This is a genomic window from Cupriavidus phytohabitans (assembly GCF_017815025.1).
GTDB lineage: Bacteria > Pseudomonadota > Gammaproteobacteria > Burkholderiales > Burkholderiaceae > Cupriavidus.
On the sequence record NZ_JAGIQB010000017.1, the window covers coordinates 1 to 56,922 of the forward strand.

At 67.0% G+C, this 56,922-nt stretch carries 47 protein-coding genes and 2 pseudogenes (1 of these 49 only partly in view); 36 read left to right on the plus strand and 13 right to left on the minus strand.

Annotation, left to right across the window (positions count from 1 at the left end):
• From J8I34_RS34730 to J8I34_RS13790, 5 genes and pseudogenes are all read right to left on the minus strand, one after another.
• A pseudogene (locus tag J8I34_RS34730) lies at positions 1–137 on the minus strand (allantoinase); the annotation flags it as partial.
• A gap of 58 nt (positions 138–195) precedes the next feature.
• The gene (locus J8I34_RS13775) at positions 196–930 is read right to left on the minus strand and encodes an aspartate/glutamate racemase family protein (RefSeq protein ID WP_029045211.1); all 735 of its coding nucleotides are present in this window, start codon (positions 928–930) and stop codon (positions 196–198) included.
• Between the two features lie 43 nt (positions 931–973).
• Complete coding sequence (locus J8I34_RS13780; RefSeq protein ID WP_029045212.1) at positions 974–2,509, minus strand: NCS1 family nucleobase:cation symporter-1; 1,536 nt, start codon at positions 2,507–2,509, stop codon at positions 974–976.
• Between the two features lie 383 nt (positions 2,510–2,892).
• Positions 2,893–5,055 carry a TonB-dependent siderophore receptor gene (locus J8I34_RS13785; RefSeq protein WP_209806263.1) on the minus strand — a complete coding sequence of 721 codons (2,163 nt, stop codon included), beginning with the start codon at positions 5,053–5,055 and terminating at the stop codon, positions 2,893–2,895.
• A gap of 418 nt (positions 5,056–5,473) precedes the next feature.
• Positions 5,474–7,009, minus strand: coding sequence for an amino acid permease (locus tag J8I34_RS13790; RefSeq protein ID WP_209806264.1), 1,536 nt, complete (start codon positions 7,007–7,009; stop codon positions 5,474–5,476).
• A 366-nt stretch (positions 7,010–7,375) separates the two neighbouring features.
• On the opposite strand from J8I34_RS13790, the gene J8I34_RS13795 reads away from it, so the two are divergent.
• The 3 genes from J8I34_RS13795 (at position 7,376) to J8I34_RS13805 (ending at position 11,266) form a co-directional block, all read left to right on the plus strand.
• Positions 7,376–9,031: a phospholipase D family protein gene (locus J8I34_RS13795; RefSeq protein ID WP_209806265.1), complete on the plus strand. Its 1,656-nt coding sequence runs from the start codon at positions 7,376–7,378 to the stop codon at positions 9,029–9,031.
• Between the two features lie 107 nt (positions 9,032–9,138).
• Positions 9,139–10,230, plus strand: a complete 1,092-nt coding sequence (locus J8I34_RS13800; protein ID WP_029045216.1) for a Zn-dependent alcohol dehydrogenase — start codon at positions 9,139–9,141, stop codon at positions 10,228–10,230.
• Between the two features lie 97 nt (positions 10,231–10,327).
• Positions 10,328–11,266 carry a LysR family transcriptional regulator gene (locus J8I34_RS13805; RefSeq protein ID WP_209806266.1) on the plus strand — a complete coding sequence of 313 codons (939 nt, stop codon included), beginning with the start codon at positions 10,328–10,330 and terminating at the stop codon, positions 11,264–11,266.
• A gap of 21 nt (positions 11,267–11,287) precedes the next feature.
• Here J8I34_RS13805 and J8I34_RS13810 read toward each other — a convergent pair whose 3' ends face one another.
• The gene (locus J8I34_RS13810; RefSeq protein WP_029045218.1) at positions 11,288–11,794 is read right to left on the minus strand and encodes a DUF6630 family protein; all 507 of its coding nucleotides are present in this window, start codon (positions 11,792–11,794) and stop codon (positions 11,288–11,290) included.
• A gap of 55 nt (positions 11,795–11,849) precedes the next feature.
• A complete protein-coding gene (locus J8I34_RS13815) occupies positions 11,850–12,539 on the minus strand; it encodes an ArsR/SmtB family transcription factor (RefSeq protein ID WP_029045219.1) in 690 nt (229 codons plus the stop codon).
• A gap of 237 nt (positions 12,540–12,776) precedes the next feature.
• Here J8I34_RS13815 and gcvT point away from each other — a divergent pair, with 237 nt between their 5' ends.
• Positions 12,777–13,913 carry a glycine cleavage system aminomethyltransferase GcvT gene (gene gcvT / locus J8I34_RS13820; protein WP_029045220.1) on the plus strand — a complete coding sequence of 379 codons (1,137 nt, stop codon included), beginning with the start codon at positions 12,777–12,779 and terminating at the stop codon, positions 13,911–13,913.
• A 195-nt stretch (positions 13,914–14,108) separates the two neighbouring features.
• Here gcvT and J8I34_RS13825 read toward each other — a convergent pair whose 3' ends face one another.
• Positions 14,109–15,206 (minus strand): GlxA family transcriptional regulator, encoded by a 1,098-nt coding sequence (locus J8I34_RS13825; RefSeq protein WP_051320336.1) that lies wholly within the window; start codon positions 15,204–15,206, stop codon positions 14,109–14,111.
• A 379-nt stretch (positions 15,207–15,585) separates the two neighbouring features.
• Here J8I34_RS13825 and J8I34_RS13830 point away from each other — a divergent pair, with 379 nt between their 5' ends.
• The 8 genes from J8I34_RS13830 (at position 15,586) to fdhA (ending at position 25,323) form a co-directional block, all read left to right on the plus strand.
• Positions 15,586–16,974: an L-serine ammonia-lyase gene (locus J8I34_RS13830; RefSeq protein WP_029045222.1), complete on the plus strand. Its 1,389-nt coding sequence runs from the start codon at positions 15,586–15,588 to the stop codon at positions 16,972–16,974.
• Positions 16,975–16,987: 13 nt separating this feature from the next.
• Positions 16,988–18,232 carry a sarcosine oxidase subunit beta family protein gene (locus J8I34_RS13835; protein WP_029045223.1) on the plus strand — a complete coding sequence of 415 codons (1,245 nt, stop codon included), beginning with the start codon at positions 16,988–16,990 and terminating at the stop codon, positions 18,230–18,232.
• A 19-nt stretch (positions 18,233–18,251) separates the two neighbouring features.
• Positions 18,252–18,548 (plus strand): sarcosine oxidase subunit delta, encoded by a 297-nt coding sequence (locus J8I34_RS13840; RefSeq protein ID WP_029045224.1) that lies wholly within the window; start codon positions 18,252–18,254, stop codon positions 18,546–18,548.
• Positions 18,545–21,556 (plus strand): sarcosine oxidase subunit alpha family protein, encoded by a 3,012-nt coding sequence (locus J8I34_RS13845; protein ID WP_209806267.1) that lies wholly within the window; start codon positions 18,545–18,547, stop codon positions 21,554–21,556. Before J8I34_RS13840 ends, J8I34_RS13845 begins: the two co-directional genes overlap by 4 nt.
• The gene (locus J8I34_RS13850; protein ID WP_245175929.1) at positions 21,546–22,199 is read left to right on the plus strand and encodes a sarcosine oxidase subunit gamma; all 654 of its coding nucleotides are present in this window, start codon (positions 21,546–21,548) and stop codon (positions 22,197–22,199) included. Before J8I34_RS13845 ends, J8I34_RS13850 begins: the two co-directional genes overlap by 11 nt.
• A complete protein-coding gene (locus J8I34_RS13855) occupies positions 22,196–22,660 on the plus strand; it encodes a dihydroneopterin aldolase (RefSeq protein WP_209773078.1) in 465 nt (154 codons plus the stop codon). The genes J8I34_RS13850 and J8I34_RS13855 overlap by 4 nt, the downstream gene beginning before the upstream one ends.
• A 162-nt stretch (positions 22,661–22,822) precedes the next feature.
• Complete coding sequence (locus J8I34_RS13860; protein ID WP_029045228.1) at positions 22,823–23,971, plus strand: porin; 1,149 nt, start codon at positions 22,823–22,825, stop codon at positions 23,969–23,971.
• Between the two features lie 152 nt (positions 23,972–24,123).
• Entirely contained in the window at positions 24,124–25,323 is a 1,200-nt protein-coding gene (fdhA, locus tag J8I34_RS13865) for a formaldehyde dehydrogenase, glutathione-independent (protein ID WP_209806268.1), read from the plus strand.
• 117 nt (positions 25,324–25,440) lie between these two features.
• Here fdhA and J8I34_RS13870 read toward each other — a convergent pair whose 3' ends face one another.
• The gene (locus J8I34_RS13870) at positions 25,441–26,466 is read right to left on the minus strand and encodes a GlxA family transcriptional regulator (RefSeq protein WP_029045230.1); all 1,026 of its coding nucleotides are present in this window, start codon (positions 26,464–26,466) and stop codon (positions 25,441–25,443) included.
• Positions 26,467–26,934: 468 nt separating this feature from the next.
• Between J8I34_RS13870 and J8I34_RS13875 the strand changes: the two genes are divergently transcribed.
• The 10 genes from J8I34_RS13875 (at position 26,935) to J8I34_RS13920 (ending at position 39,326) form a co-directional block, all read left to right on the plus strand.
• Positions 26,935–28,209: a serine hydroxymethyltransferase gene (locus J8I34_RS13875; RefSeq protein WP_209806269.1), complete on the plus strand. Its 1,275-nt coding sequence runs from the start codon at positions 26,935–26,937 to the stop codon at positions 28,207–28,209.
• A gap of 37 nt (positions 28,210–28,246) precedes the next feature.
• Positions 28,247–29,218, plus strand: a complete 972-nt coding sequence (locus tag J8I34_RS13880) for a dipeptidase (RefSeq protein WP_209806270.1) — start codon at positions 28,247–28,249, stop codon at positions 29,216–29,218.
• A gap of 140 nt (positions 29,219–29,358) precedes the next feature.
• Complete coding sequence (locus tag J8I34_RS13885) at positions 29,359–29,892, plus strand: DUF5943 domain-containing protein (RefSeq protein WP_209770848.1); 534 nt, start codon at positions 29,359–29,361, stop codon at positions 29,890–29,892.
• 64 nt (positions 29,893–29,956) lie between these two features.
• Complete coding sequence (locus tag J8I34_RS13890) at positions 29,957–32,020, plus strand: NADH:flavin oxidoreductase (protein WP_029045234.1); 2,064 nt, start codon at positions 29,957–29,959, stop codon at positions 32,018–32,020.
• A 2-nt stretch (positions 32,021–32,022) separates the two neighbouring features.
• Positions 32,023–33,948, plus strand: a complete 1,926-nt coding sequence (locus tag J8I34_RS13895; protein WP_209806271.1) for a (Fe-S)-binding protein — start codon at positions 32,023–32,025, stop codon at positions 33,946–33,948.
• Positions 33,949–33,952: 4 nt separating this feature from the next.
• Positions 33,953–35,125, plus strand: coding sequence for an electron transfer flavoprotein subunit alpha/FixB family protein (locus J8I34_RS13900; protein ID WP_209806272.1), 1,173 nt, complete (start codon positions 33,953–33,955; stop codon positions 35,123–35,125).
• Positions 35,122–35,907, plus strand: a complete 786-nt coding sequence (locus tag J8I34_RS13905; protein WP_209806273.1) for an electron transfer flavoprotein subunit beta/FixA family protein — start codon at positions 35,122–35,124, stop codon at positions 35,905–35,907. The genes J8I34_RS13900 and J8I34_RS13905 overlap by 4 nt, the downstream gene beginning before the upstream one ends.
• 53 nt (positions 35,908–35,960) lie before the next feature.
• Positions 35,961–37,199 carry an aromatic ring-hydroxylating oxygenase subunit alpha gene (locus tag J8I34_RS13910; RefSeq protein ID WP_029045238.1) on the plus strand — a complete coding sequence of 413 codons (1,239 nt, stop codon included), beginning with the start codon at positions 35,961–35,963 and terminating at the stop codon, positions 37,197–37,199.
• Between the two features lie 21 nt (positions 37,200–37,220).
• Complete coding sequence (locus J8I34_RS13915) at positions 37,221–38,387, plus strand: FAD-binding oxidoreductase (protein ID WP_209806274.1); 1,167 nt, start codon at positions 37,221–37,223, stop codon at positions 38,385–38,387.
• A gap of 75 nt (positions 38,388–38,462) precedes the next feature.
• On the plus strand, positions 38,463–39,326 hold the full coding sequence (locus J8I34_RS13920) for a glycine betaine ABC transporter substrate-binding protein (protein ID WP_209806275.1): 864 nt from the start codon (positions 38,463–38,465) through the stop codon (positions 39,324–39,326).
• 72 nt (positions 39,327–39,398) lie between these two features.
• On the opposite strand, the gene purU is transcribed toward J8I34_RS13920, so the two are convergent.
• The gene (gene purU, locus J8I34_RS13925) at positions 39,399–40,271 is read right to left on the minus strand and encodes a formyltetrahydrofolate deformylase (RefSeq protein WP_209770890.1); all 873 of its coding nucleotides are present in this window, start codon (positions 40,269–40,271) and stop codon (positions 39,399–39,401) included.
• Positions 40,272–40,708: 437 nt separating this feature from the next.
• On the opposite strand from purU, the gene J8I34_RS13930 reads away from it, so the two are divergent.
• The 6 genes and pseudogenes from J8I34_RS13930 to J8I34_RS13955 all read left to right on the plus strand — a co-directional run bounded on the left by J8I34_RS13930 (position 40,709) and on the right by J8I34_RS13955 (position 45,510).
• Positions 40,709–41,866, plus strand: coding sequence for a quaternary amine ABC transporter ATP-binding protein (locus J8I34_RS13930; protein WP_209770893.1), 1,158 nt, complete (start codon positions 40,709–40,711; stop codon positions 41,864–41,866).
• Positions 41,859–42,755 (plus strand): choline ABC transporter permease subunit, encoded by an 897-nt coding sequence (choW, locus tag J8I34_RS13935; RefSeq protein WP_209770896.1) that lies wholly within the window; start codon positions 41,859–41,861, stop codon positions 42,753–42,755. The genes J8I34_RS13930 and choW overlap by 8 nt, the downstream gene beginning before the upstream one ends.
• Positions 42,756–42,767: 12 nt before the next feature.
• Positions 42,768–43,781 carry a GlxA family transcriptional regulator gene (locus tag J8I34_RS13940; RefSeq protein WP_035876773.1) on the plus strand — a complete coding sequence of 338 codons (1,014 nt, stop codon included), beginning with the start codon at positions 42,768–42,770 and terminating at the stop codon, positions 43,779–43,781.
• A gap of 138 nt (positions 43,782–43,919) precedes the next feature.
• Positions 43,920–44,602, plus strand: a pseudogene (locus J8I34_RS13945) (AAA family ATPase); the annotation flags it as partial.
• A gap of 67 nt (positions 44,603–44,669) precedes the next feature.
• Entirely contained in the window at positions 44,670–45,260 is a 591-nt protein-coding gene (locus tag J8I34_RS13950; protein WP_029045247.1) for a sigma-70 family RNA polymerase sigma factor, read from the plus strand.
• Between the two features lie 46 nt (positions 45,261–45,306).
• Complete coding sequence (locus J8I34_RS13955) at positions 45,307–45,510, plus strand: zf-HC2 domain-containing protein (RefSeq protein WP_029045248.1); 204 nt, start codon at positions 45,307–45,309, stop codon at positions 45,508–45,510.
• A 111-nt stretch (positions 45,511–45,621) separates the two neighbouring features.
• On the opposite strand, the gene J8I34_RS13960 is transcribed toward J8I34_RS13955, so the two are convergent.
• The gene (locus J8I34_RS13960) at positions 45,622–45,927 is read right to left on the minus strand and encodes a hypothetical protein (RefSeq protein WP_029045249.1); all 306 of its coding nucleotides are present in this window, start codon (positions 45,925–45,927) and stop codon (positions 45,622–45,624) included.
• Between the two features lie 245 nt (positions 45,928–46,172).
• Between J8I34_RS13960 and czcI the strand changes: the two genes are divergently transcribed.
• The 7 genes from czcI (at position 46,173) to J8I34_RS13995 (ending at position 54,771) form a co-directional block, all read left to right on the plus strand.
• On the plus strand, positions 46,173–46,541 hold the full coding sequence (gene czcI, locus J8I34_RS13965; RefSeq protein WP_209806276.1) for a cation efflux protein, CzcI family: 369 nt from the start codon (positions 46,173–46,175) through the stop codon (positions 46,539–46,541).
• A 96-nt stretch (positions 46,542–46,637) separates the two neighbouring features.
• Complete coding sequence (locus tag J8I34_RS13970; protein ID WP_209806277.1) at positions 46,638–47,918, plus strand: TolC family protein; 1,281 nt, start codon at positions 46,638–46,640, stop codon at positions 47,916–47,918.
• Between the two features lie 17 nt (positions 47,919–47,935).
• Positions 47,936–49,237 carry an efflux RND transporter periplasmic adaptor subunit gene (locus tag J8I34_RS13975; protein ID WP_209806278.1) on the plus strand — a complete coding sequence of 434 codons (1,302 nt, stop codon included), beginning with the start codon at positions 47,936–47,938 and terminating at the stop codon, positions 49,235–49,237.
• A 12-nt stretch (positions 49,238–49,249) separates the two neighbouring features.
• A complete protein-coding gene (locus J8I34_RS13980; protein WP_209806279.1) occupies positions 49,250–52,429 on the plus strand; it encodes a CusA/CzcA family heavy metal efflux RND transporter in 3,180 nt (1,059 codons plus the stop codon).
• A 57-nt stretch (positions 52,430–52,486) separates the two neighbouring features.
• Positions 52,487–53,620, plus strand: a complete 1,134-nt coding sequence (locus tag J8I34_RS13985; protein ID WP_209806280.1) for a cytochrome P450 family protein — start codon at positions 52,487–52,489, stop codon at positions 53,618–53,620.
• 27 nt (positions 53,621–53,647) lie between these two features.
• Complete coding sequence (locus J8I34_RS13990; RefSeq protein WP_209806281.1) at positions 53,648–54,004, plus strand: antibiotic biosynthesis monooxygenase family protein; 357 nt, start codon at positions 53,648–53,650, stop codon at positions 54,002–54,004.
• Between the two features lie 11 nt (positions 54,005–54,015).
• A complete protein-coding gene (locus J8I34_RS13995; RefSeq protein ID WP_209806282.1) occupies positions 54,016–54,771 on the plus strand; it encodes a sulfite exporter TauE/SafE family protein in 756 nt (251 codons plus the stop codon).
• Positions 54,772–54,870: 99 nt separating this feature from the next.
• Here the strand turns inward: J8I34_RS13995 and J8I34_RS14000 are convergent, their stop codons facing one another.
• Together J8I34_RS14000 and J8I34_RS14005 are read right to left on the minus strand one after the other, a co-directional pair.
• Entirely contained in the window at positions 54,871–55,620 is a 750-nt protein-coding gene (locus J8I34_RS14000; RefSeq protein ID WP_209770939.1) for a carbonic anhydrase, read from the minus strand.
• A gap of 213 nt (positions 55,621–55,833) precedes the next feature.
• Positions 55,834–56,034, minus strand: a complete 201-nt coding sequence (locus J8I34_RS14005; RefSeq protein WP_029045258.1) for a DUF3606 domain-containing protein — start codon at positions 56,032–56,034, stop codon at positions 55,834–55,836.
• Between the two features lie 152 nt (positions 56,035–56,186).
• Here J8I34_RS14005 and J8I34_RS14010 point away from each other — a divergent pair, with 152 nt between their 5' ends.
• Positions 56,187–56,922, plus strand: the 5' portion of a protein-coding gene (locus J8I34_RS14010; protein ID WP_029045259.1) for an extracellular catalytic domain type 1 short-chain-length polyhydroxyalkanoate depolymerase. Its footprint extends 365 nt past the window's final position; 736 of the gene's 1,101 nt are visible here — the first part of the coding sequence; the start codon lies at positions 56,187–56,189; the stop codon falls past the right edge of the window.

The following is a 56,922-nucleotide window of genomic DNA, read 5'->3' on the forward strand; positions in this document are numbered from 1 at the left end:
TGCAGCACGCAGTTCTCGCCGCCTTCTTCGTAGTTGAGGACGAACTGCAGCGCGACGCGCGCGCCGCCCGGCCAGCGCGCGTGGGGAGGCTGGGCGCCGTAGCCGATCAGGTCGCGGGGATAACGTGTCTGGAGCATGTTGCTGGATCAGGTAAGTGGTTCTCGAAGCGTCAGTTCAGCGCCTCAGTTGAGCGCCTCAGTTGAGCGCATAAGGCGCCAGCATGCCGGCATACGCCTTGGGCAGCGGCCGCGCCCAGTCGCCGCGCTTGCTGGTGGCCAGCCGCACCGAGACCATCGCCTCGGCCAGCTTGACCGCGCACGTGACGCCGTCGATCACCGGCGCGCCGATGGCGTCGGCGATCTCGTCGCACAGGTCGGTCATGCCGGCGCAGCCGAGCACGATGCATTCGCTGCGGTCTTCCACCAGCGCGCGGCGGCACGCCTCGGTGATGATGCGGCGCGCGTCCGAGCCGGGGCGCTCCAGGTCGAGCACCGGCAGGTCGCAGGCGCGCACATTGCTGCAGAAGCGCTTCATGCCATAGCGCTCGGCCAGGTGCCAGGCGATATTGCAGGTGCGCGCCAGCGTGGTCACCACGCTGAAGCTGCTGCCGACCATGCTGGCCATGTGCATCGCCGCCTCGGCGATGCCGATCACGGGGCCGCGCGCCACCTCGCGCGCCGCGTACAGGCCCGGGTCGCCGAAGCAGGCGATGACATAGCCGTCCACGCCTTCCTGCTCGCCGGCCAGGATCTCGTCGAGGATGCCGGGCACCGACAGCGCCTCGTCATAGTGGCTCTCGATCGAGGCCGGGCCCATGCGCGGGCTGACCGCGCTGATGCGCGTGCCCTGCTCGGCCACGGCGCGGGCGCACTGGCCGATCTTCTCGGTCATGCTCTCGGTGGTATTGGGGTTGATGATCTTCAGCTTCATGGGTGCGGCTCTGGGATGGATGCTGTCGAAAGGGGGATGTCGTTCAAACCTGGCCGGAGGCCGGCGCGGCGGGCGCGGCGAGATGGCCCGGCATCATGCGCGGCGCCAGCTGGCGGTACAGCACCAGCGCGATGCCCATGCCGATGAACCAGCTGTAGTTGGCCGCCGCCTGCCAGGCCGGCACCACCACGCACAGGATCGGGATGATGGCCGCGGGGATCATGGTGGCCACCGCCGCCGGGTTGAAGCCATTGCGGTACCAGTAGCGGCCGCGCGGGTTCAGCGTGTACAGGTCATCGACTTCCACGTGCTGGCGCCGCACCAGGTAGTAGTCGGCGATCAGGATGCCGAACAGCGGGCCGATGAAGGCACCCAGCACGTCCAGCGTGTAGTGGATCACGGCCGGGTTGTTGTACAGGTTCCAGGGCGTGATGAAGATCGAGGCCACCGCGGCGATCATGCCGCCGGTGCGCCAGCTGATGTGCTTGGGCGAGACGTTGGAGAAGTCGAACGCCGGCGACACGAAGTTGGCGACGATGTTGATGCCGATGGTCGCGGTCATGAAGGTGAAGGCGCCCAGCAGCATGGCGAAGGTGCTGTCGATATGGCTTACCGTCTCCACCGGGTCGGTGATCAGCTTGCCGAACACCGGCAGCGTGGCCGAGGTGGTGATCACGGTCAGCAGCGAGAAGCCCAGGAAGTTGACCGGCAGGCCCCAGAAGTTGCCGCGCTTGACCGACTTGAAATCCTTGGCATAGCGCGAGAAGTCGCCGAAATTCAGCATCGGGCCGGAGAAGTACGACACCACCAGCGCGATCGCGCTCAGCATCACCGGCACCGCTTCCCAGCCGCTGTACTTGACGAAGCTCAGCGTGAAGTTGACGTTCTCCCAGCCGGCCTTGTTCACCAGCCAGATCGCCAGCGCGATCATCACCACGTACACCGCCGGGCCGGCCCAGTCGATGAACTTGCGGATGGTCTCCATGCCGGTCCAGAACACCAGCGCCTGCAGCACCCAAAGCACCATGAACGCGGCCCAGCCCAGCGTCGACAGCCCGGCAAAGCCGTGCAGCTTGACGTCGGCATACGGCGCCAGTGACGGGAAGAAGTGAAGCGCCAGCACCAGGAAGGCGCTCGATGCGAGGTAGGTCTGGATCCCGTACCACGCCACCGCGATCAGCCCGCGGATGATGGCCGGGATATTCGCGCCGAGCACGCCGAACGAGGCCCGGCAGATCACCGGGTAAGGCGTGCCGGTCACCTGGCTGGGTTTGGCCACCAGGTTGCAGAAGAACTGCACGATCACAATCCCGACCAGCAGCGACACCAGCACCTGCCAGCTGGTCAGCCCCAGGGCGAACAGGCTGCCGGCGGTGATGTAGCCGCCCACGCTGTGCACGTCGGACATCCAGAAGGCAAAGATGTTGTAAGTGCCCCAGGTCTGCTTGCGCAGCGGCGCCAGGTCCTCATTGGTCAGCCGTTCGTCGTAGGTGGGCTTGATCAGGGCATTGCCGTGTGCGGCATGCCCTGCCTGTGGCGCGCCGGCGGTCGCGTCTGGCGTTACGGTCGTTTGCATCATCTGAGTCTCCTGGCAGATGGTTGTCTTGACGATAGGCGAACGTGCGGCCGTTTGGCTCTTTTGTGCGCCGTGGGATGCTTGTTGTGCTGTCTACTAAATTGTCTACAAAATGATTGGAAGCTGTAGACGATGTTGTAGATCACGGTTTCGTGATTGTCAACATTCGTTTTCCCGAAAGAGGGGGGAGGGGTGCGGGGTTATAGGGGGAGAAGGGACGGCTCTCGCCGTGCCTGGCGGCGCACAAATGAAAAGACCCCGCGCAAAGGCGGGGTCAAGGCTGCTGCCAATTTCAAAATCGCGTTGTGTTCTCCGCTCTCCCATTTATGGGAGAGGGGCGGGGGAGAGGGCCGGAGGGAGAAAACCGGCGGACCGGAGGACTGAACTCAGTAAGCAATCTTCGCCGTCAGACTCACGCTGCGCGGATCACCCGGCTGCAGATAGTTCTCATACTGGAAGCCCCAGTACCGCTTGTTGGTCAGGTTGTTCAGCGCCGCGCGCAGCGTCAGGTCCTTGCCATACACGCGCGTGTTGTAGGTGGCGCCGAGTTTGAACACGGTATAGCCGCCAGCCTCCAGCGTATTGGACGCATTGAGCTTGATATTGCTGGTGTACTTTCCGTCGACGCCAACCCGCAGGCCCGGCACGTACGGCACGCGGTAGCTGATGCGGCCCGCCAGCACCAGTTCCGGCGCGCCGGCCACGCGGTTGTCGATGTTGGCATTGCCCTTGTCGTAGTAGGAGTCGAGGTACATCGCGCTGCCGCCGAATTCCCATTGCGAACCGAGGCGATAGACGCCCGCCAGCTCCACGCCCTGGTAGATCGAGGAGCCGTCCTGCACCCGCGTCGGCACGCCGTTGCTGACGCTGTCATATTCCGCGCCGCGCTCGATGCGGAACAGCGCGGCGGTGGCGCTCCACTTCTGCTGGTCGGCCTTGACGCCGATCTCATACTGCTTGCTGCGGATCGGGCTGAGCAGCTGGCGCGCGTTGGTGTAGCCATCCGGCACGATCGAGCCGGGCTCCAGCGCTTCCACGTAGCTGGCGTAGACCGTGGCTGCAGGCACCGGCTTGAACATCAGCGCGAGCGTCGGCGTGACCACGCCGTTCTTGGTGTAGTTGGTGGCCGCCGGCACGTAGCCGTTCTGCTCGAAATTGGTGACGCGCAGGCCGGCCAGCACCGACCAGCGCTCGCTCAGCTGCACGGTATCGCTGGCAAAAATCGACTTCTGCGTGATGTCGCTGTTGCGCACCTTGTTGAACGCGGTCGAGCTGAAGTACGTGTTGGTATTGGGCTCGAAGATATTGCCGGTGCCGATCGTGCCGGCAAAGCCGTTGTTGTCATAGCGGTCGATCTGCTTCTGCCACGACAGGCCGGCCACCAGCTGGTGGCCGAACGGGCCGGTGCGGAACTTGCCCTCGAGCATCGCCTGCCAATAGCCCACCTGCTGGTTCTGCGCGGTGTCGTAGCGCGTGTCGACGTAGTCGCCGGCCTGGTTCAACACGCCATACAGGCTCTCGTTGCGGCTGCGGTTGACCTTGCTGAAGCTGTAATTGGTGCTGAGCGCCCAGTCCGGGTTGACCTGGTAGCGCAGGCCCGTGGTGTAGAGCTGCAGGTTGGTGTTCAGGTGCTGGTCGCTGCCGGCGAAGTTCCGGATGCGGCCGGAGACCGCGGCGGGCAGTGCCTGGTCGGTGTAGGTCCAGAAGCTGAACGAGGGCATCTGCCCGGTGGTGCGCCGGTCCTGGTAGATCGAGTCGAAGGTCCAGGTCAGGTCTTTGGTCAGGCGCGCGTCCAGGCCCAGCGATACGGTGTCGCGGTTGACATTGCGCGCGTTGTACGGCGTGCCTTCCTCGTGCGTGTAGTTGAGCCGGTAGCCGAACATGTTGTCCGGGCCCGCGCGGCCGCCGAGGTCGATGTGCTCGCTCCACACGTTGGCGGCGCGGTAGCCCAGCTCGAACGAAGCGGTAAAGGTATCGGTCGGCTTCTTGGTGACGTAGTTGACGATGCCGCCCGGGGTGCCAAAGCCGTACATGAAGCCCGGCAGGCCCTTGAGCAGTTCCACCTGGTCCATATGCTCGTATGGCAGCGTGATGCCGTATGCGACGAACGGCAGCCCGTTGATCTTGAAGCCGTTCTGCCAGTCGACCTGCAGGCCGCGCACGGTCAGGTAGCTGGACCAGCTGTTGTAGGCGTTGCTGTTGTCGGTGACCGAGGCATCCATGGCAAACACGTCGCCTAGCTTGCTGACCTGGCGGTCGGCCAGGTCCTCGCCGGTGACGATGGTCGTGGAATACGGCGTGTCGAGCTGCGTGCGCGAGCCCAGTGCGCCGGTGCTGGCCTTCTTCTGGAGCTGCAGGCCTGCGTCATCGACGGCGGTGGCGCTGACCGTCACGGCGGGCAGCGATTGCGGCCCGGCGCCCGCGGCTGCCTCCTGCGCCAGCGCGGCCGCCGCCGGGAAGCCGGTGAGGACGGCCAGGTGCGCCAGTATGGCGAGATGGCGAGGCTTGGGTGCGCGCACGCGGGCGGCGCGGATGTCGGCGTGGTTCATGCTTGGCGGTAAGACAGGCAGGCCTGTATGTAAATGTAGATACAAATGCGAATAATTCGCATTTACGAAAAGTCGGAATGATGGGCACGCGGACATGCGGCGTCAAGGACGGCGCGGAGGGTGTTGCGTAGAAAGCAACGGAGGTTACCGTTGCATGTGATGTGGCGTTCGCTCAGTCCTGAAGGATCTGAAAAGTGGACGGAGATGAGTCGTGATGAAAATGGACGGGCAAGCGATCCGTCATCAGCGGCCTACAACGGCTTCTGGATCCCCTCATAAACCTTGACCAGCGCCTCCAGCCGGCCGCTTGCACGGCTCGATCGAACCCCGGCGTCTTCTCCCGGTGCCCGGATAGGCGGCGTCCAGCGTGAATGCGCGGAACGCCCTGCCTGGTATGGAAGCGCCAGGGGATAGGCGCCTATTCGGCCGTCACTGGAGCGGCGCCGCGCGCGGTGACGCCGTCGCCCCCGCCGCCGCCGGCCGGCAGCGCGGGGAATTCCATCTCGGCATAGCGCACGAAGCGGGTCTTGCGCACGATCCGGTAGCCCGCCCAGATCGCCAGGAAGATCGGGATGCCGATGTAGGTGGCGGCCACGCCGACCCAGTCGATCTTGCCGCTGGCGAAGGCCTGGTAGTTCTGGCCCAGCGTGACGATCAGGCATAGCGCGAAGGCGAAGATCGGCCCGTAGGGAAAGAACGGCGAACGGTAGGGCAGGCGCGACAGGTCATGGCCCTGCGCGACAAAGCCCTTGCGGAAGCGGTAGTGGCTGATCGCGATGCCCAGCCACGCGATGAAGCCGGTCATGCCTGACAGGTTCAGCAGCCACAGGTACACGGCCTTGCTTTCGAACAGCGAGGTGAGAAAACACAGCGCGCCCACCGCGGTGGTCGCCAGCAGCGCCACCCGTGGCACGCCGTTGCGCGTCAGCCGCGCGAAAATGCGCGGCGCGCGCCCTTCGGTGGCCAGGTTGTAGAGCATGCGGGTCGATGCGTACATGCCGGAATTGCCTGCCGACAGCACCGCGGTCAGGATCACCGCGTTCATCACGCCGGCGGCGAAGGCCAGGCCGGCATGGCGGAACACCAGCGTGAACGGGCTCACGCCCACGGTCTGCACGTCGCTCTTGAGCAGGCTGGGGTCGGTGTAGGGGATCAGGATGCCGATGATCAGGATCGCCAGCACATAGAACAGCAGGATGCGCCAGAACACCTGCCGCACCGCGCGCGGGATGTTCTTCGCCGGGTCGGCCGATTCGCCGGCGGCCACGCCGATCAGTTCGGTGCCCTGGAACGAGAAGCCGGCGATCATGGCCACGCCGATCAGCGCCGGCAGCCCGCCGACAAACGGCGCATCGCCGAGGGTCAGGTTGCCCAGCCCGTGCGAGGCCGGCATGTCGCCCCGCAGGATGCCGAAGATCATCAGCGTGCCGATGCCGATAAAGGCGATCACCGTCACCACCTTGACCAGCGCGCACCAGTACTCGGCCTCGCCGAAGCCGCGCACCGAGATCGCATTGAGCGCGAACATCAGCCCGAGGAACAGCGCGCTCCACAGTACGCCTGGCGTGTCGGGGAACCAGTACAGCATCACCAGCTGCGCCGCGGCGAGTTCCACCGCGATGGTCACCGCCCAGTTGTACCAGTAGTTCCACCCCAGCGCGAAGCCGAAACCTTCGTCGACATAGCGCGCGCCGTAGGTGGCGAACGAGCCCGATACCGGCATGTACGCGGCCAGTTCGCCCAGGCTGGTCATCAGGAAATACACCATGGCGCCGATCAGGATGTAGGCGGCCAGCGCGCCGCCGGGCCCGGCCTGCGCGATGGTGGCGCCGGACGCCACGAACAGCCCCGTGCCGATCGAGCCGCCGATGGCGATCATGGTGAGATGGCGGGCGCGCAGCGTGCGGCGCAGCGTGGGCGCGGGCGCGCCTGAAGTGGAAGGTTGGCTGGACATCGGGACTCGGGTCGGGACGCGCAAAAGCGCGCAACTATGCCGGGGTTCGCCTGCGGAGGCAACGCGGGCCGGAGGTGCCGCCCGGGCCTGCCGCTGGGCCGGCTGCAGGCCGGTATATACAGCCTGGCGGCGGGATCATAAGAGAAAACGCAGTGCAGGAAAAGCCGCAACCTTGATGCAGTCCATGCCGCAGCGCGTCAGCCATGTAGGACAAAGACCCCGCGCGGAAAGGAATGGCACCGGTGCCGTCACCTCCTGCCGGGGTGTATTGTCGTGATAGCGGATGGCACGCCACATGCAGTCAAAGTGCAGTTGCGTGCATGACGCCTCCGGGCCGGCGCCTTCGTGGCGCAGGGAGATCCATGGATGTTCCAGACATTTTTCTGCCACTATCCGTTCGCTACCTGCCGCCAGCGCTCACAACTGCTGGCCGCGCTGCCGCTGGCAATCACGCTGGCGCTGGCGCTGGCCATCGGGCTGGCCGGCTGCGCCAGCCTGCCGGCATCGGCCCAGCGCCCACCGTCCAGCGCGCCCGCCGCCACCGCGGATACGCCGCTGGGCAAGGCGCTGGCCCCGCGCCTGGCACAGCGCCCGGGCGAGTCCCTGTTCTACCCGCTCTCGTCGGGCCCCGATGCGCTGGCCGCACGCCTGGCGATGGCGCGCGCCGCCCAGCGCAGCCTCGACCTGCAGACCTACATCCTGGAGCCGACCGGCACCGGCGCCGCGGTGCTGGGCGATATCATCGACGCCGCCGACCGCGGCGTGCGCGTGCGCATGCTGCTCGACGACCTGCGTACCGGCGCCGAGCTGGACAAGGTCCTGTCGGCGATCGATTCGCATCCCAATATCGAAGTGCGCCTGTTCAACCCGGTCGCCAACCGCAGCCTGCGCTGGCTGGAAATGCTGGCGGATTTCAGCCGGCTGGACCGGCGCATGCATAACAAGTCGATGACGGTGGACAACCAGATGTCAGTGGTGGGCGGGCGCAATATCGGCGATGCCTACTTCTCCGCCCGTACCGACATGGACTTCAGCGACCTCGACGTGCTGATTGCCGGCCCGGCGGTGCCGCAGGTATCGGCGGTCTTCGATGAATACTGGAATGACAAGTCGTCCTACCCGGTGGTGGCGCTGATTCCGGAGGGCAAGGAGGCGCCGGTGGAAATGCGCAGCCTGCGCAAGCGCCTGGAAGCGCGCGGTGACCAGGCAAAGGCCAGCCAGTACGTGCAGGAACTGCTCGACTCGGGCCTGGCCAAGGGCATCGAAAGCGGCCATATGCCGGCCTACACCGGCAAGGCCACGGTAGTCTCCGACAAGGCCGCCAAGATTACCCACCAGATCCATGACGAGCCCGGCCATGCCACCGCCCGGCTGGAAAAGATGATCAGCAGCGCGCAAAAGGAGGTCTTGCTGATTTCCCCATACTTCGTCCCCGACAACGACGGCGAGGCCTGGCTGATCGCGATCGCAAGGCGCGGCATCCGTGTGCGCATCCTGACCAATTCCTTCGCCGCCACCGACGTCAGCGCGGTGCATGCGGGCTATGCCCCGCACCGCAAGGCACTGGTGGCCGCCGGCATCGAGCTGTACGAGCTCAAGCCCAGCGCCTATGCCGAGCTGGCGCAGCGCGGCAAAGCCGCCAAGGGTTCGCGCTCGCGCTCCTGGCTGTCATCGAGCCGCGCCAGCCTGCACGCCAAGAACTACATCGTCGACCGGCGCCTGGTGTTCATCGGCTCGCTCAACATGGATCCGCGCTCGGCCAGGCTGAACACCGAGATGGGCATCGTGCTCGACAGCCCGGCACTGGCCGAGCGCATGATCAAGACCACCGAGGATGGCCTGCTCGACATGGCCTACCGCGTCGGCGTGCGCACCGATGCCGACGGCAACAATGCGCGCCTGACGTGGACCACGCGCGAGAAGGGGCAGCTCACCACCTACGACAGCGAGCCCGGCATGGGCGCGCTGCAGCATCTGGGCATCGGCGTGCTGCGTGTGCTGCCGATCAAGGAAGAGTTGTAAACATCGCTGCGCTGCGGCGACGCGCCTTTCCTGAACCATCGTTTGCGGTTATGGTTTTTGGCTTCATTGCACTGTGCCGTCCCGGCACGCCCGCCGCAAGGAGCGTTATGAAAGCCGCCGTCCTGCATCAACCCAAGACCCCGCTCGTGATCGAAGACGTTGCCATCGGCAAGCCCGGCCCGCGCGAGGTGCTGGTGCGCACCGCTGCCGTGGGCGTCTGCCATTCTGACCTGCATTTCCTGGACGGCGCCTATCCGTATCCGATGCCGGCCATACTGGGACACGAGGCCGCCGGCGTGGTCGAGCAGGTTGGCGCCGAGGTGCGCACGGTCAGGCCCGGCGACCACGTCATCACCTGCCTGTCGGCGTACTGCGGCCATTGCGAGCATTGCCTGACGGGGCACCTGTCCCTGTGCACCGAGCCCGATACCCGCCGCCGCGAAGGCGAGGAGCCGCGCCTGATGGCGCGACAGGGCGGACCCATGAACCAGTTCCTGAACCTGTCGGCCTTTGCCGAGCAGATGCTGATCCACGAACACGCACTGGTGGCGATCCGCCGCGACATGCCGCTGGACCGCGCCGCGCTGATCGGCTGCGCCGTCACCACGGGCATGGGCGCGGTCATCCATACCGCCAGGGTGCAGCCGGGCGAGACCGTGGCCGTGATCGGCTGCGGCGGCATTGGCCTGGCCACGGTCAACAGTGCCGCGATTGCCGGCGCCGGCCGCATCATCGCCATCGACCGCGTGCCGGCCAAGCTGGAACTGGCGCGCAAGTTCGGCGCCACCGACGTGATCGATGCCGGCAATGCCGACGTGCCCGATGCCGTGCGCGAGCTGACCGGCGGCGGCGTGCATCACGCCTTCGAGGCCATCGGCCTGAAGCAGACCACCGAGCAGGCCTTTGCCATGCTGCGCCGCGGCGGCACCGCCACCGTGATCGGCATGATCGCGCCGGGCGTCAGGATCGAACTGAAGGGCAGCGACTTCCTGAGTGAAAAGCGCATCCAGGGCTCGCTGATGGGCTCGAACCGCTTTCCGGTCGACATGCCGCGCATGGTCGATTTCTACATGGGCGGCAGGCTGCACCTGGACGAGCTGATCGCACAGCGCCTGCCGCTGGAGCGCATCAACGATGCCTTCGACGAACTGCGCCGCGGCGAGCTGGCGCGTTCGGTGATCCTGTTCGAGTCAGCGTAGAGGGGCTGTTTGCATGGATCTGCGCCATTGTCCACACTGTGGGACAATGGCGCTCTCCAATGGCAGCCGCCCCATCCCTACCCGCCGCATCCCACGCATGAGGACAATCGATTGGAAAGACTGGGAAATCTTCTGCCGCGTGGTGGAAGGCGGCGGCTTTACCCAGGGCGCCGAACTGGCGCAGGTGCCCAAATCCTCCGCCAGCGCCGCCGTGGCGCGGCTGGAAGGCCAGCTCGGCACGCGGCTGTTCGAGCGCACCACGCGCCGCGTGCGTGTCACCGAGCGCGGTCAGCAACTGTATGACCGGATCGCGCCGCTGTTTGCCGAGCTGCACGAGATCAGCGCCGAAGCCGCCTCGGGCAGCGCCGAGGTCAGCGGCGTGCTGCGCATCTCCACCCCGTATGAAGTCGGCTCGCAGCACCTGTCGGAAACGCTGACGCGGGTGTTGCGCGCCCACCCGGGCCTGCGCGTGCAGGTCGATGTCAGCTGGGACCAGCCCGACCTGGTTCGCCATGGCTACGATCTGGCCTTCGTCATGACCAACACCGGGCTGAATGACACCTCGTTCGCCAGCAAGCGCGTGGTGCTGATCGAGCGCGCCTTCTACGCCGCGCCGGCGCTGATCCGCGCGCGCGGGCTGCCGCGCACGCCGCAGGACCTGCAGGGCTGGCCCACGCTGGGCAACGCCGATGACAAGCATTGGGAATTCCTGCGCGACGGCGTCGAGATCGCGCGCGTGGACGTGGAGCCGCGCATCGGTACCCACAACGCGGAGCTGCGGCTGAAGGCTGCCATCGACGGGCTGGGGGTGACGCGGCTGTCGCCGCGCTTCGTGCAGGAGCAGCTGGAGCTGGGGCAACTGGTGCGGGTGCTGCCAGCCTATGCCTCGTCGCCGCTCAAGGTCTACATGCTGATGCCGGCGCGCAAGCTGATGCCGGCCAGCGTGCGCGTATTCCTTGACGTGCTTGAGCAGACCGTCGGCGTGCCGGAGACGGGGCGCCCGCCGGCGCGCAAGCGCGGAACGCTGGCGCCTTAGGCAGCCGCCGCTGCGGCCGGCTCAGTAAGGCTGGTCCGCGGGCCGGATCTCGAAGCGCAATTGCTCGGCCAGGTCGAGCATCTCTTCGTCATCCTCGCTGCGCGTGATCCAGCCGGCGTAGGCATCGCCGCCGGTATCCCAGTTCCACAGGGTATAGCCGGCCACGCGCAGCTGGTTGTGGGCCAGCTCCATCAGCTCGGGCACGCTGGTGTTCTCCAGGAACGCCTCGTCCTCGGGTTCGTCCGTGCCCCAGTCGATTTCCAGGTCGATGCGCTCGCACAGCTGGTTCAGGCAGCCGATAAAGGACTGGCAGTCCTTCCAGTCGACGAAGAAGCCGGATTGCCAGTCGATGACTTCGCGCACCACCCACAGCAGCTCGCCGCCGTCGGTGTCGTCGTCCTCCGCGTCAAGCAGCGCGTCTTCGAACATCGACAGCTGCGCCGCCGTCTGCGCGCTGTCGTCGAGGTTGATCAGGGCGAAGAAACGCGCGATCGCGTCCTGCGTGTCGTCGTCCAGTGATGTGGCCATGCGGGATCTCCTGTGGTGCCGTGCGGCTCAATCGTGCCGCGACTTATGCCGCGATTCATGCCGCGATGCGCATGATCTCGCGTTGGCCCGCCGGTGTCACGCGCAACGCGCGCGATGTGCGCGTGGTCTCGACCCAGCCGCGCTCCAGCAGGCTGCCCAGCAGCGCCGCGCCCAGCGCGCCGCCGAGGTGGGGTTTGCGCTCGCTCCAGTCCGGGCAGGTGCAGGCAAACTGGCGCCGCTTGCGCCGCGCTGCAGCAATGTCGATGCCCAGTCCCGCCAGCGCCTGCGCGCCGTCGCCGCTCAGCTCCACGCGCCGCGCATCGAGCACCAGCCAGCCGCTATGCGTCATCCGTTCGAACAGTCCCACGGCCAGTTCGCCGGCCAGGTGGTCGTAGCACGTACGCGCCTGCCGCAGCGCCGGCGGCGCGGCGCGCGACACCGGCACGTCGCGCAGCCGCGGCGGCCGGCTGGCCAGCGACGCCGACGCCAGCGCCTCGATCGCCACGCCGATCTCCGGCGCGGCCAGCCGGTAATACCGGTTGCGCCCGCGCGTCTCCACCGCCAGCAGCCCGCCCTCGGTCAGCCGCGCCAGGTGCCCGCTGGCGGACGACGCCGACAGGCCGGCGATCAGTGCCAGTTCACCGGCGGGGCGGGCGCTGCCGTCCATCAGGGCCCATAGCATGGCGGCGCGGCCGGGGTCGGCGAGCAGGCCAGCCAGCTGGCTGATGCCGGGGGTGTAATCCATGGTTTGGCTCGGGGTGAAGGGTCCAATGCGGAGTATAGGACTGAACGCGAGCAGTGGCAGTCGTTGTGCTGCTCTGCAGGTGGTTACCACGCCTGGCGTGAGTGTCCCATGTGAATGCCGCTTTCGTTCTATCGGCGATTCCAGCGATTTGATGTACTGGCACGCAACGTCGCCGTTGATCGACGGACCATGGCCGATTCCGTGCCCGCAACCCTGATTGCCCACTGACCCAAAGCGATGACTAAAGGTCCCCCGCATTGGCAGCACACGCCACTGTATGATCGCCACCGTCTCCTTCATGCTCGCATAGGCGACGTCGATGGCTGGAAGCTTCCTGCCGCCTACGGATCCCAGATCGAAGAGCACCACACAGTGCGCGAAGATGCCGGCATGTTCGACATGTCGCATCTGTGCGTGGTTGACCTGCACGGCCCGGATGCGCGAATGTTTCTCGGCAAGCTCTTGTCGAACGACGTCGGAAAGCTGAAGACAGCTGGAAAGGCACTGTATAGCTGCATGCTTGACCAGTCCGGCGGCGTGATCGATGACCTGGTCATTTACTACCTGGGGGAGCAGCATTTCCGTGCCGTCCTGAACGCGCACACGGCCGCCAGCGACCTCGAGTGGATCCGGGCAAAGGTCAGCGAGGCGAAAGCGGATGTGACCGTGATCCCGCGACGCCAGGATTGCGTGGCGGACGATGTTGAACCATTAGCGGTCATCGCCGTGCAAGGACCGAAGGCTCGGGAAAAAGTATTCCGGGCGGTTCCGGCTTCCCGCCATGCCGAAAGGCTGAAGCCGTTTAATTCCACTATCGTCCATGATTCGGCAATTGGGGAGTTGATGGTGGCGAGAACCGGCAAAACCGGCGAGGACGGCTTCGAATTGCTGCTGCTCGCCAGCCACGCTGGTCGTGTCTGGGACATGCTGCGGTCGGCAGGCATCAGCGCGGTGGGCCATGAAGCATGGGATACGCTTCGGCTCGAGGCAGGGATGCACCGGATCGGGAAGGACATGGATCTCCATACCTCGCCGCTCGATGCCGGTCTGGGCTGGAGTGTCGAGCTGGATTCAGACCGTGATTTCTTCGGTAAGTCGGCCGTGTGCGCCCGCCGCCAGACGCAGCAGTTCGTTGGGCTCGCCCTGGAAGGCAGCGCCGCTGTCCCGGCGGCGCACAGCACAGTGACCAGCGGGAAGGGCGCGGTGATCGGCAAGGTCACCAGCGGAACCTATAGCCCGACGCTGGGCATCGCCATTGCGTTGGCGCGCGTGGCGCCCGACATCAGGATCGGCTCGCAGGTCAATGTGGAGGTCTACAAGAACAGGATTGCCGCGAAAGTGGTGCGCCCTCCATTCGTGCGGGGCGGCATCTGAGGCTTTCGGCCTGGTGATGATCCAGGCGCGGCGATCAGCGGGATGGGCTTACGGCTTGGCGAGCAATTCAAGCAACGCGCTGGCGTCCCGGAGGTCCGCGGTATCGAAGCCTTTGCTGAGAGGATGGGCGATGGTGACGGGCCGGGCAGGCATGCATCTGTCCGAAGACTGCGCTAAGTTGGCCGATGGCCGCAATCATGGCTGGCTTGCGCTTTCGCTTTCTCCTTCACCGAGCGCGCACAGCGCGTCGCCATCATTGCCGGCCAGCGCGGATTCGGCGGGAGTCGCGCCCTTGTCGCGGTAGGCCGCGGGCGGCACGCCATACTGCTTGCGGAATTCGCGGCCGAGATGCGAGGCATCGGCAAAGCCGCAGCTCAGCGCGATGTCGGCGACGGCGCGGTCCGAACTGGTCAGCAGCCACGCGGCGGTGCGCAGCCGCACCTGCTTGGCGAATGCCTGCGGGCTCTTGCCAGTCTCGGCCTTGAACAGGCGCTCCAGCTGCCGCGCCGACAGGTCGAGCTTGCACGCAAGCGCCTCCAGCGGCAGCGCGCGCCCGACGTGCTGCTCCATCAGCAGGATCGCGCGCTTGACCTTCGGGTGCGTCGCCGGTTCGAGGCCTGGCGGATGTGGCTGCGGCGCATTGCCCTTCTGCATCTCGCCCACCAGCAGGATCCGCAGCGCCTTCTGCACGGTGGCATGGTCGAAGTGGCGCAGCAGGATCGCGGCGGCGACGTCGATCGACGCGCGCCCGCCCGAACAGGTGATGCGCCGGCGGTCGATCACGAACAGCCGGTCGGCGACCAGCAGATCCGGATCGACCGACGGGAAGCGCTCGATGAAATCCCAGTAGTGGAACCAGCTGACGCAAGCCCGGTGGCCATCGAGCACGCCGGCGCGCATCAGGGAAAACACCCCGGTGCAGATGCCGACGATGGTCGCGCCGCCGCCCGCCGCGCGGCGGATGAAGTCGAGCGTCTCGGGACCGGCCTGCGGCCCCGAATGGAGCAGCCCGCCGACCACCACCACATAGTCGAACGGCTCTGCTTCGTCAAAGGTCTCCCAGGGCGCGACCTGGATCCCGCAGCTCGCGCGCACCGGCGCGAGTGTGTTGCCGATCACGCTCCACACGCAGCGCACCGGCTTGCTGTAGTCGCCATCGTCCGCCGACAGCCGCAGCATGTCGACGAAGCCCGAAAACGCGGTCAGCGTGAAGTTCGGCAGCAGCACGATGCCAAAGCGGATGCGCCGTGGGGCCGGCTCGGCAACAGGAGAAACAGGAACGTCTGGTGTCATGGCGGCATCCATCTTGACAGGCTCGCACGGGCGGGCGCATCCGGTTTACCCCGGAAGTCGACTGGCGGGGGAGGGTGCGCTGGCCCGGGGAAACTGGTGATGCGCACTGCATCCGTTCAGCCCGCCACCGCTGCGCCCGCCCCCGTCTTGCGCCCGCTCGCACGACGCATTCCGTCCCAGCCAGAGTCGCCGATCCACCCGCCGCGGACTTGCACAATTCCGACGTGAATCATCGCCAAAGCGAAATCCGGGCCCGTACGGCGCGGTGACTGGCGGTGGTATCCCACGCCGATGCCGGTTTTGTTCTATCTGCAAATCCTGCGCTCTGCTGTACTGGCTTCCAACGACAGCAACCCAGCACCCGCAGTGAGGCAGTCAGATGAATGTCAGCGTATTCGACCTGTTCAAGATCGGCATCGGACCCTCGAGTTCGCATACGGTCGGCCCGATGATCGCCGCGTGCCGCTTCGTATCCCACCTCGAGGATGCGAACCTGCTCGGCTTCGTACGCCGCGTCCGGGCGGAATTGTATGGCTCGCTCGGTGCCACCGGCAAGGGCCATGGCACCGACAAGGCGGTGCTGCTCGGCCTGGAAGGGAGCCTGCCCGACCGGATCGACCCGGACCTGATCGAGCCGCGCCTCGCGCAGATCCGCAAGGACAAGCGCGTGCTGCTGCTCGGCAAGCATGAGATCGGCTTCGAGGAAAAGGAGCACCTCGGCTTCTACCGTCGCCTGATGAGCGGCACGGGCAGTGTCGTGCACCCGAACGGCATGCGCTTCCAGGCGTTCGACGAGCAGGGGCAGTTGCTGGTCGAGAAGGAGTATTACTCGATCGGCGGCGGCTTCGTGGTCAACCGCGATGGCGAGCGCGTGAACGGCGTGCGCGCGGCGGCGGAGGTGCCATACCCGTTCCGCACCGGCGCTGAGCTGATGCAGGCGTGCCGCGGCAGCGGGCTGTCGATCGCCGAGCTGGTCTTCCGCAATGAATGCGCGCTGCGGCCGGCCGAAGACGTGCGCGCCGGGCTGCTGGCGATCTGGCACGCCATGGCCGCCTGCGTCGAGCGCGGCTGCAAGGTCGAGGGCGAGCTGCCCGGCCCGATGCGCGTGAGGCGCCGCGCGGCGGAGCTCAATTACCGGCTGCGCACGCGTTCCGAGGAATCGCTGCGCGATCCGCTGTCGATGCTCGACTGGGTCAACCTGTACGCGATGGCGGTCAATGAAGAGAACGCGGCGGGCGGCCGCGTCGTCACCGCGCCGACCAACGGCGCGGCCGGCGTGATCCCCGCGGTGCTCCACTACTACGTGAAGTTCGTGCCCGGCTCGAACGACGATGGCATCGTCGACTTCCTGCTGACGGCGGCCGCGATCGGCATGATCTACAAGGAGACTGCGTCGATCTCCGGCGCCGAGGTCGGCTGCCAGGGCGAGGTCGGCGTGGCGTGCTCGATGGCCGCGGCCGCGCTCGCGGCGGTGATGGGCGGCACGCCCGACCAGGTCGAGAACGCCGCGGAAATCGGCATGGAGCACAACCTCGGCATGACCTGCGACCCGGTTGGCGGGCTGGTGCAGATTCCCTGCATCGAGCGCAACGCAATGGGCGCGATCAAGGCGCTCAACGCCTCGCGCATGGCCCTCAAGGGCGATGGCCAGCATTACGTGTCGCTCGACTCGGTGATCAAGACCATGCGCGAGACCGGCGCCGACATGAAGACGAAGTACAAGGAGACGTCGCGCGGCGGACTGGCCGTGAACGTCATTGAATGCTAAGGGGGTGCATCAGATGAGCCGCTATTCGATATTCAGTCTGTTCCGCAACGGGCTGTCCTACCACGAGAACTGGGAAAAGCAGTGGAGGAGTCCCGAGCCCAGGCGCGAGTATGACGTGGTCATCGTCGGCGGCGGCGGCCACGGCCTCGCGACCGCGTACTACCTGGCGAAGGAGCACGGCATCACCAATGTGGCGGTGCTGGAGAAGGGATGGATCGGCGGCGGCAACACCGCGCGCAACACCACCATCGTGCGTTCCAACTACCTGTGGGACGAGTCCGCGGCGCTCTACGAGAAGGCAATGAAGCTGTGGGAGGGCCTGTCGCAGGACCTGAACTACAACGTCATGTTCAGCCAGCGCGGCGTGCTCAACCTGGCGCACACGTTGCAGGACGTGCGCGACACCGAGCGGCGCGTGAACGCGAACCGCCTGAATGGCGTCGACGCCGAATTCCTGACGCCCGCGCAGGTCAAGGAGATCGAGCCCACCATCAACCTGAACAGCCGCTATCCGGTGCTGGGCGCATCGATCCAGCGGCGCGCGGGGGTGGCCCGGCACGATGCCGTGGCCTGGGGCTTCGCGCGCGGCGCCGACCGCGCCGGCGTCGACATCATCCAGAACTGCCAGGTCACCGGCATCCGCCGCAACGGCGGCGCGGTGGTCGGCGTCGAGACGGTGAAGGGCTTCATCAGGGCCAAGAAGGTAGCGGTCGTTGCCGCCGGCAACACCACCACGCTGGCTGACATGGCGGGCATCCGGCTGCCGCTGGAAAGCCACCCGCTGCAGGCGCTGGTGTCCGAGCCGATCAAGCCGGTGGTCAACTCGGTGATCATGTCCAACGCGGTGCACGCCTACATCAGCCAGTCCGACAAGGGCGACCTGGTGATCGGCGCGGGCATCGACCAGTACACCGGCTTCGGCCAGCGCGGCAGCTTCCAGGTCATCGAAGGCACGCTGCAGGCCATCGTCGAGATGTTCCCCGTCTTCTCGCGCGTGCGCATGAACCGCCAATGGGGCGGCATCGTCGACACCTCGCCGGACGCGTGCCCGATCATCAGCAAGACCGACGTGAAGGGCCTCTACTTCAACTGCGGCTGGGGCACGGGCGGGTTCAAGGCGACGCCTGGCTCGGGCTGGGCTTATGCGCACACCATCGCGCGCGACCAGCCGCATGCGCTGAACGCACCCTTCTCGCTGGACCGCTTCTATACCGGCCACCTGATCGACGAGCACGGCGCCGCCGCTGTCGCGCACTGAACCCAAGCAGGAGATAGACATGTTGCTGATCCATTGTCCATGGTGCGGCCCGCGCGCCGAATCCGAATTCTCGTGCGGCGGCGAAGCCGACATCGCGCGTCCGCTCGAGACCGACAAGCTGTCCGACCGCGAATGGGGCGATTACCTGTTCATGCGCACCAACACCCGCGGCACGCACCGCGAACAGTGGATCCACGCGCAGGGCTGCCGCCGCTGGTTCAAGGTCGAGCGCGACACCGTCAGCTATGACATCAAGGGCTACGAGACTTTCGGCCAGCCCGCCGCCAACGCACAGCAAGGAAGGGGCAAGCAATGAGCCAGAAAGACCGACTCGGCACGGGCGGCCGCATCAATCGCGGCAAGCCCCTGTCCTTCACCTTCAACGGCCGCGTGTACCAGGGCTTCCAGGGCGACACGCTGGCCTCGGCGCTGCTCGCCAACGGCGTGCGCTTCGTCGCACGCAGCTTCAAGTACCACCGGCCGCGCGGCATCATGACCGCGGACGTGGCGGAGCCGAATGCCGTGGTGCAGCTGGAGCGCGGTGCCTATACGGTGCCCAATGCGCGGGCCACGGAGATCGAGCTGTACCAGGGTCTGGTCGCGGCAAGCGTGAACGCGGAGCCGGATCTGGAGCGCGACCGCATGGCGGTCAACCAGAAGTTTGCGCGCTTCATGCCCGCCGGCTTTTACTACAAGACTTTCATGTGGCCGCGCAAGATGTGGCCCAGGTACGAGGAGAAGATCCGCGAGGCGGCCGGGCTCGGCAAGGCGCCCACGACGCTGGATGCCGATCGCTACGACAAATGCTACGCGCACTGCGACGTGCTCGTCGTCGGCGGAGGGCCGACCGGCCTGGCCGCGGCGCACGCGGCGGCGGTGACCGGTGCGCGCGTGATCCTGGTCGATGACCAGTGCGAGCTCGGCGGCAGCCTGCTGTCCGGACGCGCCGACATCAACGGCAAGCCCGCGCTGCAGTGGGTCGCCGAGATCGAAGGCAAGCTGCGCAAGCTGCCGGACGTGACCATCCTGTCGCGCAGCAACGCCTTCGGCTACCAGGACCATAATCTGGTTACCGTCACGCAGCGCCTGACCGACCACCTGTCGGTCTCGATGCGCCACGGCTCGCGCGAGCTGCTGTGGAAGATCCGCGCAAAGCGCGTGATCCTCGCGACCGGTGCGCACGAGCGCCCGATCGTCTTCGGCAACAACGACCTGCCGGGTGTGATGATGGCGTCGGCGGTGTCGACCTACATCCACCGCTACAGCGTGCTGCCGGGACGCGACACGGTGGTGTTCACCAACAATGACCGCGGCTACCAGGCGGCGCTTGACCTGAAGGCGTGCGGCGCCAGGGTGACGGTCGTCGATCCGCGTGCCACCACCAGCGGCGCGCTGCCCGCGGCGGCGAAGCGGCAGGGCGTGAACGTGATGAACGGCGCGGTCGTGGTGGCTGCCGCCGGCAAGCAGCACGTCACGTCGGTCAGCGTCGCGTCCTATGCCAACGGCAAGGCCGGCGGCAAGGTGTCGAGGATCGCCTGCGACCTCGTCGCGATGTCGGGTGGCCTGAGCCCGGTGCTGCACCTGTTCGCACAATCGGGCGGCAAGGCGCAGTGGAGCGACGAGAAGACCTGCTTCGTGCCGGGCAAGTCGATGCAGGCCCAGTGCAGCATCGGCGCGGCCGCGGGCGAATTCAACCTCGCGTTGGCGCTGCCGGTGGCGCTGGAAGCGGGCGCCGAGGCGGCGAAGGCCGCCGGCTTTGCAACGGCGAAGCGGCTGGCGGCGCCGAAGGTCAGCGCCGTCGCCGAAGGTCCGCTGCTGCCGCTGTGGCTGGTCGGCAGCCGCGAGGCCGCCGCGCGCGGGCCCAAGCAGTTCGTCGACTTCCAGAACGACGTCGCGGCCTCGGACATCCTGCTGGCGGCGCGCGAAGGCTTCGAGTCGGTCGAGCACGTGAAGCGCTACACCGCGATGGGCTTCGGCACCGACCAGGGCAAGCTCGGCAACATCAACGGCATGGCGATCCTGGCGCAGGCGCTGGGCAAGTCGATTCCCGAGACCGGCACGACCACGTTCCGGCCCAACTACACGCCGGTCACGTTCGGCACTTTCGCCGGACGCGAGGTCGGCGATTTCCTCGACCCGGTGCGCAAGACCTGCGTGCACGAATGGCACGTCGCGAACGGCGCGCTGTTCGAGGACGTCGGCAACTGGAAGCGCCCCTGGTATTTCCCCAGGCGGGGCGAGGACCTGCACGCCGCGGTGAAGCGCGAATGCCTGGCGGTGCGCAACAGCGTCGGCATCCTCGACGCGTCGACCCTGGGCAAGATCGACATCCAGGGCCCGGACGCGCTCACGCTGCTCAACTGGATGTACACCAACCCGTGGGGCAAGCTCGAAGTCGGCAAGTGCCGCTATGGGCTGATGCTGGACGAGAACGGCATGGTGTTCGACGACGGCGTGACGGTGCGCCTTGGCGAGCAGCATTTCATGATGACCACGACCACCGGCGGCGCCGCGCGCGTTCTGACGTGGCTCGAGCGCTGGCTGCAGACCGAGTGGCCCGACATGAAGGTCCGCCTGTCCTCGGTGACCGATCACTGGGCGACGTTCGCGGTGGTCGGGCCGAAGAGCCGCAAGGTGCTGCAGAAGGTCTGCGCCGACATTGACTTTGCCAACGCGGCCTTCCCGTTCATGAGCTACCGCAACGGCACCGTGGCCGGCGCCAAGGCGCGTGTGATGCGCATCAGCTTCTCGGGCGAGCTGGCATACGAGGTCAACGTGCCCGCCAACGCCGGGCGTGCGGTGTGGGAAGCGCTGATGGCCGCCGGCGCCGAGTTCGACATCACGCCGTACGGCACCGAGACCATGCACGTGCTGCGCGCCGAGAAGGGCTACATCATCGTCGGCCAGGACACCGACGGCTCGATCACCCCGTACGACCTCGGCATGGGCGGGCTGGTGGCGAAATCGAAGGATTTCCTCGGCAAGCGCTCGCTGACGCGCTCGGACACGGCGAAGGAAGGCCGCAAGCAGTTCGTCGGCCTGCTGACCGACGACGCGCAGTTCGTGCTGCCCGAGGGAGCCCAGATCATCGCGCCGGGCACGAGGGTGTCGACGACCGAGCCGACGCCGATGATCGGCCACGTGACGTCGAGCTATTACAGCCCGATCCTGCAGCGCTCGATCGCTCTCGCCGTAGTGAAGGGCGGCCTGGGCAAGATGGGCGAGAGCGTCGCGATCCCGCTGGCCGATGGCCGCCGCGTGAGCGCGAAGATCTCGAGCCCGGTTTTTTACGATACCGAAGGAGTGCGCCAGAATGTGGAATGAACAAGGTATTGCTACGGCATTGGCCGACGCGCCGGTGCCGAACGCCCGCACGCGTGACGTGCGCCTGGAGTCGCCGCTGGTCGGCGCGGCCAGCCTGCTGGAAGCTCCGCACCTGCGCGGGTCGATGTACTTCACGTTGCGCGAGCGGCAGTTCCTCGACCTGGTCATCGTGCGGGGCGAACTGGCCGATCCCGCGTTCGTCGATGCGTTCGAGGGCGTGGTGGGCTGTTGTCCGCCGGCCGCCCCCAACACGGTTGCGCGTGGCGCCGCGTACGACGTGCTGTGGCTGGGCCCGGACGAATGGCTGGTGCGATCGAACGGGCCGGTGCCGGCCGGCGTGCTGGAGGACAAGCTGGCGCCGGCCATTGCCGGCTCGTATTCGGCCGCGGTCGACGTCGGCAGCGGCTACACCGTGATCGAAATCAGTGGGGATCGTGTGCGCGATGTGCTGGCGCGGGGCTGCCCCCTCGACCTGCATCCGCGCGTGTTCCGGACCGGGCAGTGCGCCCAGAGCCATTACTTCAAGGCGCCGATCATACTGGTGCCGACCGGCGACGACCGTTTCGAGATCGTGGTGCGGCGCAGCTTCGCGGACTACTTCTGCCGCATCCTGCTTGACGCGGCGACGCCGCTGCTGTCATGAAGCCGGTCGAGGAGGCGTTCAGCGATCCACAGGCGGGGCTCAAGATACTCGATGGCCTGAACGCCCCGCTGCTGCCGGGGCGGGGCTGGAGCGTGTTCGTCGATGCATTGACGGTGCCGGTGCGCATCGGCATCCATCCGCACGAACATGACGCTCCGCAGCCGGTCGTGATCGACGCGCGCCTGGGCTACCGGCGCGAGCCGAGCGAAGAGTCCGAGTGGATCGACTACGAGGGCTATTGCACGCGCGTCGCCGCGTTTCTGGCGCGCAAGCCGCATACGCGGCTGCTCGAGACGCTGGTGGCCGATATCGCGGAGCTGTCGTTCCGCGAATGGCCGGCGCTCGACACCCTGACCCTCGCGGTGCACAAGCCGAAGATCCGGCCTGGCACGCAGCGCGTGGGCGTCGAACTGGAATGGACGCGCGCCGACTACCTGCGCCGCGGCGGCAAGCCCCGCTGAGCGGGGGAGAGCGGCAACGTGCCGGCAAGATGGCGGCGCCGGCCAAGCGCGCGTCGCGTTTAGCATGCAGCCGGCACGGCCATGGAGACTACTCTCGTAGGCGCGCCGCTGCCGTGCCGATCGGCGTGGCGGCGCGCGCCACCATACGAGGAGGAAAATCCAATGAAAAAAGCCACGCTAGGCTCGACTATCGCCCTGCTGTTTTCCACGTCCGCCTTCGCCCAGGGCAGCGTGACGCTGTACGGCATCATCGACGAAGGCATCAACTACACCAACAATGTCGGCGGAGACCGGCTGGTTGAGATGCAAAGCGGCTTCGCGCAAGGCAGCCGCTGGGGCCTGAAGGGCTCGGAAGACCTGGGAGGGGGCGTCAAGGCCCTGTTCCAGCTCGAGAACGGCTTCAACGCCAGCACTGGCAGGGCGGCGCAAGGCGGCGTGCTGTTTGGCCGGCAGGCCTATGTCGGGCTGGCCGACGACCGGCTCGGGACCATCACGCTCGGGCGCCAGTACGATTCCGTGATCGACTACTTGGCACAGACGACCGTGGTCGGCAACTGGGGCGGCTACCTGTTCGGCCACCCTTACGACAACGACAACATGGTCTACTCGTTCCGTGTCAATAATACGGTCAAGTACACCAGCCCCACGCTTGGCGGGTTCCAGTTCGGGGGCACGTACAGCTTCAGCAACGACACCAACTTTGCCAACAACCGCCAGTACGGCGCGGGCATGCAGTACGCGAATGGCGGCTTGTTGCTGGCGGCTGCCTACCTGCAGGCCGACAACCCGTCGGCAACGGCCAACGGTGCGATCAGCAGCGGCGGCGACCAGAACTTCCTGGCCCGGCGCCTGCGCATCTTCGGGGCCGGCGTCAACTACACATTCGGTGCCGCGACCGCTGGCTTCGCCTACTCCAACACGAACCTGACGCAGCCGCTGTCGACCTCGTACATCTCCGGATCGATCCTGCCCGCCACCGGCACGCTGGATGCGCTCAAGTTCCAGAACTTCGAATTCAATTTCAAGTACCAGTTCACGCCGGCGTTCTATGCCGGCGCGGTTTACACCCTGACCACGGAGAAGTTCCAGGCGTCGTCGGGCGAGGCCAGGCCCAAGGTCCACAGCATCGGCCTGATGGCGGACTACAACTTCTCGAAGAGGACCGACGTCTATCTGCAGGGCGTCTATCAGCGCGTGAGCGGCGACAAGACTGGCACGGCATTGGACCGGGCCTACATCCCCGGCGCGGCCGACTCGTCGTCGTCGTCGAGCCAGGTGCTGGTGCGCGCGGCAATTCGCCACAAGTTCTGATCCGTTAGCGGCGATGTCGGGCCTGCTCAAACGGGCGTCGGATTTTGCACGAAGCGCCACGGCTCTCCGCACTACTCTCGAACACGCATGCCGTGCATGCCGCGTCGACTGGCGCGGGGGCGGCAAGCCTTAACGAGACATGGAGACAAGCGATGAGCAACAACCGGGGTGTCGTTTATCTTGGACCGGGCAAGGTCGAGGTGCAGAACATCGACTATCCGAAAATGGTCGATCCGACCGGGCGCGCGATCGGGCACGGCGTGATCCTCAAGGTCGTGAGCACGAATATCTGCGGCTCGGACCAGCACATGGTGCGCGGCCGCACGACCGCAGAGGTGGGCCTCGTGCTCGGCCACGAGATCACCGGCGAGGTGATCGAGATCGGCCGCGACGTCGAGACGCTGAAGATCGGCGACCTGGTGTCGGTGCCGTTCAACGTTGCCTGCGGCCGCTGCGCGATGTGCAAGGAGCAACACACCGGCGTTTGCCTCAGCGTCAATCCGTCGCGTGCCGGCGGTGCGTATGGCTACGTCGACATGGGTGGGTGGATCGGCGGGCAGGCCGAGTACGTGATGGTGCCATACGCCGACTTCAACCTGCTGAAGTTCCCCGACCGGGACCAGGCGATGGCGAAGATCCGCGACCTCACCTGCCTGTCGGACATTCTGCCAACCGGCTACCACGGCGCCGTGACTGCAGGCGTGAAGCCGGGCTCAACCGTTTACATCGCCGGCGCAGGACCGGTCGGCATGGCGGCGGCGGCATCCGCGCGGCTGCTGGGCGCGGCCTGCACCATCGTCGGCGACATGAACCCGGCGCGCCTTGCCCACGCAAAGGCGATGGGATTCGAGGTCGTAGACCTGTCGCGGGACGCGACGCTGGGCGAGCAGATCGCCGCCATCCTCGGCACGCCGGAGATCGATTGCGCGGTCGACTGCGTCGGCTTCGAGGCGCACGGCCACGGCGCGTCGGGCCACGTGGAAGAGGCGCCCGCGACAGTGCTGAACTCGCTGATGGAGATCACCCGGCCCGCCGGTGCGATCGGCATCCCAGGCCTTTACGTGACCGATGACCCGGGTGCGAAGGACGCTGCGGCGCAACGCGGCAGCCTGAGCATCCGCTTCGGCCTCGGCTGGGCCAAGTCGCATTCCTTCCACACCGGCCAGACTCCCGTGCTGAAGTACAACCGCAACCTGATGCAGGCCATCCTTCACAATCGCCTGCCCATCGCGGAAATCGTCAATGTGTCCGTGATTTCACTGGACCAGGCGCCGGAAGGCTACCAGCAGTTCGACGGTGGCGCACCGCGCAAATTCGTCATCGATCCGCATGGGATGCTGGCGGCCGCCTGAGCGGTCGTGCGCCGCGCGAAGGTAGCCGGCACAAAGAAGGGGCGGCCCGTGGGCCGCCCCTTTCCATTGCCACTCGTTCGCGCCGAAACAGCGCAATGCTGGCTGCCTGTCGTCCATTCACGCGTGCAACACCGGCGCATAAGCCTGCGCCTTGCCGTGGCCCGCCGGCTTCGCCAGCGGCGCGGCCTGCTGCCGGCGCTCCCGCGTCGGTGCGACCCCGAACGCCTCGCGGTAGCTCTTGCTGAAATGGCATGCGGACTGGAAGCCGCACGCCATGGTGATGTGCATGATCGACATGTCGGTCTGCAGCAGCAGTTCGCGCGCGCGGCGCAGGCGCAGCGTCAGGTAATAGTGTGTCGGCGTCATGCCGAGATGGTCGCGGAACAGGCGCTGCAGTTGGCGCTGCGACATGCTTGCAAGGCGCGCGAGCTCCTCTCGCGACAGTGGTTCCTCGATGTTGTTCTCCATCAGCGAAATCACCTCGAACAGCGACTTGTTCGCCGAGCCCAGCCGCGCCACCAGCGGCATCTTCTGCTGCGCGCTTGTGTCCCGCACGTGTTCGACGATGAACTGCTCGGCGATCTGTGTGACGCGGCCCGTGCCGACGCGCCTGGCGATCAGGTACAGCATCATGTCGAGCGGCGCGACGCCGCCGGTGCAGGTCACCCGGTCGCGGTCGATCACGAACAGTTCCTTCAGAAAGCGGGTGTCGGGAAACTCCTCCTTCAGCGCCGACATGTTCTCCCAGTGAATGGCGCAGGCATAGCCGGCCAGCAGCCCCGACTTGGCCAGCGCGTAGGTGCCGGTGCAAAGGCTGCCGAGCATCAGGCCGTCGCGCGCCGCGCGGCGCAGCGTCGACAGGTGGGCAGCATCGGTGGAGCGCTGGACGTCGATCCCGCCGCAGACGAACACGATGTCCGGTCGCCCGATGCTGTCCACCGGACGGGTATCGATCGTCAGGCCGTTGCTGGCGGTCACGGGGCCGCCTTCCGGACTGACGACGGACCAGCGGTACAGCTCCTGCCCGCTCAGGTAGTTCGCCATGCGCAGCACTTCGATGGCGTTGGTAAACGCGATCATCGTGAAGTTTGGCAATGGCATGAACGCGAAGTGGGACAGCGACGCGGTTCGGTCGGAGGACATGGGGGCGTTCCTTGGTGCTTTGTCGGCGACTTGCTGGCCTGGGGAGCCATGGTGCCGTTGTCTATGGGCTATTGATAATGCGGGCGCAACAAACGTGCCATACGGCGAAACCCTAGCAATGGGGGCGACAACAGCCGCAAGCGCCGCAATGCACCGTATGCGCGACACGTGCGCCAGCGCGCGGCGCACCAGGATGCACCATGCCAGTGCGGCGCGGGGAATACCTCGGGAGGTGCCACGCGCGCCACCGCATGCGCGCCGCTTCGCTTGCGTCCAGAGCCCTACTTGTTCAAATCGGACGCGAATGGCGGAAATGGAAAAGAACGCGTCTGAATTCACCAACCGCCCAAAAACGCGAACGACAAGAATAGATCCGTCGGCAACGCTGCGTTGAACAGGGCAAATCGCCCCAGGCGCAGCGGGCGTCTCGCCCCGTCAGCAGCCATTTCAATCAGTCACGGATACCCTATGTCGAACACCAAGTCTTTCTTCTCGCAGTCCCTGGCCGAGCGCGACGCGCGGGTGCGCGGCGCACTCCTCAAGGAACTCGAGCGGCAGCAGTCGCAGGTCGAAATGATCGCTTCGGAAAACATCGTGTCGCGCGCGGTGCTCGAGGCGCAAGGCTCGGTGCTGACCAACAAGTACGCCGAGGGATACCCGGGCAAGCGCTACTACGGTGGCTGCGAGTTCGCGGATGAAGTCGAAGCGCTTGCCATCGATCGCGTGAAGGAGCTCTTCAATGCCGGCTTCGCCAATGTGCAGCCGCACTCCGGAGCGCAGGCCAACGGCGCGGTGATGCTGGCGCTCGCCAAGCCTGGCGACACCGTGCTGGGCATGTCGCTCGATGCCGGTGGCCACCTGACCCATGGCGCCAAGCCAGCCCTGTCCGGCAAGTGGTTCAACGCCGTGCAGTACGGGGTGAACCGCGACACCATGCTGATCGACTACGACCAGGTCGAAGCGCTCGCGCATGAGCACAAGCCGAGCCTGATCATCGCCGGCTTCTCGGCCTACCCGCGCAAGCTGGATTTCGCCCGCTTCCGCGCGATCGCCGACAGCGTCGGCGCGAAGCTGATGGTCGACATGGCGCACATCGCCGGCGTGATCGCCGCGGGCCGCCATCCGAACCCGGTCGAGCATGCCCACGTCGTCACCTCGACCACGCACAAGACCTTGCGCGGGCCGCGCGGCGGCTTCGTGCTGACCAACGACGAAGAGATCGCCAGGAAGATCAATTCGGCCGTGTTCCCCGGCCTGCAGGGCGGCCCGCTGATGCACGTGATCGCGGGCAAGGCGGTCGCTTTTGGCGAGGCGCTGCAGCCGGAGTTCAAGACCTACATCGACAACGTGCTGGCGAACGCGCAAGCGCTCGGCGAGGTCCTGAAGGAGGGCGGCGTCGACCTGGTGACAGGCGGCACCGACAACCACCTGCTGCTGGTCGACCTGCGCCCGAAGGGGCTCAAGGGCACGCAGGTCGAACAGGCGCTCGAGCGCGCCGGCATCACCTGCAACAAGAACGGTATTCCCTTCGACACCGAGAAGCCGACGATCACATCGGGCATCCGCCTTGGCGCCCCGGCTGCCACGACGCGCGGCTTCGGCGTCGCGGAGTTCCGCGAGATCGGCCGGTTGATCCTGGAGGTGTTCGAGGCGCTGCGCGCGAACCCGGAAGGGAACCCGGCCACGGAGCGGCGCGTGCGGAGCGAGATCTTCGCGCTGTGCGACCGCTTCCCGATCTACTGAACACCGACATGACCCGAGCCAAGGAGTGGAGCAACCCATGAGCCCGCTGCACGAAGACAGCATCATCATCGACGGCCTGAACATCTCGAAGTTCGAGCGGTCCGTGTTCGAAGACATGCGCAAGGGCGGCGTCACCGCCGCGAACTGCACCGTTTCGGTCTGGGAAAACTTCACCAAGACCGTCGACAACATCGCGCTGATGAAGCAGCAGATCCGCGAGCACGGCGAACTGCTGACACTGGTGCGCACCACCGACGACATCCGCCGCGCGAAGCGGGATGGCAAGACCGGCGTGATACTCGGCTTCCAGAACGCGCATGCGTTCGAGGACAACCTCGGCTACATCGAAGCGTTCGCCGACATGGGCGTGCGCGTCGTGCAGCTGTGCTACAACACGCAGAACCTGGTCGGCACCGGCTGCTACGAGCGTGACGGCGGGCTGTCCGGCTTCGGCCGTGAAGTGATCACCGAGATGAACCGTGTCGGGATCATGGTCGACCTGTCGCATGTCGGCGGCAAGACCTCGTCCGAAGCGATTGCCTTCTCGAAGAAGCCGGTCTGCTACTCGCACTGCCTGCCGTCTGGCCTGAAGGAGCATCCACGCAACAAGAGCGATGAGCAGCTCAAGGAAATCGCCGAGGCCGGCGGCTTCGTTGGCGTGACCATGTTTGCGCCGTTCCTGAAGCGCGGGATCGAGGCGACGGTTGACGACTACATCGAAGCGATCGATTACGTCGTGAACCTGGTCGGCGAGGATGCGGTCGGCATCGGCACGGACTTTACGCAGGGCTACAGCACGGAATTCTTCGACATGCTGACGCACGACAAAGGCCGCTATCGCCGTCTGACCAACTTCGGCAAGGTGATCAATCCCGAGGGCATCCGCACCATCGGGGAGTTCCCGAACCTGACCGCGGCGATGGAGCGCGCGGGCTGGAAGCCCTCGCGCATCCGCAAGATCATGGGCGAGAACTGGGTACGGGTGTTCAAGGAAGTCTGGGGCGCCTGAGCCGGCGCCAGCGCCGGTCGTAGAACCCTTCAGCGATTTACTACAAAACGGGACGTGCCCTCGCGCCGCGCGGGCACGCGGGCAATGCCGCGCCTGCGCCACGACGCAAGCGGCGAATTCATCCTCACGGAGCCACCACGATGCAACCGCAACTGCCGATCGACGTCAATCCCGACACCGGCGTCTGGACTACCGATGCGCTGCCGATGCTGTATGTCCCGCGCCATTTCTTCACGAACAACCACGTCGCGGTCGAAGAGACGCTCGGCGCCGATGCATACGCCGAGATCCTCTACAAGGCGGGGTACAAGTCCGCGTACCACTGGTGCGACAAGGAGGCCCAGCTGCACGGCCTCAGCGGCATGGCCGTCTATGAGCACTACCTGAAGCGGCTGTCGCAGCGCGGCTGGGGCCTCTTCTCCCTGCTCGAAGCCGATCCGGCGACGGCGCATGCGCGTATCGCGCTGCACCACTCGTCGTTCGTGCTCGCGCAGCCGGGCAAGGAAGGCAAGCTCTGCTACATGTTCGCCGGCTGGTTCGCCGGCGCGATGGACTGGGTCAACGACACGGCGCCGGCCGGCACGGGCGGGCCGCGCGCGCAATCGAAGGAAGCGCAGTGCGCGGCCGAAGGCCACGAGCATTGCGTGTTCGAGGTGTCGGCAATCGGCCACTGAGCGTCCCCCGAGCCAGATTTCATCCGCAACACGAAAGACATACGAACGCCAGAGGTCGCCTGCGATGCGCTATCCCCACCTGTTTAAACCCTTGCAGCTCAACCAGCTGACGCTGCGCAACCGGATCGTCAGCACCGCGCACGCCGAGGTGTATGCCGAACCGGACGGCCTGCCGGGCGACCGCTACATCCGCTATTACGAAGAAAAGGCGAAGGGCGGTGTCGGCCTGGCGATCTGCGGCGGCTCCAGCCCGGTATCGATCGACAGCCCCCAGGGCTGGTGGAAGTCGGTGAACCTTGCCACGGACAGGATCGTCGAGCCCCTCTCCCGGCTGGCGGAAACGATGCACCGCCACGGCGCGAAGATCATGATCCAGGCCACCCATATGGGCCGCCGCTCGGCGTTCCACGGCGAGCACTGGCCGCACCTGATGTCGCCGTCGGGCGTGCGCGAGCCGGTGCACCGCGGCAACGCCAAGATCATCGAGGTAGAGGAAATCCGCCGGATCATCGCCGACTTCGCCACCGCGGCAAAGCGCGTCAAGGACGCCGGGATGGACGGCATCGAGATCTCGGCCGCGCACCAGCACCTGATCGACCAGTTCTGGAGCCCGCGCACCAACTTCCGCACCGACGAGTGGGGCGGCAGCCTGCAGAACCGCCTGCGCTTCGGCGTGGAGGTGCTGCAGGCGGTGCGCGAGGCGGTCGGCAAGGACTTCTGCGTCGGCCTGCGCATGTGCGGCGACGAGTTCCACGAGGATGGGCTCGATCAGCAGCAGCTCAAGGAGATCGCGCAGGCCATGTCCGAGTCGGGGCTGATCGACTACCTCGGCGTGATCGGATCGGGCGCGGATACGCACAACACGCTGGCCAACTGCATGCCGCCGATGGCGCTGCCGCCCGAGCCGTTCGTGCACCTGGCGGCGGGGATCAAGTCGGTGGTCAGGATCCCGGTGATGCACGCGCAGAGCATCCGCGACGCCGGGCAGGCCGAACGGCTGCTGGCAAGCGGCATGGTCGACCTGGTCGGCATGACGCGCGCGCAGATGGCCGACCCGCACATGGTCATCAAGATCCGCGACGGCCGCGAGGACGAGATCAAGCAATGCGTTGGCGCGAACTACTGCATCGACCGCCAGTACAACGGCCTCGACGTGCTGTGCGTGCAGAATGCGGCCACGTCGCGCGAAGCGACGATGCCCCACGTGATCGAGAAATCGCGTGGACCGAAGCGCAAGATCGTGGTGGTCGGCGCGGGCCCTGCGGGCCTGGAGGCGGCGCGCGTTGCGCGGTCACGCGGCCATGACGTGGTGCTGTTCGAGAAGAATGCCGAAGTCGGGGGGCAGATCATGCTGGCCTCGAAGGCACCGCAACGCGAGCAGATGGCCGGCATCGTGCGCTGGTTCGACATGGAGACCAAGCGCCTCGGCGTTGACCGCCGGCTCGGCGTGGAGGCCGACGCAAGGATGATCATGGCCGAGAAGCCGGACATCATCGTGCTGGCCACGGGTGGCCGCGCCTTCTCCGACCAGATCCCCGCGTGGGGCGTTGCCGAAGGGCTGGCCGTCAGTTCGTGGGAGGTGCTGTCCGGGCGTGTCGAAGCGAAGCAGAACGTACTGGTCTACGACGGCGTCAGCACGCATGCAGGAGCGGGAGTCGCCGACTACCTGGCAAGCCGCGGCGCAAAAGTCGAGATCGTCACGCCCGACGTGAAGGTCGCCGACGACTGCGGCGGCACGACCTTCCCGATCTTCTATCGCCGCCTGTATGCGCAGGGCGTGATCCATACGCCCAACTACTGGCTCGACCGTGTCTACGAGGAAGACGGCAAGAAGATCGCGGTGCTGCGCAACGAGTACACGGAAGAACTCGAGGAGCGCGCGGTCGACCAGGTCGTGATCGAGAACGGTTCGACGCCGAACGACGCGCTCTACTGGAAGCTCAAGCCGGAATCGGTCAACCGCGGCCAGGTCGACGTGCACAAGCTGTTTGCCGCCGAGCCGCAGCCGTGCCTGTCGGAGACGCTCGGCAACGGCCGCTTCCTGCTGTTCCGCGTTGGCGACTGCATCTCGATGCATAACATCCACGGCGCGATCTACGACGCGCTGCGGCTCGTCAAGGATTTCTGACCATGAATCCGTCCTTGCTGATTACCGCCCTGCTGTGGCTGTCGGTGGCCGGCCTTGCCTTCGCGGTGCTGCGGCGCGCGTCGTACTGGCGGCTCGGCCGGGCCGCCGCGCCCGGCTCGTTCGGCATCGCCAACCTGTTCGCAATCCCCAAGCGCTATTTCGTCGACCTGCACCACGTGGTGGCGCGCGATCCGTACATCGCGAAGACGCACGTGGCCACGGCGGGCGGCGCGATCGCCGCGCTGGCGCTGGTGTTCGTCAACTACGGCCTCGCGATCTACTCGCCGTGGCTCGACAAGCTCATCCTGGTCGCTGCGCTCGCGATGCTGGTCGGCGCGGTGTTCGTGTGGCGCCGCCGCAAGGCGAAGGATGTGCCGGCGCGCCTGTCGAAGGGCCCGTGGAATACGCTGCCCTGGCTGCTCGGCTCGTTCGCGCTGGGCCTGGCGCTGTACACCGTGGTGCCGGCCGAGGTGATGTCGGGCGCATTCGCGGTGCTGTGCGCGGTGCTGATCGGCGTCGGCGCATTCGCGATGACAGTCGGCGCCGCCACCGGCGGACCGATGAAGCATGCGATGGCTGGCCTGCTGCACCTGGCCTTCCACCCGCGCCAGGAGCGCTTCGCGGCGACACCCGAGTCGTACACCGGCAGCGGCACCGCCACGCCGCCGACGGCGCTCAAGATGCCCGACATTGAGCAAAGGGAATACGGTGTCGCGAAGCCGGTGGAGTTCCGCTGGAACCAGCTGCTGAGTTTCGACGCCTGCGTGCAGTGCGGAAAGTGCGAGGCGGCGTGCCCCGCATTCGCCTCCGGCCAGCCGCTGAACCCGAAGAAGCTGATCCAGGACCTGGTCGTCGGCATGGCGGGCGGCACCGATGCCGCCTACGCCGGCAGCCCCACGCCGGGGATTCCCGTCGGCCGGCATCGGGGCGAACCCAACGGGCCGATCGTGTCTGGCCTGATCGAGGCGCAGACGCTGTGGTCGTGCACCACCTGCCGCGCCTGCGTGCAGGAATGCCCGATGCTGATCGAGCACGTCGATGCGATCGTCGACATGCGCCGCAACCAGACGCTGGTGCATGGCACCGTGCCCGGCAAGGGCGCCGAAGTGCTGGCGAACCTGCGCGAGACCGGCACCATGGGCGGCTTCGACAAGGCGGCGCGCTACGACTGGTCGGTGGACCTGAACGCACCCATTGCGCGGCCGGACAAGGCGGTCGACGTGCTGGTCGTGGCCGGAGAAGGGGGCTTCGACATGCGGTACCAGCGCACGCTGCGCGCGCTGGTCAAGGTGCTGAACAAGGCCGGCGTCGACTATGCGGTGCTGGGCGAGGCCGAAACCGACACGGGCGACGTCGCGCGCCGCCTCGGCGACGAGGCCACCTTCCAGCAGTTGGCAAGGCACCTGATCGGCACGCTGGACGCGCTCTCGTTCAAGCAGATCGTGACGGCCGACCCGCACGTGATGCACAGCCTGCGCAACGAATACCGCGCGCTGGGCCTGCGCGTGACGGTGAAGCACCACACCACGTATCTTGCCGAACTTGCGTCGACCGGACTGATCGCGCCCAAGGCGGTGGAGGCGCTGCGCGAGAAGCGCACCACCTACCACGACCCGTGCTACCTCGGCCGCTACAACGGCGAAACCGAGGCGCCGCGCAAGCTGCTCAAGACCATCGGCATCCAGGTGATCGAGATGGAACGCCACGGCATGCGCGGCCGGTGCTGCGGAGGTGGCGGCGGCGCACCGCTGACCGACATCCCCGGCAAGCAGCGCATCCCCGATATCCGCATCGCCGATGCGCGCGCGGTGGGCGCGGAAGTGGTCGCGGTCGGATGTCCCAACTGCACCGCGATGCTCGAGGGCGTCGTCGGCCCGCGGCCGGACGTGCTCGACGTGGCTGAACTGGTTGCCGCTTCGCTGGAGTGAACTGATGGACACGATCAAACGAATCGATCCGCGCCGGCCGTTCATCATCACGGCGGCGGGCCTCAGGCGCATCACGCTGGGCGAGGCCGGCAGCGCGGACGCTGGCGCGGCGCACTGGCCCGCGCACGGGCACGGCGCGGCGGCAAAGCCGCGGCGGGCGGTTAGCGACCCGCGCTACGTGATGCTGGTTGCCGCGCACAGCGAGCGTGGCGCGCTCGACGACCATGCGCGCCAGGCGCTAGCCGCGGCGGCGCTGCTGGCCGACGCGCAGACCGAGGTAGTGCTGCTGGTGTTCGGCGAGATGAAGGACGATGCGGCGGAACTGGGCGCGGACAAGCTGATCGCCCTGCCGGAGTTCGACCGCCGCACGTTCGCCCCCGAGGCGGAACTGCGGGCGCTACAGGCATGCGCCACCGCCCTTTCGGCCAGGCATGTCTTCATTCCAGACAACGCCGCGGGCGACGGCGATCTCGGCCGGCGCTATGCGGCAGCGGCGGCCGAGGCCGGGGCGAGCGTCGCGACGCATGTGGTCGAGATCGATGCACGCCACGTCGGCACGTATGCGCACGCCAGGCGATCGTTCGCGACCCGCGCGCTGCCCGACGTGATCCTGCTGGCGCCGAGCGCGGTCGACGCGAAGCTGCCGTTCACCGGCGCAGGCGAGCGGCTTTCGCCCGACTTCCTGTGCGCGAAGGGGAGCAGCACGCACCCGTACCGCGATCTAGGCATCGAGGAGATCGATGCCGCCCGGGTGGCGCTCGAGGAGGCGGACTTCATCGTCGCGGCCGGCAACGGGGTGACCGACATCGGCGCGTTCGAGCGTCTGGCGGGCGCGTTCGGCGCGGCCATCGCCGCCAGCCGGGTCGCCGTGGACAACGGGCATTTCACCCGCGACAAGCAGGTCGGCGCCACTGGCAAGACGGTCGAGGCGAGCGTCTACATCGCGTTCGGCATCTCCGGCGCGGTGCAGCACCTGCAAGGCATCAAGGACTGCCGCCACGTGATCGCCGTCAATGTCGACGGCAGCGCGCCGATCGCCAAGCGCGCGAACCTGACCATTGTCGGCGACGCGCACGAGACCATTGCCGCGCTGATGGCGCTGGTGCAGGCCGCACGCCCGGCGCGTGGAAAACCGGCTCCGGCAGGGCCAAGGGAACTCGCAGGAGTCGCAGCATGAACGCCCCCCGACAAGTGAAGCGCATCGCGGTGCTGGTATCCGTTGGCCGTCATCCGGTCAGCGGCGCACCGCGCTACAGCCGCAACGACGCCGCCGCGCTGGAGCTCGGGCGCGGCCTGGCCGGCAAGCACGGCGCGCAGCTCGCCGTGCTGCACGCGGGCGATGCCGCCGATCCGGCACTCGCTGACTACCTGGCGCTCGGCGCAAGCGAGGTTGAGGTACTGCCGTGCGGGGCTGGCGACGACGGGGCGCGCGTGCTGGCCGCGCAACTGGAGCACTGCGACCTGGTGTTGACAGGCACCCGCGCGGAGGGCGCTTACGACACCGGCATGCTGCCGTACCGCCTCGCCGCGGTGCTTGGCCGGCCGCTGGTTGGCGCCGCCGTGGACGTCGACATCGAGGGCGGGCGCGTTGCCGTGCGGCAGTTCCTGCCCAAGGGCCTGCGCCGGCGCGTCGATGCGGCGCTGCCCGCGGTGGTCGCGGTGCACCCGCTCGCCAACGCGCAGCCGCGCTATGCCCATGCGCGCCTGCGCGGCGGCGCCATCCGCACCGCGCCGGCCGCACGCTGCGCGGACAGCGATGCGCCGGCGTGGTCGCTCGGCGCCGTCGAGCGCAAGCCGGTCAAGCTGGCGGCCGCCGAAAAGCGCTCGGGCCACGCCCGCATGCTGTCGGCGACGACCACCGAGAGCCGCGGCGGGAACGTCGTAAACGGTGGGACTTCAGTCGAAAAAGCACAAGTCATCCTCGCGTATTTACGCGAGCATCAACTCATCGACTACTGACATTGCCGGTCTGTCGGCAAACAACCAGGGACGCAGGGAATCCGGAGCAAACGATGAACGTATCGGCAGACATTCGCGCGCTGGTGGAGCGGCGCAAGGCGGGCCACAGCCTCGAGGCGCCTTTTTACCTGAGCGAGGAAATCTTCGCGCTCGACATGGAGGCAATCTTCCGCCAGCACTGGATCCAGGTGGCGGTCGAGCCCGACGTGCCGGAGCCGGGAGACTACGTGACCGTCGAGCTTGGCCAGGACTCGATCCTGATCGTGCGCGACGACGACATGCAGGTCCGCGCATACCACAACGTGTGCCGCCATCGCGGCGCACGGCTGTGCAACGAGGACAAGGGCACGGTTGGCAACATCGTGTGCCCGTACCACAGCTGGACCTACAACCTGAGTGGCGAGCTGATGTTCGCCGAGCACATGGGCGAGAAGTTCGACCGCTGCAAGCACAGCCTGAAGTCGGTACACGTGGAGAACCTTGCCGGGCTGATCTTTGTCTGCCTGGCCAAGGAGCCGCCGGACTTCGCGCCGATGCGCACTGCGATGGAACCGTACCTGCTGCCGCACGACCTGCCGAACACCAAGGTCGCCGCGCAGGTCGACATCATCGAGCAGGGCAACTGGAAGCTCACGATGGAGAACAACCGCGAGTGCTACCACTGCGTGGCCAACCATCCGGAGCTGACCATTTCGCTGTACGAGTACGGCTTCGGCTACCAGCGCTCGCCGGCCAACGCGGAGGGCATGGAAGCGTTCGAGCGCACCTGCGACACGCGCGCCGCGCAATGGGAAGCGATGAAGCTGCCGTCGGCCGAGATCGAACGGCTGCTGGAAACCACTGGCTTCCGCACGCAGCGCCTGCCGCTGGACCGCAGCGGCGAGTCGCAGACGCTGGACGCGAAGGTGGCCTCGAAGAAGCTGCTTGGGAACTTCGAGCAGGCAGACCTCGGCGGGCTTTCCTTCTGGACCCAGCCTAACTCGTGGCATCACTTCATGAGCGACCACATCGTGACGTTCTCGGTGATCCCCTTGTCCGCGGGTGAAACGCTCGTGCGCACGAAATGGCTGGTCCACAAGGATGCGCGCGAGGGCGTCGACTACGACGTGAAGAACCTGACCGCGGTCTGGAATGCGACCAATGACCAGGATCGCGCGCTGGTCGAGTACTCGCAGCGCGGCGCGGCGAGCAGCGCGTACGAGCCCGGCCCTTACTCGCCGTTCACCGAAGGCCTGGTCGAGAAATTCTCGGCATGGTATGTCCGCCGGCTCGCCGAGCAGATCGGCGCCTGAGCGCAAGGAGCGGAGGTTGACATGATGCGCGATGCGGTGCATTTCGAATCAGCGGACAGCCGGGTGACGCGCCCGGCGTTCTGGAGCGCGCTTCCCGAGCGCTGGACCAGCGACGTCGAGGAGACGCTCGTGTGCTGCCACGTGCGGCAGGAAACGCACGATGTAAAGAGCTTCTTCTTTCGTTCACCTCAGGGGCGCGCCTTTGTGTTCGAGCCGGGTCAGTTCATCACGCTGGAACTCGACATCGATGGCGAGACGATCAATCGCTGCTACACCATATCGTCGTCACCCGCGCGGCCGCACACGGTCTCGATCACGGTCAAGCGGGTGCCGGGTGGCAAGGTGTCGAACTGGCTGCACGACACGGTGACGCCTGGCATGCCGATCCGCATGCTCGGGCCTGGCGGCGAGTTCACCTGCGCGCGGCACCCGGCGCACAAGTACCTGTTCCTGTCCGCGGGCTCGGGCATCACGCCGCTGATGTCGATGAGCCGTGCGCACCACGATCTCGCCGAAGACCGCGACATCGTGTTCCTGCACAGCGCGCGCACGCCGGACGACATCATCTTTGCCCGCGAGCTGGACCTGATCGCGGCAAACCAGGCGAACTTCCGCACCGCGTTCGTTTGCGAGCGTGTCGGCGCGCGGACCAACTGGCCGGGCGTCACCGGATTCCTGTCGCTGCCGCTGCTGAAGCTGGTCGCGCCGGATTTCATGGAGCGCGAGATCTTCACGTGCGGCCCGGCCCCCTACATGAAGGCGGTGCGCGAGCTGCTTGACGAAGCCGGCTTCGATCGCAGGCGCTACCACGAGGAGAGCTTCTCCTTCGAGACCTTGAACGCTGAGCCCGCTCCCGGCGAAGCGGCCGAGGCTGCCGAGGAGGGCAAGGGGGGCGCACCAGCAGCCAACGGCCATGCGGACACGGCGCGGTTCAACATCAGCTTCGCCAGAAGCGCACGGGACATTGCCTGCGGCGCGGGGCAGAACGTGCTGGACGCGGCGCGCCAGTCGGGCGTGCGGCTGCCTGCGTCATGCACGCAGGGCATGTGCGGGACGTGCAAGGTCAAGCTGGTCAGTGGGCAGGTCGACATGAAGCACAACGGCGGCATCCGCCAGCGCGAGATCGACCAGGGCATGGTGCTGCTGTGCTGCAGCAAGCCGCTGTCGGACCTCGTGATCGACAAGTGAGGCCTGGCACGCACAGCGGCTGACGGTTCGTATTCAGAAGGTGAGCGCCTCGGCGCCGATTAAAGGAGGGTAGACATGAAACTTCTCGGAAAACTATTCTGCACTGGCGCTGCATCGGTCATGCTGACATGGAGCGCGCTCGCGCTCGGGGACACCAAGCCAACGTTGAAGATCGGCTACGTCGAGGGTTGGGATGACAGCGTTGCCACCACCAACGTGGCCGCGCGCATCATCGAGAAGAAGCTGGGGTATCCGGTGCAGCTCGTGCCGGTGGCGGCGGGCGTGATGTGGCAGGGCGTCGCGCGCGGCGACCTCGACGCGACGCTGTCGGCATGGCTGCCGGTCACGCAGGGCGCCTACTGGGAGCAGTTCAAGACCAAGGTGGTCAACCTCGGGCCCAACTTTACCGAAGCGCGGATCGGCCTGATCGTTCCGGCTTCCGTCAGCGCGAAAAGCATCGACGAGCTCAACGCGCAGAAGGCCTCGTTCGAAGGCCGCATCGTCGGCATCGATGCCGGCGCCGGCGTGATGCGCAAGGCGTCCGAGGCGATCAAGAGCTATGGCCTGAGCTATTCGCTGATGCCCAGCTCGGGCAGCGCGATGACGGTCGAGCTGGCGCGCTCGATGAGCGCGAACAAGCCGGTGGTCGTGACCGGCTGGGCGCCTCACTGGATGTTCGCCAAGTGGAAGCTGCGCTTCCTCGACGATCCCAAGAAGGTGTTCGGGGAGTCCGAGCACGTCGACAACGTCGTGAACCCGGGCCTGGAGAACAAGGCGAAGCCGGTCGTGGCCTTCCTGAAGAAGTTCCAGTGGAAGCCGGGCGAGATCGATAGCGTGATGCTGGCGATCCAGAACGGCACTAAGCCGGATGCAGCCGCCGACGCCTGGATTGCCGCGCATGGGGACCGCGTCAGTGCGTGGCTCGAGAACACGCAGTAAATCCGTCAAGCCACGACACTCGCAACAACGCGGGCCATGATCGTTTTGCGATCGTGGCCCGCTTTCTTGCGCTTACTGGAATACGACCGTCCGGTCCCCGTTCAGGAACACCCGCCGCTCGATGAACGCCTTCACCGCGCGCGCCAGCGTGATGCATTCCACGTCGCGGCCGACCGCAAGCAGCTGCTCCGGCCGGTACGAATGATCGACGCGCTCGACGGCCTGCTCGATGATCGGGCCTTCGTCGAGGTCGTCGGTGACGAAGTGGGCGGTCGCGCCGATCAGCTTGACGCCGCGCGCATGCGCCTGGTGATAGGGCCTGGCACCCTTGAAGCCAGGCAGGAATGAATGGTGGATGTTGATCGCGCGGTTGGCCAGTTTCGCGCTGGTCGCGGCCGAGAGAACCTGCATGTAGCGGGCGAGGATCACCAGCTCCGCGCCGCTCGACTCGAACAGGTCCAGCCAGCGCGCTTCCTGCTCGCCCTTGGTCTCGGGCGTGATCGGGAAGTGCCGGAACGGCAGGTCATGCTGGCGCGCCAGCGGCTCCAGGTCGGCATGGTTCGAGGCGACCCCCACGATATCCATCTTCAGCTCGCCCATGCGCCAGCGGAACAGCAGGTCCGCCAGGCAATGCTCGAGCTTCGACACCATGATCAGCACCCGGGGACGGGCGTGCGCATCGTGGATGGCCCACTGCATGCCGTAGCCCTGCGCGATCGGCGTGAATTCCTGCCGCAGCCGGCCGACATCCAGCGCCCGCGCGTCCGTCGGGTGGAACACGCAACGCAGGAAGAAGCGGTTGCTCAGGTCGTCGTCGAAGACGGTCAGTTCGTCGATGTAGCAGCGATGGCGCTCGAGCAGCCCGACGGTGGCGGCGACCTGGCCGGGGGCGCTCGGGCACGACAGCGTCAGGATGTGCTGTTGTGAAGGAGACTGCGCGTTCATGCGATTCCTCTCTGGGTTGACTGGCCGCGGACGCCTCGTGCGCGCACATGCCATGCGCCAAGTAGATCAGGCCATGCGGGCACCGGATAGAACCGAAGCGCCGCGTGGCTGGTATCGACGCGCCACGCCGCACGTAGCGCCGTCCCGCCCAGTCGGATGGTTGGCGCCGTTTGTGGACAGTCGCCGTCAAATTCGCCTTGCCGGATTGCCGTTGTCGCATTTGCGCAAGCACTTGTCGGAATTAGTCGGCAGGGGAGGGCGTTTCTTGGCAACCATGTAGGGAATCGCGCAACGCAGGTTGCAAAGCGACGACATGGTTTGCTCAGGCATTCCAGGGAGGAAGGTAGTAACGCGCCGCCAGCGCTTCCCGGACGAGTGGAGAAAGCGTTGGCATGCCATATGACGAGTGAGTCCCCGCAGGGCCAGGAGAAGTTTCGATGGATAGTCCAAAGGTCGTGGTCGAAGGTCTGTGCAAGGTATTTGGCAGCAATCCCAAGCAGGCACTCGACATGCTCGCCGCCGGTTCGACGAAGGATGAGGTATTCCGGCGCACCGGCCACGTGGTCGGTGTGCACAACGTGTCGTTCGACGTCAGGGAAGGCGAAATATTCGTGCTGATGGGCCTGTCGGGATCCGGCAAGTCGACGCTGATCCGCCTTGTGAACCGGCTGGTCGAACCGACCGCCGGCAAGGTGCTGATCGGCGGGCGCGATGTGGCAGCCGTGAGCCGCGGCGAGCTGATCGCGCTGCGCCGCAAGGACATGAGCATGGTGTTCCAGTCGTTCGCGCTGATGCCGCAGCGCACCGTGCTGTCCAATGCCGCGTTCGGGCTGGAGGTGGCGGGGGTCGGCAGGAAGGAGCGCGAGCGCCGCGCCATGGAAGTGCTGGAGCAGGTCGGCCTGGCCACGTTCGCGCAGAAGCTGCCGCGCGAGCTGTCGGGCGGCATGCAGCAGCGCGTGGGCCTGGCGCGCGCGCTGGCGGTCAATCCGTCGCTGATGATCATGGACGAGGCGTTCTCGGCCCTCGACCCGCTCAAGCGCAAGGAGATGCAGAATGTGCTGCTGCAGCTGCAGAAGGAGCACCGCCGCACCATCATGTTCGTATCGCATGACCTGGAGGAGGCGCTGCGCATCGGCAGCCGGATCGCGATCATGGAGGGCGGCCGGCTCGTCCAGGTCGGCACGCCGCAGGAGATCATTGCCAACCCTGCCGACAACTACGTCCGTACGTTCTTCGATGGCATCGATACGAGCCGCTACCTGACCGCCGGCGACCTGATGCAGACCAACGCCGTGCCGACGCTGTCGAAACTCGACGCGGCCAACATCGCCGCGACGCTGAACGGCGGCGAAGACTACGCCTTCGTGCTCGATGCGCAGCGCAAGCTCCGCGGCTTCGTCACGCGCGACGCCACGCAGGGCGTACGGCCGGTGGAAAGCATCCGGCGCAACGCTTCGCTCGACCATGTCGTCGAGCGCGTGGTCGCGAACCCGAATGCGCTGCCAGTCGTCGACGACGACGGCTGCTATTGCGGCTCGGTCAGCCGCGCCGTCATCCTGAAAGCCATCACGCGCTCGCGAGGTAACCATGTCTGAACTCCTGCCCCTCGGCCGCTGGGTCGACCAATCCGTCCATTACCTCCTCGATCACGACGCGGCGACGTTCGACGCCATCGGCCGCGCCATCGGGGGCCTCGCTGAACTGATCGAGCGCGGGCTGCAAGCCGTGCCGATGTGGCTGATGATGGCGATCTTCATCGGCATCGGGCTGTGGCGCGTAGGCTGGCGCTTCGCGGTCTTCACCGCCGCGTCGCTGTTCGTGATCTTCGCAACCGGCTTCTGGGACCAGACCATCATCACGCTGGGCCTTACGCTGTCCTCGACCGTCATCAGCCTGCTGCTCGGCGTTCCGCTCGGCATCTGGGCGGCAAGGAGCAGGGTGGTGGCGGCCACCGTCCGTCCGGTGCTCGACCTGATGCAGACCATGCCCGCGTTCGTCTACCTGATACCCGCGGCGATGCTCTTCGGCCTGGGCCGCGTGCCGGGCATCCTTGCCACGGTGATCTTCGCCATGCCGCCAGCGGTCCGGCTGACCTGCCTTGGCATCCGCCAGGTGAACATGGAGATCGTCGAAGCCGGCCACGCCTTCGGCTGTACGCCGTGGCAACTGTTGTACAAGGTGCAGTTCCCGAATGCGCTGCCCTCGATCATGCAGGGGGTGAACCAGACGATCATGATGGCGCTGTCGATGGTGATTATCGCGTCGATGGTGGGCGCCGGCGGCCTGGGCAACGAGGTGCTGGCGAGCATCCAGCGCCTGGATATCGGCCTGGGCTTTGAAAGCGGCCTGTCGGTCGTGCTGCTGGCAATCATCCTGGACCGCATCACCGAAAGCTTTGGCCGCGCGCCGGGGTCCGTGAAGGCACCACTGTTCTCGGGACTCAGGCAATTGTTCAGCACCAAGGCAAGCACGGCGCAAGCCTGATCCCGACCAGCCATGCACGACGAGATCGATGAGGTAACTGTTGCGGCCGTGCCAGCTGGTAGCGCTTCACCTCCGATGTCGGCGCTCGCACATTTCGGCTTTCTGACCTTGCCGGACTTCTCGATGATTGCGTTCTCGAGCGCGGTCGAGGTGCTGCGCATGGCAAACTATCTCGGGCGCGCCGACCACTACAGCTGGTCGATCTATTCAACCAACGGCGCGCCGGCGTATGCCAGCAACGGCATCGCAGTGCGTCCGACCCGCGCCCTCGATGCCTCGGCTTTGCCGGACGTGATGATCGTCTGCGGAGGCATTGACATCCGCGACGCCGTCGACGACGGCACGCGCACGATGCTTGCCGGACTCGCCGGGCGGGGCATGCCGCTCGGCGGGATCTGCACAGGCGCCTATGCCTTGATGTCCAGCAAGCTGCTGGACGGCTACCGCTGCGCCGTGCATTGGGAAAACCGGTCCACGCTCCACGAAGAGTTTCCGCTGGTGCAGTTCGCGGACGAACTGTTTGTCGTCGATGGCGACCGGCTTACCTGCACGGGCGGCACGGCGCCGATCGACATGATGCTCTATCTGGTCGGGCTGCGCTTCGGCCAGAAGCTTGCCACGCAGGTATCCGAGCAGTTCATCCTCGAACGCATACGTAGTGCGACCGATTCCCAGCCGATTCCGGTCTATGCGCGCGTTGGCCTGTCGCGGGCGGAGTTGATCGAGGTGGTCCGGCTGATGGAGGCGAATATCGAGGAGCCGCTGTCGCTTGACGAACTCGCGCGGCTGGTGCGGCTGTCGCAGCGGCATCTGCAGCGAATGTTCAAGTTCTATCTGAACGTGTCGCCGACCCACTACTACCTCACCCTGCGCCTGAAGCGCGCGCGCGAGATGCTGCGCACCAGCAACGCCTCGATTGCCAGTGTGACGACGGCCTGCGGGTTCCAGTCGCCATGTCATTTCAGCAAGGCGTACCGCGCGCAGTTTGGGCATGCCCCCAGCCATGAACGGCGGCAGTCGGGATAACAACGCCCGGCGTGATGCGGATGATCAAGTGCTGCTTCAGGCATGCTGTCATGGGTGATGGCGGAATTCGCTCTACACGCTGAGCAAGAGCCAGAACCAGCGCGCGCTGATGTTCCAGATGCTGGCGCCCGACAACACTGGCGCGAGGCCGGCGTGGAAGCGGGCTTCGAGTCGGTGCCGCTGCACGGCTATGTGCACCTGTTCCACCTGGAGTGGCACCGCAATCTCTGGGTGCATGTGCAGCACCTGACCGAGTACCGCTACCAGCCCGAGCTGCGCGACAAGCTGGTGCTGCCGGAGCACCACCGCGACCTGATCGATATCCTGACCTCGCACATGGACGTGCTGGTGCAGGACTTCGTGCCCGGCAAGTCGGGCGGCACCACCATCCTGTGCCAGGGCGCGCCGGGGCTGGGCAAGACGCTGACCGCCGAGGTCTATGCCGAAGTCGTCGCGCCATCGTCGCCGAGTTCCTGCGCACGCTGGAGTACTTCAATGGCCTGCTGTTCATGACCACCAACCGCATCGGCGATGTCGACGATGCCATCCTGTCGCGCTGCATCGCCACCATCCATTACGAAACACCGGGCAAGGAGGATGCGCGGCGCCTGTGGCGGCTGCAGGGGGCGCAGTTCGGCGCCGAGCTGGGCGACGGGCTGGGCGACGGGCTGGTCGAGGCGCTGCTGCGGGCCTACCCCAAGGCCAGCGGACGCGATATCAAGGAGCTGCTCAAGCTGGCCACGCGCTATGCCCGCGCGCGGGAGGTGCCGCTGACCGAAGACGTGTTCAGGCTGTGCGGGCAATTCCGGGGACTGAACTGAAGCGCGCGCCCTGAAGCGTGCGCCAGCGGTATCATGGCGCATCTCCCAACGCCGCTGACGCGCCCCCATGAGCCTCGATCCTGCCGAACTGCAGGCTGTACGGCCCTACCTGCTGCGCTTTGCGCGCCTGCAACTGCGCGATGAGGTGCTGGCGGAAGACGCGGTCTCGGAAACGCTGCTGGCCGCGCTGGAGCACCCGGAGCGCTTTGCCGGCCACTCGTCGCTGCGCACCTACCTGGTCGGCATCCTCAAGCACAAGCTGATCGACAGCCTGCGCAGCGGCCGGCGCGAGGTGCGGCTGGCGCTGGTGGCGCCGGAGGACGGCGAGGCCCCGTCGGAGCAGGAGGCGCTGGATGCGCTGTTCACGCGCAACGGCCACTACCAGGATCCGCCTTCCGACTGGGGCGATCCCGAGCGCGCCTTCGAGCGCCGCGAGTTCTTTGAAATCCTGCAGCTATGCGTCGACCGGCTGCCGCCGCGGCTGGGCCGGCTCTTCATGATGCGCGAATGGCTGGAGCTCGATACCGAAGAAATCTGTCAGGTCTTGCAGATCAGCGCGACCAATGCATGGGCCATGCTGTACCGGGCCCGCATGCGGCTGCGCGAGTGCCTGGAACTGCGCTGGTTCGGGCAGCGTGGCGCTGCCGGCGAGGGCTGATCGGCCCTTGCGAACGATCTCATCCACTTAACCCTCGGCAACGACCATGCCCGACCGCCCCGCCCGCCGCCTGCTGCCGGACTGCAAAGAAGTCCACCACCTGACCATGAAGGGGCTGGACCAGCCTTTGTCGTGGGTGGAACGGCTGCGCGTGCGCGGCCACCTGGCGATCTGCGAAGCCTGCACCGTGTTCAGCGCGCAGATGCGGACCATGCGGGAGGCGATGCGGCGAATGGGGCGGGAGGATTGAGGCCGCTGTCCGTAGCCAGGGGTCGCGCCTGGATGCGCTGAACGTAAGCTGACGGCACTGGCAAAGGCTCCCCTCTCCCGCAGGCGGGAGAGGGGAGCAAACCCACGGCAATTACGCACGCGCACCCTCGCCGTAGGGGTCGAAACCACCCACGCGGCTGCCTTCGCTGTACGGGTCGAAGCTGCGCGCCGGGGCCGCCGACACGCCGCGACGGTCCAGTCCGGCCACCGTGCGGGCGCCGTCCACATACGGATCGGGCTTGCCGGCGCGGGCGCCATCGGTGAAGGCATCGTGCGAGCGGAACTCGTAGCCATACTTGTCGCCGGGCAGCCGTTCGGCGGCAGTAGCGGCGTGCGCGGCGCCGAGGGCGGCCAGCGACAGGAACAGGGCGGAAGCGAAGCGGGCGGTCTTGGTCATGAGATTTCTCCAGTATTGTTCGTTGAATCTGGCAGAACGTTTGGCATTGAGTACGTGCCGTTCATGTAACGAACTATAGGAGCCTTTGCCGAGCGAAAACGGGGATCGGTGTGGATAGGTTATTCAAAAAATTTGAAATAAGATTTACCATCCTTCACCCGTTATGGCATGACGCAAATGTAATCGGCTCATCGCGTGAACCCCGGCCAGCCTCGGTTAAACTTGCGGCTCGCCGCCATTCCGACATGCATCGCCTGCTCCTCATCGTCCTCGCGCTGATCCTGCCGCTCCAGTTCGCCTGGGCGGGAGCGGCCGCGTATTGCCGGCATGAGGTGGCGACGGCGGCCAAGGCGCACCTGGGGCATCACGAGCACCAGCACAAGGCCGATGCCGGCCAGCATGCAACCAAGGCCGGCGCCGATGTCGACAAGCTGGGCGTTGCCGATCCCGACTGCGGCGTCTGCCATATCGCCTCGGTGCCGTTCGCACGCGCCGACGGGCCACGCGTGCAGGCCAGCCAGCGCGTTGCACTGGCGCAGGCCCCGCCGCAATCCGGTTTCTCCTCCCACAGCGCCAGGGCCCCCGACCGCCCGCAGTGGCCCCGTCTCGCTTAGCCGGCGAGACGACGCTACCCGCTTCCCTGACTTCTTCCTGATTCGCTGAACTCAGGCGTCTCGCCGAATTCCCGGTTTCTTTCCTGGTGCAATTCGATGCGAAGACTTTTGCTGCCGCTGGGGCTGGCGGCCGTCCTGACCAGCCCGCTTGCCGGCGTCGCCCAGACGCCACCATCCGCCATCCAACCCTCGCCGTACGCCACCGGTGCGAGCGGTGCGGGCATATCCGAGCCATCCGGCACGCTGACGCTGGACGCCGCGCTGGCGCTGGCCGAAGCCGGCAGCTTCGCGCTGTCCGCCGCCGGCAAGGAGCTGGACGCCACCGAGGGCGACCTGACGCAGGCGCGCGTGATTCCCAACCCCGAGCTGGCGGTGTCGATGGAAGACACGCGCCGCGCCACGCGCTCGACCACCGGGCAGTTCAACGTGCCAATCGAGCTGGGCGGCAAGCGCGCTGCCCGCATCGGCGTGGCCGAGCGTGGCCGCGAACTGGCGCAGGCCGAGCTGGGCGGCGTGCGCGCCGAACTGCGCGCGGCGGTGATCGCGCGCTTCTTCGGCGTGCTGGTCGCGCAGGAGCGCGTCAAGCTGGCCGAGGGCTCGGTCGGCATCGCCAGCCGTGCGGCGCAGGCCGCCTCGCGCCGTGTCGCCGCCGGCAAGGTCGCGCCGCTGGAAGCAACGCGCGCGCAGGTCGAGCAGGCCAACGCCGAGCTGGAGCTGGCCGAGGCCACCGGCGCGCTGCAGTCCGCACGGCAGTCGCTGGCCGCGCTGTGGGGCAATGCCGCGCCGCGCTTCGCGCAGGCACAGGGCGACCTCGACGCGCTGCCGTCGCGCCCCGCGCCCGCCGCGTTGGAGAGCGCTCTGGAAGATTCACCGCTGCTGGCCGCCAGCCGGCTCTCCGCCGAACGCAGCCGCGCCGAAGTGGCGGTGGCGCGCAGCCGCCAGTACCCCGACGTCACCGTCAGCCTCGGCGCCAAGCGTGACAACGAGGCCAACCGCAACATGGCCGTGCTGGGCGTGGCGATCCCGCTGCCGCTGTTCGACCGCAACCAGGGCAACCTGTACGCGGCGCTGCGCCGCGCGGACCGCGCGCAGGATGTGCATGCCGCCAACCGCATCCGGCTGGCCAATGAACTGCAGCAGGCGTCGACGCAGCTGTCGGTGTCGCGCGCCGCGGCGCAGACGCTGCAGGGCTCGGTGCTGCCCGCGGCGGAGCAGGCGTATGCCGCCGCTTCGCGCGGGTTCGAGGCCGGCAAGTTCAATTTCCTCGATGTGCTGGATGCCCAGCGCACCCTGTTCCAGGCGCGCATCCGCTACCTGGACGTACTGGCCCGCACCTATGACGCGGCCGCCAGCATCGACCGCATCCTCGGACACTGATACGGAAGGCTCCAAGCATGGCAATAAGCAAGCAACAACGGGCCGCGGTGGTGGCCATCCTGGTCGCGGGGCTGCTGGGCGGCGCGGCGATCCTGTTCATGGGCAAGGGCGGCGGCTCCGGCGAGGCCGGGCATGAGCATGGCGAACACGCTGAACAAGGCGAGCATGCCGACCATGGCGACGGCCACGCGCACGACCAGCCGGCAAGTTCGCCGGCCAGCGCCCCCGCTGCCGCCGCTGCGCCCGCGCAGGCCGCCGACCAGCCCCACTTCATCAGGCTGACGCCGGAGCAGGTGCAGCAGGCCGGCATCGGCATCGCCACGGCAGGCCCCGCGCCGCTGCGCGGCAGTGTCGATTTCCCCGGCGAGATCCGCTTCAACGACGACCGCACCGCCCACGTGGTGCCGCGCGTCGCGGGCGTGGCCCAGGCGGTGCCGGCCAACCTGGGCGAGCAGGTCGCCAAAGGCCAGGTGCTGGCTGTGATCGCCAGCACGGCACTGGCCGAGCAGCGCAGCGAACTGCTCGCGGCGCAGCGGCGCGAGGCGCTGGCGCGCGCCATCTATGCGCGCGAGAAGACGCTGTGGCAGGAGAAAATCTCGGCCGAGCAGGACTACCAGCAGGCCCGCACCGCGCTGGAAGAGGCGCAGATCGCGGTGCAGAACGCGCGGCAGAAACTGGTCGCGATCGGCGCGTCGGAAAGCGCCGGCAAGGATGGCAAGGGCGGCAAGGGCGGCAGCCTGAACCAGTTCGCGCTGCGCGCCCCGTTCGACGGCATCATCGTGGAGAAGCACCTGTCGCTGGGCGAGGCCGTCAAGGAAGACGCCAGCATCTTCACCATCTCGGACCTGAGTTCGGTATGGGCCGAGTTCGTGGTGTCGGCGCGCGACCTCGACCAGGTGCGCGTGGGCGAGACCGTCAGGATCCGCTCCACCGCCTCCGAGACGCAGGCGGAGGGCAAGGTCTCCTACGTCGGCGCGCTGCTCGGCGAGCAGACCCGCACCGCCAAGGCACGCGTGACGCTGGCCAATCCCGGCATGGCGTGGCGGCCCGGCCTGTTCGTCACCGTCAGCGTCCTCGGTGCCGCGGCGCAGGTGCCGGTCACGGTGGAAGCCGATGCCGTGCAGCAGGTCGATGGGCGCAGCGCCGTGTTCGTCGCGGTGCCGGGCGGGTTTGCCGTGCAGCCGGTCAGGACCGGCCGCAGCGGTGGCAAGCTGGTCGAGATCACCGAAGGCCTGCAGGCCGGTGCGCGCTACGCCGCGGCCAACAGCTTCATCCTCAAGTCCGAGCTGGGCAAGGCCAGCGCCGGGCATGAGCACTGAGCGGGAGGCGCCATGTTCGAACGCCTGATCCGCTTTGCCATCGAGCAGCGCTGGCTGGTGCTGCTGGCCGTGCTCGGCATGGCCGCGCTGGGACTGTACAACTACACCCGGCTGCCGATCGACGCCGTGCCTGACATCACCAACGTCCAGGTGCAGGTCAACACCGCCGCGCCCGGCTATTCGCCGCTGGAGACCGAGCAGCGCATCACCTATCCGGTCGAGACCGTGATGGCGGGCCTGCCGGGGCTGGAGCAGACCCGCTCGCTGTCCCGCTATGGGCTGTCGCAGGTCACGGTGATCTTCCGCGAAGGCACCGATATCCATTTCGCGCGCCAGCTGGTCAACCAGCGCATCCAGGAAGCGCGCGACAAGCTTCCCACCGGCATTACGCCTGCGATGGGGCCGATCTCGACCGGCCTTGGCGAGATCTACCTGTGGACCGTGGAAGCCGAGCCCAACGCGCGCAAGCCGGACGGCACGCCGTACACGCTGTCCGACCTGCGCGAAATCCAGGACTGGGTGATTCGCCCGCAGCTGCGCAACGTGCCGGGGGTGACCGAGGTCAATGCCATCGGCGGCCATGCGCGCGCCTATGTGGTGGCGCCCAGCCTTGAACGGATGGCATCGTATGGCCTGTCGCTCGCCGACGTGGTGACCGCGCTGGAGAAGAACAACGACAACGTCGGCGCCGGCTATATCGAGCGGCGCGGCGAGCAATACCTGGTGCGCGTGCCGGGCCAGGTGCGCTCGCTCGACGATATCCGCGACGTCATCGTCGGCACCGCGCAAGGTCAGCCGATCCGCGTGCGCGACCTGGCCAGCGTGCAGACCGGCGGCGAGCTGCGCACCGGCGCCGCCACCGAGGATGGCCGCGAGGTGGTGCTGGGCACGGTCTTCATGCTGATCGGCGAGAACAGCCGCACGGTGTCGCAGGCCGTCGACCGCAAGATGGCGGAGATCAACCGCACGCTGCCGGCCGGCGTGAAGGCGATCACCGTGTACGACCGCACCACGCTGGTCGACAAGGCCATCGCCACGGTGAAGAAGAACCTGCTGGAAGGCGCGGTGCTGGTGATCGCCATCCTGTTCCTGTTCCTCGGCAACCTGCGCGCGGCACTGATCACCGCGCTGGTGATCCCGCTGTCGATGCTGTTCACCTTCACCGGCATGGTCCACACCCGCACCAGCGCCAACCTGATGAGCCTGGGCGCGCTGGACTTCGGCATCATCGTCGACGGCGCGGTGGTGATCGTCGAGAACTGCGTGCGGCGCCTGGCGCATGCGCAGCAGCGCCATGGCCGCGCGCTGACGCGCACCGAACGCCTGCACGAGGTCTTCGCCGCCGCGCGCGAGGCGCGCAGGCCGCTGCTGTACGGCCAGCTCATCATCATGGTGGTGTACCTGCCGATCTTTGCGCTGACCGGCGTCGAGGGCAAGATGTTCCACCCGATGGCGATCACCGTGGTGCTGGCGCTGCTGGGCGCGATGGTGCTGTCTGTCACCTTCGTTCCCGCGGCGGTGGCGCTGGCCATCGGCAATCGCGTGGCCGAGCGGGAGAACCGGTTCACGGCCTGGGCGCGGCGCCGCTATGCCGTGCTGCTGGACCGCTCGCTGTCGGCGACGCCGGTGGTGCTGACGCTGGCCGGCGTGGCGGTGGCGCTGTCCCTGGTGATCGCCACGCGCCTGGGCAGCGAGTTCGTGCCCAGCCTCAACGAGGGCGACCTCGCCATCCAGGCGCTGCGCATTCCCGGCACCAGCCTGACGCAGTCGGTGGCGATGCAGCAGCAGGTCGAGACCACGCTGAAGGCGAAATTCCCGGAGATCGAACGCGTGTTCGCGCGCACCGGCACCGCCGAAATCGCCTCCGACCCGATGCCGCCGAATATCTCGGACGGCTACATCATGCTCAAGCCGCATTCCGAATGGCCCGCGCCGCGCCGCACGCGCGACGAGCTGATCGTCGCGATCCGCGAGGAGGTTGGCAAGCTCCCCGGCAACAACTACGAGTTCTCGCAGCCGATCCAGCTGCGCTTCAACGAGCTGATCTCGGGCGTGCGCTCGGACGTGGCGGTCAAGGTGTTCGGTGACGACAACGCCGTGCTGGAGGACACCGCCAACCGGATCGCCGCGGTGCTGCAGGGCATTGCGGGCGCGGCCGAGGTCAAGGTCGAGCAGACCACCGGGCTGCCGATGCTCAGCGTCAATATCGACCGCGACAAGGCCGCGCGCTATGGGCTCAACCTGAGCGACATCCAGGAGGCCGTGGCGATCGGCATCGGCGGCAAGGTGTCGGGCACCTTCTTCAGCGGCGACCGGCGCTTCGACATCGTCGTGCGCCTGCCCGATGCCGTGCGCGAAGACGTGGAAGCGCTGCGGCGCCTGCCGGTGGCGCTGCCGAAGGACGCCGTGGCCGGCGCGCGCACCAGCTATATTCCGCTCAGCGAAGTCGCCACCGTGGAGATCGCGCCTGGCCCTAACCAGGTTTCGCGCGAGAACGGGAAGCGCCGAATAGTGGTCAGCGCCAACGTGCGCGGGCGGGATATCGGCAGCTTCGTGCCCGAGGCGGAGGCCGCCATTCGCGAGCGCGTGCGCATCCCTGCCGGCTACTGGACCAGCTGGGGCGGCACCTTCGAGCAGCTCCAGTCCGCTACCGCAAGGCTGCGCGTGGTGGTTCCGCTGGCATTGGGGCTGGTGTTCGTGCTGCTGTTCGCGATGTTCGGCAACGTCAAGGACGGGCTGCTGGTCTTCACCGGCATCCCGTTCGCGCTGACCGGCGGCATCCTCGCGCTGTGGCTGTGCGGCATCCCGCTGTCGATCTCGGCCGCGGTGGGCTTTATCGCGCTGTGCGGCGTGGCGGTGCTGAACGGGCTGGTGATGCTGTCGTTTATCCGCTCGCTGCGCGAAGAGGGCCTGGGGCTGGACCAGGCGATCCGGGACGGCGCGCTGACGCGGCTGCGGCCGGTGCTGATGACCGCGCTGGTGGCTTCGCTGGGCTTCGTGCCGATGGCGCTGGCCACCGGCACGGGTGCAGAAGTGCAGCGTCCGCTGGCCACGGTGGTGATTGGCGGCATCCTGTCGTCGACGGCGCTGACGTTGCTGGTGTTGCCAGTGTTGTACCGGCTGGCGCACAGGGATGACGACCCGGTGGCTGCGAGCCGCCACGCGAGCCATCCATCTTTCACGTCGCCGTGAAGCGTTTCCCCGGCGCACGCGGCAAACTGGCGGCACATTCAGTCCTCATGTGCCGCCATGCTGCCTGCCGCCGTGTCCGATACCGACGCCGCCATCGACCCGCTTAGCGCCGTCACGCACCCCGATCCCTACCCGTACTACCGCGAACTGGCGACGCACCGGCCGTTCTTCCGCGACCAGCGGCTCGGCTTGTGGGTGGCCGCCGGCGCGCGCGAAGTGGCGGAGGTGCTGTCCCATCCCGAGTGCCGCGTGCGCCCGCCCGCGCAGCCGGTGCCGCCCGCACTGGCCGGCTCGCCCGCCGGCGATCTCTTCGGCCGGCTGATCCGCATGAACGACGGCGCGGCGCACGCGCCGTTGAAGGGATTGCTGATGCCGATGCTGGCCACCATCGACGCGTCCATTGCCGCCCATCGCGCGGCTGCGCTGGCTGAACTGCTGGACGCCGACACGGCATTGTCCGCCGGGCGCATCAATGGCTTCCTGTTCACGCTGCCGGTGGTGACGCTGGCCGACCTGCTCGGCTTGCCGGTCGCCGTGGATCGCGCTACCGCCGCGGCAGCGGCCGGCCATGTGGCAGCCTTTGCCGCCGCACAGTCGCCGCTCGCCGATGCGAACGCCGTGCAAGCCGGCGCCGACGCCGCGCAATGGCTCGGCAGCTGGCTCGCCGATGCCGTACCGGCAGCAGGCCCGTTGCCGTCGTTGCACCAGGCCGCGCGCGCTGCGGGCATCGATGCGCAAGCGGTGTCGGCCAACACCATCGGCTTGCTGGTGCAGGCCTGCGAAGCCACCGCCGCGCTGGCAGGCAATACACTGCTGCATCTCGGCCGTGGCACGGTGCGGGCCGGTACCGCGCCGGAAGTACTGGCCGCGCAAGTGGCGGTGCTGGATCCACCGGTGCAGAACACGCGGCGATTCCTCGCCGCCGATGCTCGCCTGTGCGGCCACGACATCAAGGCCGGCGACGCGGTGCTGGTGCTGCTGGCCGCGGCTTCCTGCATTGGCATGGCGGATGGCAAACGCCCATGGACCTTCGGCCACGGCCGCCACGCGTGTCCCGGCGACAGGCTGGCGCAGGCGCTCGCCGGCGCCACGGTCCGCGCGTTGCTGGCGCGCGGCGCCGATCCGGCCGCACTGGCGCGCGCGTTCCGCTATCGTCCTTCGTTGAACGCACGCATCCCGCATTTCTGCTGAGACCCCTACTAAAAGCACGGAGCCCTCATGATCGCCGTCATCTTTGAAGTCGAGCCCGCAGCGGGCCGCCGCGATGCCTACCTCGATATCGCCGCAAGGCTGCGCAGCGAGCTGGAGACCATCGACGGCTTTATCTCGGTCGAACGCTTCCAGAGCCTGACCAACCCGGGCAAGGTCCTGTCGCTATCGTTCTTCCGTGACGAGGCCGCGGTGATCGCCTGGCGCAATACCGTGGCGCATCGCGAGGCGCAGACCGCCGGCCGCGGTGGCGTGTTCGCCGACTACCGCCTGCGTGTGGCACAGGTGCTGCGCGACTACGGCTTGCACGCGCGCGACGAAGCCCCCGCCGACAGCCGCGCGGTGCACGACCGCAAGCCCGGCTGAAGGAGCCAGCGATGACGATGGAAGCCATCGGCACGCAAGCCGCCTTTATCGGCCTGACCTTCCTGCTGGCCGGCTTTGTCAAAGGCGTGGTCGGCCTGGGCCTTCCCACCGTCGCGGTGGGGCTGCTCGGGCTGTTGATGCCGCCGGCGCAGGCCGCGGCGCTGCTGGTGGCGCCGTCGATGGTGACCAACGTGGTGCAGCTGTTCAGCGGTCCCCGCTTCGGGCAACTGGTACTTCGGCTGTGGCCGATGCTCGCGGCGATCTGCGTCGGCACGTGGCTGTGCACCGCGCTGGTGCCGGCAGGGTTGACGACGCATGCCACCTCGGCGCTGGGCGTGGCGTTGGTGCTGTACGCGGTGGTTGGACTGGCGGCGGTAAAGTTGCACGTCAAGCCGGCGGCGGAGGCCTGGCTCGGGCCATTGGTCGGCCTGGTGACTGGCGCGATCACTGCGGTGACCGGCGTGTTCGTGATTCCCGCCGTGCCTTACCTGCAAGGGTTGGGACTCGAAAAGGAAAGCCTGGTGCAGGCGCTGGGTCTGTCCTTCACGATATCGACCATTGCGCTGGCGGTCAGCCTGGCGCTGGGCGGATCGCTGCTGCACACACCGGTGCTGGGGGCTTCACTGCTGGCGCTGGTGCCCGCGCTCGGCGGCATGTTCATCGGGCAATGGCTGCGGCATCGCATCAGTGCGGAGCGATTTCGCAAGCTGTTTTTCTGCGGGCTGCTGGTGCTGGGCGGCGAGCTGGCGATGCGCGGGCTTTCCTGATCGCAGGTCGGTGCGATACCGCCGGTTTTCTCCCTCTCCCGCAAGCGGGAGAGGGAGCACCCAAGCGGCCAGGCAAAGGTCATGGGATGCGCACGATCCTCACTGTCCCGCCTGCACGACCCGCCCATTCAACGGCTGCACCGGCCGCGCATTCATCCGGTAAAGCTTGCGGAACGCCGCCAATTGCGCCGCCGAAATCTCCACCGGCGTTTTCAACACCTGCCACTTCACATCCTCGCTGCAAGGCGGCGTGGTCAGCGAGCCGGTGAACGCCCAGTAGGATTGCTGCGCGGGCAGCAGCGCCGCCACGTCAATCGGTGCACCCAGCTCGCGCGATTCACCGGCCCTGGCCGGCAGCCTGGCAAAGACCGGCTGCAACGCCGCATTCTCGCGCCCGGTCTTGAACAGCACCGCCACCACCGCCAGCTTGCCTTCTGCGTTCTGGTGCACCAGGTGCGCCACCAGCGGGTACGCCTTGCCGTTGATCTTCTCCTCGCTCGGCGTATGGAAGTGGAACTGCACCAGCTTGTACGCCGTGCCGTCGAACTCGGCTTGCCCGCCCGCAGGCAAGTTGACCTGGATGGTATGGCCGTTGTTGACCACGGTTGCCTGCGTCGCGGTGTAGCCAAAGCCGATCGGCTTCAGGTCGGCGCTCACGGCCTTGTCGGTACGGATATCGATGGGCGACTGGTGCTTGCCCAGCGTGCAGGTCTTGTAGCCGGCGTCGAGCTCGCCCCAATGGCCGGCGCCGGTCGGTCCGGCGTAGCTCCAGTGGGTGTCGTTGCCTGCCCAGGCGGCAGGGGCGAGCAGAGCTGCGCAAATGGTGATGGCCGGCAGCTTGATGGTCATATCGGTGCGTCCTCGTGTAGGTGACCCCCTTGTACCCGGATCTCCCGGGTTGGCACGGTCTGATGCCAGGCCTGACCCGGGCCCGAAATCATGCAGCAAAACTCGCCCCACGCGAACACAGCATTACTGAATTCCGGTCTGCACTGCGCTTATTGCTGGTACATGGCAGACATCATGACAGGCACGGCCGGCATGATCCGGCCGTGCCTGGCTTCAGTGTGGCGGGGTGCCCGGCTGGCCTGACTCCAGCTGGTCCCGCACCGCGGCGATATGGTCGCCGGCGGCATCGACGGCCGCTTCGAGATCCTGCTCGCTGCAGTGAAGCTCGCGGCACCAGTACTGCACTTCAAGCGGATCCATCAGGTTAACGCGGCCCGGATCCAAAGGCCTGAACTGGCTCGTTGCATCGATCATGCTCGCCTCCTGTCCGTGCCTCGGCGCGACACGACCCTTGCATTGTAGGCAGTGATCGCGATCGCGTTGCATGCAATGCGGACGCTGTGCGCCATGCCATGCACGCGACTCGGCATATGATGCACGGGTTACCCACGCCGACAGGACACCGCATGCCCCGCTCTTCCGGTGCAAAGCTCTGGTCCACGCTGAACAAGGCCGCCACGCGCAATGCCCGCCGCATGCAGCGCGAGCTCAACCGCAACATCACCAGGCCGATGACCGAGGCCATCGTGCGCAACGCGGTGAAGCAATCCGCTGCAGTCACCGCGGCCACGCAACGCGCGCTGTCCGGCGTGGTATCGCCGGCCGAGCCGCCGCGCAGCCGCGGCAGCGGGCGCTGGGAGGAGGGCAGTTGGGGCGCCGGGCCGCTCGCGCCGCGGCGCTATCGCATCTTCGTGCCGGCAGGCGCCAATGGCAGGCGCCGCGCACCGATGCTGGTGTTGCTGCATGGCTGCGGGCAGGACACCGCCAGCTTCGCCGCGGTCACGCGTGCCGCCGCCGTGGCGCGCGAAGCCGGCTGGGTGGTGCTGCTGCCCGAGCAGAGTTCGCAGGCGAATGCGCAGCGCTGCTGGAACTGGTTCAAGCCCGCCGGGCAGGGCGCAGTGGAAGCCGGCCTGCTGATGGCGATGATCGAGCAGGCATGCCGCATGCATCCGGTGGCGGCGAATCGCGTCAGTGTGCTCGGCCTGTCAGCGGGTGGGGCGATGGCATTGACGCTCGGCCTGCGCTATCCCGCGCGCTTCGCGGCGGTCGGCTCGCATTCCGGTGCAGTGCCGTGGAGCGCCACCAACGCGGCCCAGGCAACACGCGCGATGCGCGGCCAGCGCGGGCCTGATGCGCAGGCCG

What these genes read in the sequence shown, in the direction of transcription:
- J8I34_RS13870 (WP_029045230.1), bottom strand. Translation starts at nt 26,466, where the DNA reads ATGTCCTCCGACCGAACCGCGTCGCTGTCCCACTTCGCGTTCATGCCA.
- J8I34_RS13955 (WP_029045248.1), top strand. Translation starts at nt 45,307, where the DNA reads ATGCCCGACCGCCCCGCCCGCCGCCTGCTGCCGGACTGCAAAGAAGTC.
- J8I34_RS13840 (WP_029045224.1), top strand. Translation starts at nt 18,252, where the DNA reads ATGTTGCTGATCCATTGTCCATGGTGCGGCCCGCGCGCCGAATCCGAA.
- J8I34_RS13855 (WP_209773078.1), top strand. Translation starts at nt 22,196, where the DNA reads ATGAAGCCGGTCGAGGAGGCGTTCAGCGATCCACAGGCGGGGCTCAAG.
- J8I34_RS13895 (WP_209806271.1), top strand. Translation starts at nt 32,023, where the DNA reads ATGAATCCGTCCTTGCTGATTACCGCCCTGCTGTGGCTGTCGGTGGCC.
- czcI (WP_209806276.1), top strand. Translation starts at nt 46,173, where the DNA reads ATGCATCGCCTGCTCCTCATCGTCCTCGCGCTGATCCTGCCGCTCCAG.
- J8I34_RS13930 (WP_209770893.1), top strand. Translation starts at nt 40,709, where the DNA reads ATGGATAGTCCAAAGGTCGTGGTCGAAGGTCTGTGCAAGGTATTTGGC.
- J8I34_RS13950 (WP_029045247.1), top strand. Translation starts at nt 44,670, where the DNA reads ATGAGCCTCGATCCTGCCGAACTGCAGGCTGTACGGCCCTACCTGCTG.
- J8I34_RS13885 (WP_209770848.1), top strand. Translation starts at nt 29,359, where the DNA reads ATGCAACCGCAACTGCCGATCGACGTCAATCCCGACACCGGCGTCTGG.
- J8I34_RS13985 (WP_209806280.1), top strand. Translation starts at nt 52,487, where the DNA reads ATGCTGCCTGCCGCCGTGTCCGATACCGACGCCGCCATCGACCCGCTT.
- J8I34_RS13830 (WP_029045222.1), top strand. Translation starts at nt 15,586, where the DNA reads ATGAATGTCAGCGTATTCGACCTGTTCAAGATCGGCATCGGACCCTCG.
- J8I34_RS13790 (WP_209806264.1), bottom strand. Translation starts at nt 7,009, where the DNA reads ATGTCCAGCCAACCTTCCACTTCAGGCGCGCCCGCGCCCACGCTGCGC.
- J8I34_RS13850 (WP_245175929.1), top strand. Translation starts at nt 21,546, where the DNA reads ATGTGGAATGAACAAGGTATTGCTACGGCATTGGCCGACGCGCCGGTG.
- J8I34_RS13795 (WP_209806265.1), top strand. Translation starts at nt 7,376, where the DNA reads ATGTTCCAGACATTTTTCTGCCACTATCCGTTCGCTACCTGCCGCCAG.
- J8I34_RS13975 (WP_209806278.1), top strand. Translation starts at nt 47,936, where the DNA reads ATGGCAATAAGCAAGCAACAACGGGCCGCGGTGGTGGCCATCCTGGTC.
- J8I34_RS13785 (WP_209806263.1), bottom strand. Translation starts at nt 5,055, where the DNA reads ATGAACCACGCCGACATCCGCGCCGCCCGCGTGCGCGCACCCAAGCCT.
- J8I34_RS13920 (WP_209806275.1), top strand. Translation starts at nt 38,463, where the DNA reads ATGAAACTTCTCGGAAAACTATTCTGCACTGGCGCTGCATCGGTCATG.
- J8I34_RS13940 (WP_035876773.1), top strand. Translation starts at nt 42,768, where the DNA reads ATGCACGACGAGATCGATGAGGTAACTGTTGCGGCCGTGCCAGCTGGT.
- J8I34_RS13875 (WP_209806269.1), top strand. Translation starts at nt 26,935, where the DNA reads ATGTCGAACACCAAGTCTTTCTTCTCGCAGTCCCTGGCCGAGCGCGAC.
- J8I34_RS13825 (WP_051320336.1), bottom strand. Translation starts at nt 15,206, where the DNA reads ATGACACCAGACGTTCCTGTTTCTCCTGTTGCCGAGCCGGCCCCACGG.
- J8I34_RS13845 (WP_209806267.1), top strand. Translation starts at nt 18,545, where the DNA reads ATGAGCCAGAAAGACCGACTCGGCACGGGCGGCCGCATCAATCGCGGC.
- J8I34_RS13910 (WP_029045238.1), top strand. Translation starts at nt 35,961, where the DNA reads ATGAACGTATCGGCAGACATTCGCGCGCTGGTGGAGCGGCGCAAGGCG.
- J8I34_RS13980 (WP_209806279.1), top strand. Translation starts at nt 49,250, where the DNA reads ATGTTCGAACGCCTGATCCGCTTTGCCATCGAGCAGCGCTGGCTGGTG.
- J8I34_RS13810 (WP_029045218.1), bottom strand. Translation starts at nt 11,794, where the DNA reads ATGGCCACATCACTGGACGACGACACGCAGGACGCGATCGCGCGTTTC.
- J8I34_RS13995 (WP_209806282.1), top strand. Translation starts at nt 54,016, where the DNA reads ATGACGATGGAAGCCATCGGCACGCAAGCCGCCTTTATCGGCCTGACC.
- J8I34_RS13990 (WP_209806281.1), top strand. Translation starts at nt 53,648, where the DNA reads ATGATCGCCGTCATCTTTGAAGTCGAGCCCGCAGCGGGCCGCCGCGAT.
- J8I34_RS14005 (WP_029045258.1), bottom strand. Translation starts at nt 56,034, where the DNA reads ATGATCGATGCAACGAGCCAGTTCAGGCCTTTGGATCCGGGCCGCGTT.
- J8I34_RS13960 (WP_029045249.1), bottom strand. Translation starts at nt 45,927, where the DNA reads ATGACCAAGACCGCCCGCTTCGCTTCCGCCCTGTTCCTGTCGCTGGCC.
- choW (WP_209770896.1), top strand. Translation starts at nt 41,859, where the DNA reads ATGTCTGAACTCCTGCCCCTCGGCCGCTGGGTCGACCAATCCGTCCAT.
- J8I34_RS13805 (WP_209806266.1), top strand. Translation starts at nt 10,328, where the DNA reads ATGAGGACAATCGATTGGAAAGACTGGGAAATCTTCTGCCGCGTGGTG.
- J8I34_RS13835 (WP_029045223.1), top strand. Translation starts at nt 16,988, where the DNA reads ATGAGCCGCTATTCGATATTCAGTCTGTTCCGCAACGGGCTGTCCTAC.
- J8I34_RS13900 (WP_209806272.1), top strand. Translation starts at nt 33,953, where the DNA reads ATGGACACGATCAAACGAATCGATCCGCGCCGGCCGTTCATCATCACG.
- J8I34_RS13860 (WP_029045228.1), top strand. Translation starts at nt 22,823, where the DNA reads ATGAAAAAAGCCACGCTAGGCTCGACTATCGCCCTGCTGTTTTCCACG.
- fdhA (WP_209806268.1), top strand. Translation starts at nt 24,124, where the DNA reads ATGAGCAACAACCGGGGTGTCGTTTATCTTGGACCGGGCAAGGTCGAG.
- J8I34_RS13780 (WP_029045212.1), bottom strand. Translation starts at nt 2,509, where the DNA reads ATGATGCAAACGACCGTAACGCCAGACGCGACCGCCGGCGCGCCACAG.
- gcvT (WP_029045220.1), top strand. Translation starts at nt 12,777, where the DNA reads ATGACTAAAGGTCCCCCGCATTGGCAGCACACGCCACTGTATGATCGC.
- J8I34_RS13890 (WP_029045234.1), top strand. Translation starts at nt 29,957, where the DNA reads ATGCGCTATCCCCACCTGTTTAAACCCTTGCAGCTCAACCAGCTGACG.
- J8I34_RS13775 (WP_029045211.1), bottom strand. Translation starts at nt 930, where the DNA reads ATGAAGCTGAAGATCATCAACCCCAATACCACCGAGAGCATGACCGAG.
- purU (WP_209770890.1), bottom strand. Translation starts at nt 40,271, where the DNA reads ATGAACGCGCAGTCTCCTTCACAACAGCACATCCTGACGCTGTCGTGC.
- J8I34_RS13800 (WP_029045216.1), top strand. Translation starts at nt 9,139, where the DNA reads ATGAAAGCCGCCGTCCTGCATCAACCCAAGACCCCGCTCGTGATCGAA.
- J8I34_RS13815 (WP_029045219.1), bottom strand. Translation starts at nt 12,539, where the DNA reads ATGGATTACACCCCCGGCATCAGCCAGCTGGCTGGCCTGCTCGCCGAC.
- J8I34_RS13970 (WP_209806277.1), top strand. Translation starts at nt 46,638, where the DNA reads ATGCGAAGACTTTTGCTGCCGCTGGGGCTGGCGGCCGTCCTGACCAGC.
- J8I34_RS14000 (WP_209770939.1), bottom strand. Translation starts at nt 55,620, where the DNA reads ATGACCATCAAGCTGCCGGCCATCACCATTTGCGCAGCTCTGCTCGCC.
- J8I34_RS13905 (WP_209806273.1), top strand. Translation starts at nt 35,122, where the DNA reads ATGAACGCCCCCCGACAAGTGAAGCGCATCGCGGTGCTGGTATCCGTT.
- J8I34_RS13915 (WP_209806274.1), top strand. Translation starts at nt 37,221, where the DNA reads ATGATGCGCGATGCGGTGCATTTCGAATCAGCGGACAGCCGGGTGACG.
- J8I34_RS13880 (WP_209806270.1), top strand. Translation starts at nt 28,247, where the DNA reads ATGAGCCCGCTGCACGAAGACAGCATCATCATCGACGGCCTGAACATC.